The organism is Microvirga subterranea (genome assembly GCF_003350535.1).
Classification (GTDB): domain Bacteria; phylum Pseudomonadota; class Alphaproteobacteria; order Rhizobiales; family Beijerinckiaceae; genus Microvirga; species Microvirga subterranea.
Genome location: NZ_QQBB01000018.1, coordinates 1 through 46456, shown reverse-complemented (window position 1 = coordinate 46456; position 46456 = coordinate 1). Strand labels below are relative to the sequence as shown.

The following is a 46456-nucleotide window of genomic DNA, read 5'->3' as shown; positions in this document are numbered from 1 at the left end:
AGGAACGCGGTGACGAGCATGGCCCAGGCGAAGAGCGGCATCTTGTGCAGCGTCATGCCCGGAGCGCGCATGTTCAGGATCGTGGTGATGAAGTTAATCGCGCCGAGGATCGAAGAGGCGCCCGAGAGGTGAATTGCGAAGATCGCAAAATCAAAGGCCGGGCCGGGATGTCCGGTGACCGAGAGCGGCGGGTACGCCGTCCAGCCGCCGCCGAAGCCGGTCGAGCCTGGCGCACCCTCGGTGAAGAGCGAGCAGAGCATCAGGGCGAAGGCCGCTACGAGCAGCCAGAATGAGATGTTGTTCATCCGCGGGAAGGCCATGTCGGGCGCGCCGATCATCAGCGGCACGAACCAGTTGCCGAAGCCGCCGATCAGCGTGGGCATCACAACAAAGAAGATCATGATGAGGCCGTGGCCCGTCACGAAGACGTTGTAGGCCTGTGGGTTGGAGAAGAACTGCAGACCCGGTTCCTGCAGCTCCAGGCGCATCGCAATCGACAGGAGGCCGCCGATGATGCCGGCCGTGAAGCCGAAGATCAGGTAGAGCGTGCCGATATCCTTGTGGTTTGTGGAATAGAACCACCGGCGCCAGAACGAGGGAGCCCCATGGGCCTCGGCGTGAACTGCGAGCGGCTGAACTCTGTCGGGCATGAAGAGACACTCTCGAAACATGACCACGTTCGAGCACGAGCATAAGTGTGGCAAATAAATTCTTTTGCCGAATAAATGCAAAAATTTTGCTGGCTGCCGGATCATCTCGGGATTGCGGTTCGAACGGCAATCAGATCCGTGAAGATGCAGAAATTCCGCTCGGAATGTTCAAAAGAATTCGTTTGCCACATAGGCACCTCGGGACGAACTTTGTTGATGTTGTCGAGGGACCAAGTGGCGTCTCAGGCGCACCGGCTGGTCCACCCTCACGCTTGAGGGGCGTCGCGACAACGGGAGGTTGGCCATGCGAACCTACAACTTGTTCCGCCGCGCGGATCGGGATGAGCTCATCTGCGCTGTTCCGGAAGATCGACCGGTCCCATTGTTCATCACCGGCCCGCCATGGGAGTTCGTCGGACGGGTCAACGAGAGTGTCATCGGACCCTTGAGCTTCAACCACGAAGCGGCGGAAGCCAGTGTTCAATGGAACGGCTTCTATCTCTTTCAACTCATCAACGTGGCAGACCTTCACCTGAAGGCCCGCCGAGGCAGTGCGACAGCGGCTGCCGAAGGCGCGCCCGCCAGCGGCAAGGATCCCCGCCAAACCGCGCCGGCGCCCTCACCCGAGATCCGACTTACCGCCGTTCAGGTGAGATTGGAGGTTGAGGTTGGAGCATCTCCCGATAACCGGGCGTCGCCCGTGTCCGTGCTGCTCAACGACACCGACCTCGGTTTCGTGAGGAAATGACCATGACCGCCACACTATACCCACAGCCGTCTCCTGAGGCAGCCCGCAAACGCCGGGATCTTGCGCCCGATGTCCAGGCCGCGTTCGAGTCTTTCGGACGCCAACTGTTCGCGGATGGTGCTCTGGACGCCAAGACAAAGCAGTTGATTGCCGTCGCCGTCGCACACGTCACTCAATGTCCCTACTGCATCGCGGGGCACACCAAAGCGGCCCAACATGCGGGCGCGACCGCGCAGGAGCTCATGGAGGCGGTCTGGGTCGCGGCGGAGATGCGGGCAGGAGCGGCCTACGCCCATGCCGCCATCATGATCGCCTCTCTGTCCGAGGATCGGTAGGCAATACGCGATGAGACGGCCATGGTGCGCCCTGCCGCTGATCTCTGGCCTGGAGCATTCCGATGAGCACAAAGGTTCCGAACGGCAACGTCCGGCTGAAGCGGGCCTATGAACCGCCTGCCGCGGATGACGGCATCCGCATTCTCGTCGACCGGCTCTGGCCGCGTGCGATCTCCAAAGAGGCCCTTGCTCTCGACGACTGGATGAAAGACATCGCGCCCAGCACCGAGTTGCGCCGCTGGTTTGGCCATGCCCCCGACCGATGGCACGAGTTCTGCCGCCGCTATGCTGCCGAGATCCATGACCATCAAGATCTGGTGGAGGAGTTGCGGGCCCGCGCCCGCAAGGGCCGGATCACCCTGGTGTTCTCCGCCCATGACGAGGTGCACAACGATGCCGTTGTCCTCAGGAACGTCATTCTGCACGACGGGACAAACCGAAAAGCAGCCAAGGAGCAAAAAAAGTGATCTGAAGCGGCAAAGCTATTCGTTTGTCACATACCCTGATCAAGCGTACCTTTTGCTTGTGGACCGATGGCGCCGATGACCGGCATACCTTCACAAGCCTCTCGTCAGCGCCTACCCAGAGGAGGCAGGCATGCTCACCGCCGCAGATGTCATGACGAGAGCGGTCGTCACGGTCAGGCCCAAGACGTCGATCCATGAGATCGCCAAGTTGCTCTGCGACCATCACATCAGCGGGGTTCCGGTGGTCGACGACGAGGAGCAACTGCTCGGCATTGTCAGCGAAGGCGACCTGATCGGGCATGCCCAATTGGTCGGTGAACAGCGCCGCTCCTGGTGGCAGACTTTCCTGAACGGCCCCACCGTGCTGGCTCAGCACTACGCCAAATCACACGGCCGGATCGCCAGCGACGTCATGACGAAAGAGGTGGTCACAGTGGTGGAGACCACGTCGGTCGCCGACACGGCCCGCGCCCTGGAGCAACACCGGATCAAGCGTGTCCCGGTGTTGCGGGATGGGAAGCTCGTCGGCATCGTGACCAGAAGCAACCTGCTTCAGGTCCTGGCGACCACCGACGTGTCGAAGCCGATGAACGTTGCCGACTGCATCATCCGGGAGCGGCTGAACGAGGAACTCGAAGGGCAGCCCTGGGCCTATCTCCTGTCGAAGAACATCGTGGTCGAGGATGGCGTCGTTCACCTGTTCGGCATTGTGCAGTCGGACGAGGAACGGCAGGCCATTCGCCTCGCTGCGGAGAACCAGGCCGGCGTGAAGGCCGTGGAGGATCACCTCTCGATCGTACCGCCCGCCTCCTACGTCTTCTGAGTGCGCGAAGGCTCGTCCTCCCCGCTGCTCGACACAGTCGGGTTCGTCCCAAGGACTTTAGTGCGGCGGGAACCTTTTGATCGGCTCGCCATCCAATGCGTTGCGTAACCCGCGTTTTCAGCTGTCCCCATGGAGGATCTCATGCTCGCCCGCTTCACCGCCGTCGCTCTTACTCTCGCACTTGCCATGCCGGCCATGGCCGCCGATCAGGTCGAGAAGGCGCCACCGACAGGCGCCTACAAGAAGGTGAGCGAACTTGTGAAGATCCCCGACTTCCTGCCGGGGCTCGGTCAGCTTTATGTCGATCCCAAGACCCTGCCGGCCGGGCCTTTCCTCGCCTATGACCGCGAGGGACGGCTCGTCAGCACGGTCTACATGCTGCCCATCGAGGACCTGTCGAACAAGGACAAGCGCTTCGATGATCTCGCCGCGCCTGGTGGCAAGGTCGACCATGTCGACGTCTACTTCAACGCCGGCCATCCGGGCGTCGAGAAGCCCCACGCCCATGTCGTCCTGTGGCACGTGCCGAAGGCCGACGAGCAACGGGTGGCGGCGAAGTGACGATCTCGCGCAGAGCCATCCTGCGGATCGGCGGGGGATTCCTCGCCGGTCTGGCATGGCCCCGGCTTTTGCGGGCTGGCGAACCGGTCGAGATCTGGATGCAGGGCAACACCGATGGCTCGCAGGTGTGGTTCGATCCGGTTGGCCTGCACGTCGAGCCCGGGCAGACGATTCGCTGGATCAACTTGGATCCAGGGAATTCCCACACGGCGACGGCATACCACCCGAAGAACTTCGAGCGTCCGCGGCGCATCCCTGAAGGGGCAGAGCCCTGGGACTCGGACTACCTGCTGCCGAACGAGAGCTTCTCGGTCACGTTAGCCGTCGAGGGCATTTACGACTTCTACTGCGTCCCGCACGAGCATGCCGGAATGGTCGGGCGGATCATCGTCGGTCAGCCCGGCCGATCTTCGGCCACCAGCGTGTCGGCACAAGCGGCCGGCGGGGAAGCGATCCCCGAGATCGCTCTCCAAGCCTTCCCGCCCATCGACGAGATCATGCGCCAGGGCATCGTCAGGCGCACGTAAGGGCTGATCTGGCACCGGCGGGAACCTTCCTGGTTTCTTCCGATCCAATGGTCAGCCATTAAGGCCCCACCAGGCACAGAGGAGGGCGCCATGATCCGCTCGGTTGCCTACTCGAAGGCGGTTCTCGCCGGCATGGCAGGTGCTGTTGCCTGGGAAGCCATCGCCCGGGTGCTGATCCGGGCAGGTGTACCGTTCTTTGACCTTGTCATGACGCTCGGGACCTTGATCCTCCCCCACGCGCCGGCGTGGGAGGCTTGGCTGGCCGGCATGGCGGTTCACCTGCTCGTCGGCGCGATCTGGGCCGTGTTCTATGCCTATTTCTTCTGGTCCGTCCTGCCGCTCCGCCCTGCCCTGCAGGGCCTGGTGTTCGCCTTCGTACCCATGCCACTGGCGATCTTCATCATGCATCCGCAGTTCGACCTGATGCACCCGCTCGTCCAAAGCGGCCAGATGTCCGCTTCCGGATTGTTCGGCTTGGGCGGTGGGGCGCACGAGCCGATCTCCATCGCCGTCGGCCATCTGATCTGGGGCACCATGCTGGGCCTGCTCTACACCCGGCCAGTCGGCTTTCCGTCGAACCGGCCGCCACTCCTGGTTCGCCAGCTCGGCAACTCGCGTCCGTCCTCCGATGCGGCTCCCAAGATAGCCGAACATCGGTTCATGTTCGCGACCGGCATCGAGTGCAGCTATCCCACGCTGGAGGGCGGACGATGGCGCATGGACCAGATGGCGGCCTGCGGCCATTACCGCCATTGGCGCACCGACCTGCAACTCGTGCGGGACCTCGGCCTGCGCTATCTCCGCTACGGCCCTCCCCTGCACCTCATCCATCGCGGCCCGGACCAATATGACTGGGCCTTCCTCGACGAGGTCGCCGCCGAGATGCAGCGGCTCGGCATCGCGCCGATCATGGACCTATGCCATTTCGGCCTACCCGACTGGCTGCAGAACTTCCAGAATCCCGAGGTGCCGCAAGCGCTCGCCGACTACGCCCGGGCGTTCGCCCGACGCTACCCGTGGGTGCAGTTCTACACCCCTGTGAACGAGATGTATGTGTGCGCCAAACTCAGCGCGTTGGATGGCCTCTGGAACGAGCAATGCCGCGATGAGCGCGCCTTTGTCACCGCAGTCCGCCATCTCGCCAAGGCCAATGTCCTGATGATGCAGGCGATTGCAGCCGAGCGTCCGGATGCGGTGTTCGTCAACAGCGAGAGCGGCGAGTTCTATCAGCCATGCTGCCCCGATCCCGCGATCCGCCGCATCGCCGCCTTCGAGAACGAGCGGCGCTTCCTGCCGTTGGATCTCCTCTATGCCCGTCCGGTGCACGAGGACACGCGTGCCTATCTCCTCCAGCACGGTATGCCGTCTGAGGAGTATGCGTGGTTCATGCAGCAGGACGTTCGCCGGCGGGCCATTCTCGGTGTCGACTACTACGAATGGAACGAGAAGCTCATCGACAACACCGGGCATGCGCAGGCACTGGGCGAGCTGTTTGGGTGGTATGCCGTCGCCCGCCAGTATTACCAGCGGTATGGCAGGCCAATGATGCACACGGAAACCAACCGCATGGACGCCCGCGACGGGCCGCGCTGGCTGTGGCGGCAGTGGCACAATGTGCAGCTCATCCGTCAAACCGGTGTGCCGGTCGTGGGCTTCACCTGGTACTCGCTCACGGATCAGGTCGACTGGGACATCGCCCTGCGGGAGCCGCTCGGCAACGTCAATCCGGTCGGCCTGTTCGACCTCAACCGCGATCCGCGAACCGTCGGCCTTGCTTACCAGCACCTCGTGCGCCTCTTCGGTGCGGATCTCGACGGGGCTCCGTCCGTCGAGGTGGTGCTGGAAGAAGCCGCGAAGATCACCAACCGGCAAGCGAGGCGGCTTCATGCTTAGGATGCTCCAAGCCCATGGGCTGGATGCCGGCCCGACGCAGCGACCACTCTTGAACGGCGCTATCGCAGGCGTGACCGCCACTGTTCCAGCGTTAGCGGTCCTCGCCGGGTTCCAGGCACTCGACGCGCCTGCCCGGGCAGCCGGCACATCGGTGTTCGCGGCCGCTCTCGCCTATGTTGCCCTGATGCTCCTCGGTGGGATCCTGTACGGTTGGCTGTTCCAGCGCGCGGCCAACGACGTGCGGGGCGGCTGGCTCTTCGGCCTGGCGTTTGGCTTTGTGCTCTGGATGCTCGGGCCGATACCGCTGCTGCAATGGCTGCCCGACCAACCCATCCTGCAGGGCTACCCCGCCGCGGGTTTGCTGTTGGCCCAATTGCTTTGGGGTTTGGTGATGGGTGTGGTGTTCCCACTCATCCACCGCTATCTCCGTGCGAGCTTGGTGAGCCAATCAGGCTCCGCATCAAAACGCACGGGACCGGAGGCGGTGGCTCAATCTCAGCTGCTTCGCTCGCTGCCGTCGTCGAAGGGCTCATCATCGTGAACGGGCGCTCCAGCCTAACAGGCCGTTCCAAGTACCGGACCATCATGCTGTGGAGCGTTGTTCCTGACGAGCCACAGGTTCGGGAACCTTTGTGAGCAGGCCCCATCAAATGGGCAGCAACAGGATTGGACGGGATTGATGATCTGGCGCTGGGGAACGAGCCCGCAATCGGACGGAGCGGCAGTCCGGCTCATCATGCAGAGGCGCAATCGACAGCTCTACCGCGTTGCCCAAAGCGTACTCAACGACGATGCCGAGGCGGAGGATGTGGTTCAAGAGGCCTATGTTCGCGCCTTCACTCATCCTGTGACGCCGTCCGATCAAAGGGACCACTTTGAAACTTCCCGCTGAATGAGGAGAGCGCCATGAGAGCCGAGAACACCGTACGAGACCGCAATCCCCAGAGCACGGCGCAGATCGCCGGACACCCGCTGCACCCGATGCTGATCCCGTTTCCCGTCGCGTTCCTGGTGTCTACCCTGGTGTGTGACCTGCTTTTCTGGAACACGGGCAACAGCGCCTGGAGCACGGCCTCGCTCTACCTCCTGGGCGCGGCGCTCGTCATGGCAGCCCTCGCGGCCGTTGCCGGCCTGACCGACTTCCTCGGCGACCGGCGGATCCGCAGCCTGTCGGCAGCCTGGCACCACATGGTGGGCAACATGGTCGTGGTGCTCCTCTCTTTGTGGAACTGGTATCGCCGCTACGAGGCCGGCGATTCTGCCGTGCTGCCGACGGGGCTGGTCATCTCGCTCGTCGTGGTTCTCCTCCTGCTCTACACAGGTTGGCGAGGGTGGGAGATGGTCTACCGTCACCGGGTCGCCGTCTCGGATCAAGGAACCTGATCCGAATGCTCGGCGCCGTGCCACCAACCGACGGCCGCCGAGGTCGCCGGTCATGCGGCGTACCTTGCAGTCCGCGAGTAACGACGCGCGGTGGCCTCGAACTGCTGGCGACGTTTGCAAATGAGGTGCGATCCCTCGTCCTCTATAGATGAAAAAGGACAGCACCGCTCGAACTGGTAACGTTGGATTGCGGTCCGCTCAGACCTCTTCCGCGATCGCAACCAATAATACTGCTTTAAAGTGGCAAACAAATTCGTTTGTCACTTGAAGTGAACAGGCCGATGGTGATCATCGGGTTCAATGCGCTGCTGTCGTAGACCACGTCGGGTCGATTGACATCCGCGCCGGACCTCGCCGAGGGCAGGAAGAGCCTGCCTAGTTAATGTTGATCTGGTGAGCGGCGCCAATCTTCCTACAGGCGCCCGCACGCTGATAACCAAGTGCATGCTCGCGCTTTGGGTGTACGCCCGAGAGTTCGGGAGATCGATCATGGGAACTTATAGCTTGCTTGACCAGGTGAGGGCCAAGCCCGCAAGCTCCAGTAATCCGGATCTTGCCCAGGGGGTTGCATTCGACGATCTGGAAGACGGTGGCATGCTTGCAGGTCACGTTGGGGGCAAGGCTGTGCTGCTGGCACGGCGTGGCGATGAGGTGTTCGCGATAGGCGCTGCCTGCACACACTACGGAGCTCCCCTCAAGGACGGCTTGCTCGTTGGCAACACGGTCCGCTGTCCCTGGCATCATGCTGCGTTCTGCTTGCGTACCGGCGAGGCCTTACGCGCCCCTGCCTTGAACCCTGTCTCCTGTTGGCGCGTCGAACGGCAACACGGCGTCATTTATGTTAGGGAGAAGCTCGAACGGACTACGGGAACACAACCCCCCGTTAGGTCCGACGTGCCGAAATCTGTCGTGATCGTGGGCGGCGGTGCGGCGGGCAATGCGGCCGCGGAAATGCTCCGGCGTGAGGGCTATTCTGGCCGCCTCACAATGCTGAGCGCCGACGAGTCAGGTCCTTGTGACCGGCCCAACCTGTCAAAGGGCTTCCTCGCCGGCACCGCGTCGGATGCATCTAATCTCTTGCGACCATTGGAGTTCTATGAACATCGCGGTATCGATCTGAAGCTGAATGCGCGCGTTGCCCTAATTGATCGGAGTGCGAGCGTTGTGCATCTCGTGGACGGCAGCAGCTATCCCTATGACGCGCTGCTCCTCGCCACCGGTGCCGAGCCGGTGCGCCTTGATGTGCCGGGCGTCGACTTTCCCCACGTGCATTATCTGCGGACATTGGCCGACAGCCGCGCCCTCGTCGCCAAGGCTCACAGCTCACGGCAGGCCGTGGTGATCGGCGCAAGCTTTATCGGCCTGGAGGTAGCAGCATCGCTCCGCGCACGCGATGTCGAGGTCCATGTGGTCGCGCCCGACAGCATACCTATGGAACGTGTGCTCGGAGCGGAGGTCGGCACCTTCGTACGCAGGTTGCATGAAGGCCACGGAGTGGTCTTTCACCTTGAGACGACGGTGAGGTCCATCGACGAGCAATGCGTCACATTGGCGAGCGGAGCAAGGCTCAATGCCGATCTCGTCGTGGTGGGAATCGGTGTCACACCGGCCCTCGCCCTGGCGGAGAAGGCAGGCCTTGCTATCGATCGGGGGCGTCGCGGTGGATGCGTACCTGCAAACGAGCGCACCGGGCATTTTCGCAGCCGGCGATATCGCGCGGTGGCCGGATCGGCTCACGGGGGAGAACATCCGCGTCGAGCATTGGGTTGTGGCCGAACGCCAGGGTCAGACCGCGGCGCGCGACACTCTCGGACAGCGTGAACGCTTCGACTGCGTTCCGTTCTTTTGGACTGAACAATATGACTTCAGTCTCGGCTACGTCGGTCATGCCGAACGGTGGGACACGGTGGACGTCGAGGGTCAGCTTGCCGCGAGGGACTGCACGATCACGTATCGGCGTGGCGCCGAGAAGTTGGCAATGGCGGTCGTTCACCGGGACCTTGAAGGGGTAAAGGCGGAGGTCGAGTTCGAGCGAGCGATGGCTGAGCCAAGATAGCGAACTTCTAATCTTACATCTGCCAGTTTCGGAAACGACTCTATTAAGGAGCCACAATGAGCAATCCGGATCAGACCGCACTTGATTCCGTCAGACATCTGGAGCAAGTCCGCCTTCAAGCCATCCGCACCAATGACGCCGATGCCATGGCGCTCATACTGGATGACAAGTTCATTTATATCAGCAACAGGGGAAAGATCTTTGATAAACAATCCTACCTTACTGCTGTTCGCTCCCATGAGCTAACTTACTCAACCGATCTTGACCTCACAGAAACCGATTGCCGAGTGGACGGAGACTTGGTGATCCTCGTTGGGCTGATGCGTGGACACGCTCGCATCGGCCTGGAGCAGGACGTGTTTCTTCACAGGAATATGCGGGTGTGGCGAGAGCGTGGCCATAAATGGAGGTTACTAGCCTGGCAGTCATCAGATCTGCTGCACGGGTAGATCGAAATGCGAACTCGCCACAGACGTAGACAACATGGAACCCCTGTTCCGCAAAAGGCGTCAGGACTGCTGCTGCAATGCTCATCCTCTCGTCGGACCCAAGCGCCCCTCTGATTGCAGCGCCGCTGCGGGACTTGGACCTTAGGCGGCAAACTGGGTGGCGTTGGCGATCACAGATCGCACGACCTCCTGATCATCCATCACAGCCTTCAGGCCCGCTGTTTCGTCAGCAACCCACCTCGTATTCTATTGCTCGCCCCGGCCCTGGGGACAATGCCAACGGCCTATCAAGATGCGAAGATGAACCAGAGAATGAACGTGAAGGCACTGCCGCTAAGGGCCAGGTGCATCCAGACTTCGTGATCAGGCGTGGCCGTTAACATGACCGCACGGGCTCTCCGGATTGTTCGCATGATGCTTCTCCTTATGGCGCGCCTGACCTGTACACTGGTCGGAGTATGGCCAGGGTCAGGCTTATAAGTGTCAAGTCCGAGGAAGTGTGCGCCCATCATGCTTGAGCGCCAAATGAATTAATTTGGCCTTTGAAAGCAATTTTATTGTTAGCTACGTTGCTGCCGGCAAAGCGATGAGACCCAAGCTGACGAGCTGAATTCTTGCAGTGATTTCGCAAGATTATTCATTTTTCTGACTTGCGCTGACGACTTACCCTGGCTTCAGGAGTTCCTGCGGCGCCGATCTCGTGATTGGCAGGGTTGCCACCGTTGCCGCAGGGCAGCTTGGAGGCCATCATGAAATATCAACCCATCAGTGAAGTGCGGAGCGCGTCCGAGATTAGGTCAACCCTGCCGCTGCCGATGACGCGTGATGAACGGATTAAGCGTTGGGCCATGCTGCTGGAGGCAAACCCCGACCGGCAGATCCAGACCTTATCAGAGATTGAAACGGAACACGGGCGCCAGCGCGATATCCTCCGGGCAGACAATTCGGCGCTGACCGTCGCATTCGAAGATCCCGTCCTGCGGTCTGAAGGCCTGAGAAGCGACACCCTCGCCGACGCGATCACCTTCTTCGGCCTCCGGGAGTGCGACGCTCATTACGTGCTGTGTTCATGCCTCAACGGGCAAACGATGGCCGCAGGCGCTGTCGCGTCGAAAGTGCGTGGGCTGGCGGGCCAGAGGGCATCGCTCGTCGCAACCTGCATGATCGTTGGCGCATTGATGGCATTTCCCGTCGCGGTTGCCTTGCTCTGAGGTCGCGTGTGTATCGCAGATGGCAGCCAACCCAGAGCACCTGGGGCAACACTTCCGGAATGAGGCTGGCACTCCGGCCATGGGCGGCCTTGTCGGTTTCGGAGAGTTTTAATAGTATGATCAAGCTTCGGGGCCCCATCTTTCGGGACCCACCTTCTGTCCCCATCAGACGATCCGCGCCGTCTGGCCTGGGCTCGCGTTGCGAACCACAGGTTTGCTGGCCTCGCGCAGCCACAGTACCGAACTCGCAGCCGCGGCACAGAGCAACCAGTCACCAAGGCTCAGGCTTGCCGTCGAGAACGCCTCCTTCAGGAAAAGGATGGAAACAGCGGCCCCGTGCAGCACGAACGACAGCCCGACGCCTGCCCAGAGCCACCCCTTCGCCCGGGCGCGAGGGCGGCTTCATGATCCTGGATCGGCGTTCCCGGCGAGACTGCCCTCGCAGTCCGATCACGGTTTCTCTGCCGTGCCGTAGCACTCACGAGATGCTCCATGAACCGGCACGAGCCCATTGCCGTCAGGGCTACGCAATACGCTCAAGGTCTGAATGGTAGCTCTAAAGGAACTTTAAGCATAGAATAAACGAATATGATTGACATTTGAGTGCAATTTTATCGTTATAGATGTATGGACATTGAACTTGCCCGAACGTTCCTTGAGATCGTTTCGACTGGGAGTTTCATTCGTGCCTCCGAGAGGCTGAACGTCAGCCAGACCACGGTCAGCGCGCGGGTTCGCAATCTGGAACAGCAGCTTGGACGGCAACTTTTCGTGCGCCATAAGGGCGGAGCCTCGCTGACGCCAGCAGGCGAGCAGTTCCTGCGCCATGCTCCGATGTTCGTTCAGTTGTGGCAACGCACGCTTCATCAGGTCGCGGTGCCGCCCGGCCGTCGGGCGGTGTTGACCGTCGGCAGCGAGGTAAGCCTCTGGCAGCCGCTTCTGCTGGACTGGGTTCAGTGGATACGCCGTTCAATGCCTGACATCAGCCTTCGTGTGCATGTGGACGTTCCGCAGGACCTGATTAACCAGGTTGCGTCCGGACTTGTCGACGTTGCTATCATGTATGCGCCCCAGCAGAGGCCCGGACTGAGAATCGATCTTCTGCGGGAGGAGAAGCTGGTGCTCCTCACAACCAACCCCGATGGACGCCTCCAGGACGGAACGGACTATGTGTACATGGATTGGGGACCGGACTTCGTGCTTCACCACGGCATGAACTTTCCCGATGTCGTGCCGGATGTTTTTATCGATCTCGGCCCGCTCGCCCTTAACTATGTTCTAGGGGTCGGCGGGTCCGGTTATTTCAGGATGAGCGCGGTTGAGCCCTATATCGCATCCGGGCGGCTGCACCTGGTCCGTGACGCGCCCCAATTTTCTTATCCAGTCTATGCGGTGCATTCCGCCACCGCCGATATGTCGGTGGTGAGCCCCGCCTTGGGGGGCCTGCACACGATTTCAGGCATGAAAGCCGGGTGAAGCAGCGGAGGGCCCGTATTTGCAAGCTTGGTTCTCTGGTCGCTGGTCAGGAATGGGGATCATCAGGGCAGATTTGGGTTCGAGCTGCACGAGCAATACCGTGCCGAAGCGCGGCTCGTCAGGTGCCAGCCCTGCAGAGGCGCTCCCCTGCGGACGATCAAATGAGCCTGGAATGGTCCGAGCGAGGAAAGACCGTTCCGGCCGCGGATCTGCTCCGATGCGGAAGTGGCATTCTGCCCGGCCCGCCCCATATGACCTGAGCAGCAAAGGAGGCCTGAATGGATATCTCCCGGCTTGCTGCCGATGCCATTCTTTCTGCGGCCGCGGATGCTGTCGTGGCGACGGACAGCGACGGGATCATTCAGGTGTGGAACCCTGGGGCCGAGCGGATCTTCGGCCATCGCGCGGAGGAGGCCCTCGGTCAATCGCTCGACCTCATCATCCCGGAGCGCCTGCGCCCGCGCCACTGGGAGGGCTTCCGCCGTGTCATGGCAACCGGCGAGAGCCATTACGGCGAAGGCGATCTGCTGTCGGTGCCGGGCATTCGCAAGGACGGCCAACGGATCTCGCTGGAGTTCACCATCGTGCCGCTCAAGGATGAGCGGGGAGCAATGTGTGGCCTGGCTGCCGTTATGAGGGACGTGACCAGCCGGTTCGAGGAAATCAGAGGCCTGAAGAACAAGCTGGCGGAGGCAACCGCACCGTCAAGGGTTCCGTTGCAACTCCTGACATAGGTCAAGCGGAGGCTAGACAAGGATGCTGATTATGCGGCTGTACCGAACAGGGTGGCAATGAAATTGCGCTGAGTGACCATGTCATTTGCTGGGGCGCCAACAACTTGTTCCTTGCGGATCATCGCCATAGCCTCATAGCCGGCAATCGTCTGCGTGGCAGTCAAGAAGCTCTTGAACCCCAGTCCAGGGCGAGCCAGACGCTTGATGCGCCGATGATCCTGCTCGACGATGTTATTCAAAAACGTCACCTGCCGGAGTTTGGCAAAGCGCCATAGCGCCCCCTTCCTCTTCATAACCCTCGTCGCGATTGGATAGGCTGCATTCTTGTCGACCGTGATGGTCCGAGGATTGACCGAATGCGGCTGCCCCAATGCCCTGCGGAAGAACCGTCGGGCGGCTGCCGCATCCCGCTTGGGCGAAAGCAGAAAATCGATTGTCTGCCCCGTCGCGTCGACGGCGCGGTAGAGATAAACCCATTCGCCCTTCGCGCGGATATATGTTTCGTCGACCCGCCAGGAGCCGTTGGTCATCCGCAGATGCGGACGGATGCGCTTATCCAGCTCCGGTGCATAGGCTTGGATCCACCGAAACAGAGTGGTGTGTTCGACCTGAACGCCTCGATCGGAGAACATGCGCTCGAGATCGCGATAGGTGATCGGGAACTGCAGATACCAGCGGACGGCCCACAGAATGATCTCAGCCGTGAACTGTCGACCTTTGAACAGGTTCTTGTTCCTTTGCTTCACTGCTAGCCCCTCTTAGCACCCTGTTTTCATAGTTGCGGTGAGCGAGGCTTCAAAGCTGCAACAGAACCAGCCGATCTGCATCGGTCAAAGTCGCTACCTCAACAATCGGATCGAGCAGGATCATTGTGCCGCTAAGAGGCGGGTCCGCCCCATGCTCGGGTTTAAGTCCACGGGCAGTGCCCGTGCGATCCTGGAAGGGATCGAGATGATCCACATGATGCGCAAACAACAGGCGAAGTATGCCTGCAATGGGCAACCATCGCTCGCCGAGCAGTTTCACTTGCTTGGCGCGTGAGTGCATCGCAAGGCACCTGCTACTTCCACGCTCCAATATCGGATTTGCGACAAAGCCCGATGTTATCCGCGATCGGCAGCGCCCCGAGAAGCTGAAAGCAGAAGTTGCTCCCGACCCCAGCGGTGGCAGCGAGGAACGTCTAAAAAAGTCCCAGCCGTTCCCGGTCTCCGGCCTTGGACCCCTGCCCCATCACGCTCGCCTCTGCCGATCCGCGCCGGCTAATACTGTAGGATAGCGTTCTTCGGCGATCCGCGCGATGATCAGGCAGCCGCGCACAGCAGCATCCTCCGGGGCGGGTTCGAGGCTGAGCCCGAACGCGCCGGCGACCCGCTCGTAGACCTCGACGAGATCGTCGTCGCCGACGACGGCAATGCGCTCGCCATCCTTGAACCATTCGAGCGCCTTTGCCTCCTGGAATTCGGATGCCACGACAAGGCCAGACAGGTAATCGGTCATCTGCTCCGGCACGAGGCCGCCCGAGAGCCAGCCGGTCCGCACGGCAAAGAGATGTGTCAGAAGCCCCGCGGGCCGCTTGTCGTCGCGAACCAAGGCGACGCCCTTGAGGAAAGCGTCCCAATCCGGCATCGCCGGCTTGCGCGCCACCTTCGCCAGGAATGAATGGCGAGAGAGCGTGCCGAAGATTTCTCCCGTCACGAGGGTTTGGAACGCGACGATCCGTCCGCCGGCGATACGGACCCATTTGGCGTGGGTTCCCGGAAGTACGACCGTGATGTCTCGTTCGAGCCCAAGGCCCACGAGTTGGGTCTCCTCCCCGCGCATCACATCCGGGAACGGATGCGCCGAGCAGTCGGTGAGGCCCGGCAGGAAAGTGATGGTGCCGCCATCCGGCAGCGGCACGATCTTCACCTGTGCAGCGAGATCCTCGGCGCGCGCCGGAGCCGGGACATAAGGCATCTCGATCCAGCCGTTGCGGCTGCCGATCATGCCCGCGGCATAGACGGGCAGGAGCCCGTGGGCCGTGCGCCAAGGAGCAATGGCGCGTTGGAGCACACCGAGGAAGTCGCCGTCCTTGACCGAGTGGATCCCCATCTCCGTCTCGATGCTATCTTGGACCGTGCCGTCCGGCGCCACGAGCAGGGCGCGGAACGAGGTTGTGCCCCAATCCAGGATGATCCGAAGGCGGGTCGCGTTGGCTGTCATGACGTTTCCATCCGTTTGTTCGATCTGCTTGACCCATAAACCAGGGAGACGTAAGGTCCAATATGAAAAACAATTAGTCCAACATATGGACCAAAAGGAAACGCGATGCTTCAGGGAATCTTTCCCGTCCTTCCCACGCCCTTTTCCACGACCGGCGGTGTCGACCCCGACGCCATCGATCGCATCGTCGACTTCGCGCTCGCTGCGGGAGTGGACGGCGTCGTGTTCCCGGGCTTTGCCAGCGAGGTCGATGATCTTCGTGCCGACGAACGGGCGAGCCTCCTGCGGCGGGTGGTCGAGCGAGTGGCCGGGCGCGTTCCCGTGGTCGCAGGCGCCAGCGCCCCGAGCGCCGAGGAGGCGATCGCCCATGCCCGCGAAGCGCTCGCGGCAGGAGTTCGCTTCACGATGATCCAGGCGCCTAAGAGCGTTGGCGTCGATGCGGCAGCGGTGGCGGCCTTCTACAGGGCCATCGCTGCGGCGGTGCCGGAGATCGAGATCGTGCTGCAGAATGCGCCGGCGCCGCGCGGCTCGGATCTGAAGCCCGACGTGATCCTCGCCATCGTCAAAGACAATCCGGCGGTTACCTACGTGAAGGAGGAGACGCTTCCTGCCGGGCCGGCGATCACCGCGATCCTCAAGGAGCGGCCGGCCCATCTGAAGGGCGTCATCGGCGGCGGCGGTGCCCGCTACATCATCGACGAATATCGGCGCGGCGCCTGCGGCGCGATGCCGGCGGTGGAAATCGCCGACGTGCATGTCGCCTTCGACCGCGCCTTCCGCTCGGGTGACATCGCCAAGGCACGCGATCTCTACATGCGGACCCTGCCGCTTCTCGTCATCCAGGCCAATTTCCGCATGGCCTTCACCAAATATGTGCTGACTCGGCGCGGTATTCTGTCAAGCCGCATTGCGCGGGCGAAGCTGCCGCCCATGGACGACATGGATCTGTCGGAGATCGACGCCTGGCTGAAGCTGGCCTCGCCGCTCCTGACCACCGGCGCTGCTGCCTTCGCCGGAGCTGCCGAATGAGCACCCGGGTCAAGACCGTCGAGGTCTACTCGATCACCATTCCGCGCGAGACCATCTATCTCGGCGAACCTCGCCCCGGCGAGACGGTGAACGAGAAGGGCTACATCGTCCGCAAAGGCAATCGCACGGTCTACCCGACCAGCGACCGCACAGTGGTCGTGCGCATCGAAACCGCCGACGGAGCGATCGGCTGGGGCGAGACCTACGGCATCGTCGCGCCCGGCGCGGCGATGGCGATCGTGGACGATCTCCTCGGCCCCTACGTCGTCGGCCGCGACCCGCGCGACGTCGTCGTGATCCACGAGGATCTCTACGATCTCATGCGCGTGCGCGGCTATACCGGCGGATTCTACCTCGACGCGCTCGCCGCGATCGACATCGCCCTGTGGGACCTGTGCGGCAAGCTCTCCGGCCTGCCCCTCGTCAAGCTCCTCGGCGGACAGCGGCATGAGAAGCTGCCGGCCTACATCTCGGGACTTCCCAAGCGCACCCGCACGGAGCGGGCCGCCTTCGCGGCCGAATGGCAGGCGAAGGGCTTCTCCAGCTTCAAGTTCGCAGCGCCCGTCGCCGATGACGGCATTGTCGCAGAGATAGAGAGCCTGCGCGAGACGCTCGGCCCCTCGGCCCGCATCGCCTGCGACATGCATTGGGCCCACACGGCCGACCAAGCCATCGCCGCGATCCGCGCCATGGAGCCGCATAGATTATGGTTCGCCGAGGCGCCGGTGAAGCCGGAGGACGTGGACGGCCTCGCGCGCGTCGCAGCCAACATCACGACGACCGTTGCCGCCGGTGAGGAATGGCGGACCGTGTTCGACCTCGTCGCCAGAGTCGAAAAGCGCGCCTGCGGCATCGTCCAGCCGGAGATGGGTCACAAGGGTGTGACCGAGTTCATGCGAATCGGCCAGTACGCCCAGGCGCATCATCTCGAGGTGATCCCGCACGCCACTATCGGCATCGGCCTGTTCATGGCCGCAAGCCTGCATGCGAGCGCCGCCCTGTCGGCGGTCACGTGCCACGAGTACCAGCATTCGATCTTCGAGCCGAACCGCCGGTTGGTGACGGGCGACATGGATTGCCGGGAGGGCTTCTACACCCTCCCGAACGGCCCCGGCCTCGGAGTCGAGCCATCCGAGGAGGCCATAAGCCTCCTTCAACAATATCGATAAAAACAAACCCGCAACGGAGGAAATGCCATGCTGAGAAGAAAACTAACCATCCTCGCGGCAACCGCCGCCCTCGCCCTGAGCACGAATATGGCGTTCGCGCAGAACAAGGTTCTCAAGTTCGTGTCCTGGCAGAAGGACGAGCGCGGCGTCGGCGACTGGTGGGCCTCGGTGATCAAGGCGTTTGAGGAATCCCATCCCGGCGTGAAGATCGAATGGACGAAAGTCGAACGCGGCGCTTACGCCGACACAATGACGACGCTGTTCGCCGGCGGCAATCCGCCGGACATCGTCCACCTCGCCTCGTTCGAGTTCCAGAAATTCGCCGACAACGGATGGCTCGAGCCTCTCGATCCCTACATCAAGGAATCGAAGCTCGATCTCAACGGCTGGGCCGGCCAGGACACCTGCGTCTGGAACAAGCAGACCGTCTGCACCATGATGCTCTACTTCGGGTATTTCCTCGCTTACAACGAGGACCTTCTGAAGAAGGAAGGACTGTCGGTGCCGAAGACCTACGCCGAGTTCCTCGAGGCCGCCAAGAAGACGACCAAGGATCTCAACGGCGACGGCATCATCGATCAGTTCGGCACCGGCCACGAGACCCGCGGCGGCGGCGGCCAGTACATCAGCGAGATGATGAACTACACCCTCGACGCCGGTGGACGCTGGACGGACGAGAACGGCAAGGTCACCATCAACACGCCGCAGATGATCGAGGGCCTCTCCCGCTGGAAGACTATCGTCAAGAACAACCTCACGCCCCGTGACATGTCGGCGGGCGAGGTGCGCCAGCTCTTCGCAGACGGCAAGATCGCGCTGAAGATGGATGGCCCATGGCTGTGGCCGATCATCCAGAAGGGCAAGGCCAAGGACCAGATCAAGACGGCGATGGTCCCGTTCAACCCGCCGGTGGGTGGCTCGTCCAACGTGCTTGCGATACCCACGGACATCGACAAGGCGAACAAGAAGCTGGTGTGGGAATTCATCAAGCTTGCGACCTCGGACCAGCTCCAGTCGACCTACGCCACCCTCGGCGCCTCCCCGCCTCCGAGCCCGCGCGCGGACATCAAGGCTGCCAAGGCCGAGAACCCGAACTTCGAGCTCCTTGTCCAGGCGACGCAGGCCGCCGCTAAAGCCAAGGTCGACCGCATCCCCAAGGGGTTGGAAATCAACTTCAATGAGTTCTCCAAGATGATCATGGAAGAAGCCCAGCGCATGATCATTCAAGACCTTGACCCGAAGGCGGTCGCCGCGACCATGCAGCAAAAGGCGGAAGCCCTTCAGCAGCAGTGACGCGCACCACCAGCGCCAAGTGCCGGCCGCGAAAGCGGCCGGCTCCTTCACAGGGGATCCCATGAAGCCGAGATTCAGCCTCGACCTCGCGCGCCCGAGCCGACGCCATTGGCTCGGCTATCTTCTTCTCGCGCCCGCCGTCCTCCTCATCGGCCTCATCATTGTCTACCCGCTCATCGTGTCGGTGGACATCTCGTTCCAGAACGTGAACATCGCCCGGCTCGATCAGCCGCGCCGGCCGTTCACGACCGCGAACTACGAGCGGCTGTTCACGTCCGCGGACTTCTGGAATGCGGCCTGGGTAACCCTCAAGCTCGTGATCATCGTCAGCGTGTTCTGCTTCCTGCTCGGGCTCGGGACCGCGCTTCTCGTCAACAACAAGTTCAAAGGCCGCTCCCTGGCTCGCCTCCTCGTCGCCCTGCCCTGGGCCGTGCCGGAGGTCATCGCCGTCGTGATCTTCGCGTGGATGTTCGATTCCTCCTTCGGGCTAATGAACTGGATCTTCATCAAGCTCGGTTTCATCGACACCACGGTCAACTGGTTTTCATCCCCGGCGGCCGCCTTCATGGTCGTGTGCATGACCATGATCTGGAAGGGCTATCCCTTCGTGTCGATCATGATGCTTGCCGGATTGCAGTCGATTCCGGAGGATTTCTACAATGCCGCACGGGTCGACGGAGCGAACACCTGGCAGCGCCTCGTCAACATCACCATTCCCTCGCTGATGCCCGTTCTGGGCGTGACGCTCGTTCTCGTCATGCTGTGGGTTTTCCGCGACTTCTCCATCATCTACGTGCTCACCGGCGGCGGGCCGCTCAAAGCGACGCAGACCCTCTCGATCATGACGTACGAACAAGCCTTCGGCTTCTTCAAGATGGGGTATGCCTCCGCCATCGGCGTCGTCACCCTCATCATCTGCGTGATCGCAAGCCGCCTGATGATCGGCCGCGCGCCGGACAACATCTGAGGTCGTCGTTATGAAACGTAGCCTCCTCCACTCGACGTTCCTGTACGTGGCGGTCATCCTCGTCTGCGCCCTCCTCGTCTTCCCGATCTACTGGCTGTTCATCACGGCGATCTCCCCGCCCGACCAGCTTCGGGTGCTGCCGCCCCGGTTCTGGCCCGAGATCCCGCGCTGGAACGTGTTCGGCGATGTAATGAGCGACCGGCCGATCCTGCTTTGGCTCGGCAACTCGGCGCTTGCCGCCCTTGGTAGCGTGTTGCTGTCAATGACGGTCTCGGTGCTCGCCGGCTACAGCCTATCGCGCTTTCGCGTCCGCGGTGGCCAATCGCTCGGGCTGTTCATCCTCACGGCGAAGATGCTGCCCGCGACGCTGCTCGTCATCCCGCTATTCGGCATCTTCCGCACCCTCGACCTGATAGGGAGCCTGTGGTCGATCGTCCTCGCCCATGCCACGCTGATCATCCCGTTCACCACCTGGATGCTGAAGGGCTATTTCGACACGATTCCGCGGGAGCTCGAACAGGCCGCGATGGTCGACGGATGCTCGCCCCTCGGCGCCATGGTGCGCGTGATCCTTCCGGTCTCTGCACCGGGCCTTGCGGCGACGGCGCTCTACGGCTTCGTGCTGTCCTGGTCCGATTATGCCTATGCCCGCACGTTCCTGACGAATGCGCAGACCAACTGGACCGCCAATCTCGGCATCACCACCATGAAGGGCGAGTACATCTCCAACTGGGGCGACATCTCTGCCGCCTCGATCCTCGTCGCCCTCCCAGTCCTCCTCATCTACCTGTTCCTCGAACGCTATCTTGTCGGCGGCCTCACCGCCGGCGCCGAAAAATAGGGGTCGCCGCATGGCCGGCATTCACATCGAGCACGTGACCAAGTCCTACGGGCAGCTCACCGTCCTCAAGGACTTCTCCCTCGACATCGCCGACGGCGAGTTCGTGGTCTTCGTCGGCCCGTCGGGCTGCGGCAAGTCTACCATGCTCAAGATCCTGGCGGGCCTCGAGGAAGCGACCTCCGGGACGATCCGCATCGGCGGCCGCGACGTCACCGATCTCGCGCCGGGCGATCGCGACATCGCCATGGTGTTTCAGAACTACGCCCTCTACCCGCACCTCACGGTGCGCAAGAACATGGGATTCGGCCTGAAGATGCGCGGCACGGACTCTGCGGAGATCGACAGGCGCGTCACCGAGGCAGCGAAGATCCTCGGCGTCGATCACCTCCTCGACCGGCGGCCGAAAGCCCTTTCCGGCGGCCAGCGGCAGCGCGTCGCCCTCGGGCGTGCCATCGTGCGCGAGCCGCAGGCCTTCCTCATGGACGAGCCCCTGTCGAATCTCGACGCCAAGCTGCGTGTCCACACCCGCGCCGAGATCAGCGCCCTTCACAAGCGCCTTGGCGTCACGACGATCTACGTGACGCACGACCAGATCGAAGCCATGACTATGGCCGACCGTATCGTGATCATGCGCGACGGCATCATCCAGCAGATCGCCAATCCGGACACGATGTTTCGCAAGCCGGCGAACCTGTTCGTAGCAGGCTTCATCGGCTCCCCCGGCATGAACTTCTTCAAGGCGACCGTAGCGCCGGGACAGGGTAGCGCCATGGTGCGCCTGTTCGGGCAGAACGTGCCCCTTCAGGCGCCCACGGGCCTTTCCGGCCGTGAAGTGGTGGTCGGTCTGCGGCCGGAGCACATCGTCGCCGGCGAGGGGCCGGTCACGTTCGCGGTGACGCCGCGCCTCGTCGAGAGCCTCGGCAGCGAGAAATACATCTATGTGGACGTGCCGCCGGAGAACCGGGTCGAGGTCGCCCACACAGGGGGCGACGACCGGCGCGCCGATACCATCATCGCCCGGCTCATCAACCCCGAGGAGCGGGCCGGCAGCGGGCCGCTCACCCTGTCCTTCGATCCTGCGCGCCTCCATCTCTTCGACGCGCAGACCCACATTGCCATCTGAATGAGGTATCAATGACCATCCTCGTAACCGGAAGCGCCGGACGGGTCGGCTCCAAGGTGGTTCAGCGCCTCCTCGATGACGGGAAGACGGTGACAGGCTTCGACCTTAGGGCCTCAGGCATTGCCCACCCTCGCTTCCGCGAGGTCGTCGGCGCCTTCGACGACCGGGCGGCTGCCGCCGCCGCGACGGAGGGCGCGACCGCCGTCCTCCACCTTGGCGCCTTCATGTCCTGGCTTCCCGGCGACGCGGACAAACTGCACCGGGCGAACGTGGACGGCACCCGCATCCTCCTCGAACAGGCGGTTCGCGCCAACCTGGAGCGAGTGATCTTTGCGAGTTCCGGCGAGGTCTATCCGGAGAACGTCCCGGATTACCTCCCGGTCGACGAGAACCATCCCGTCAAGCCGCGCTCACCCTACGGCCTCACCAAACTCCTCGGAGAGGAGATCGTGCGCTTCGTCGAGCGCGTGTCCGGCATTCCGGCGACGATTCTGCGCTTCTCTCATACCCAGGGCGCCGCCGAACTCCTCGACCCGGCGAGCTTCTTCTCAGGACCGCGTTTCTTCTTGCACCCGAAGATCCGTCAGCAGGAGAGCTTCGGCAATGCGGCGGCGGTCGAGCGTCTCAGGGAGATCGACGACGGCCGCGAATCTCTCGTGATCTCACGCAACGAGAACGGCCGCCCGTTCAAGATGCACATCACGGACACGCGGGACATGATCGAGGGCATCCTCCTTGCCCTCTCCAGCCCGAAGGCCGCCGGCTGCACCTATAATCTCGGGGCCACTACCCCGGTGGATTTCGCCGAGGCGGTCACCCTCATGGCGAAACTCACCGGTCTGCCGGTGAAGATTGTCGACCTGCCCGGTAGCGGTGTGTTCTACGAGACTTCCAACGCGCGTATCCGCACGGAACTAGGCTTTGAACCGACATGGACGATCGAACGGATGATCGCGGAGGCCGCCGCCGCCCGCGCGGAACGGACGAAGGCCGCCTAGCCGTGGACAACCCGCGCGTGGCGCCGCCGGAGGAGCGGGAGGTTCCGACCGGGGCTGCGGCCCTCGCCAAGGGCCTCTACCTCCTCGACGTGATCGGCGAGCATGCAACGCCACCGCGCTTCAAGGACCTGCAGGCGGCGACGAACTTGCCGAAGGGCACCCTGGCGCGGATGCTCAACACCCTCGTCCTGTTCCGACTCATCCGACACGAGGAGAGCGACAACACCTACCGGCTCGGGCACCGTCTCTTCGAGCTGGCGCACCGGGTGTGGGAATCCTTCGATCTGCGCGGGGCCGCCGCGCCGGTCGTCGAGCGCCTCGCCGACGAGACCCGCGAAACCGTCGCTCTGTGCTCCATTGACGGCGACCAAGTGCTCTACATCGACCAGAAGAGCCGCGGCGGCGCCTTCGGTTTCAGGATCGAGATCGGCCGCCGGGCGCCGCTGCACTGCACTGCCGGCGGCAAGGCGCTCCTCGCCTTCGCCTCCCCGCACGAGCGGCGGGCTCTCATCGACCACAAGACGCTCGAACGCTTCACCGATCGCACCATCGTGGATGGGGAGGCGCTCATGGCCGATCTCGCCCTCGCCCGGGCGCGGGGCTATGCGATTTCCCTAGAGGAGCACGTGGCTGGGGTCGTCTCCGTCGCGGCTCCGATCTTCGATCATACCGGCCGGGCGATTGCCGCCATCGGCGTGTTCGGGCCGAGCTCGCGCCTGTCCAACGACCGGCTCCACACCACCGGCCGCGATCTGATGGCGGCCGCACGTCAAATCTCCGGTAATGTTGGCGCCATGCCTATGAACATCAATCCGCAGAGCCGGATCGGGCCGCCCTCCGACAGCGGGGTGGAATGCGTTCTGCCGTGGGGCGCGCATCTCGCCGAGGGACCGGTCTGGGCGCCGCACGAGAAGCGGCTCTACTGGGTCGATATCCTCGCCCCATCGGTCCATCGCTTCGACCCCGCAACGCGCACTAACGAGGAGATTGTGCTGCCCCGCCTCGTCAGCGCCGTCGTGCCGCGTCGCGGCGGCGGCCTCGCTGCTCTCACGCAGGACGGGCTTGAGGCCCTCGACTTCGACAGCGGGCGCCTCGAGCCCCTCGTCGACCCGGAGGCAGACATTCCCGACAATCGCTTCAACGACGGCAAGTGCGACCGGCTCGGCCGTCTGTGGGGCGGCACCATGCGGCTCGACGCGAGCCGCGCCACCGGCGCCCTCTACGCCATCGCCGGAGATCGCTCGTGGAAGAGGGTGGCTGCCGGCTTCACCGTGGCCAACGGGCTCGATTGGAGCCCCGACGCACGGACCTTCTATTTTGCCGATTCCGCCCCCGGCCGGATTCACGCCTACGATTTCGACCTCGCCGCCGGCGCCATCGACAACCGCCGCATCTTCGCCGAGATCGACGCCTCAGAGGGGCGACCGGACGGCCTTGCCGTCGACAGCGAAGGCTTCCTGTGGTGCGCTATCTGGGACGGGTGGTGCGTGCGCCGCTACGACCCGGACGGTCGCCTGGAGCGCGAGGTGCGGCTGCCGGTGCCGCGCCCAACCAGCGTCGCCTTCGGCGGCGAGGACTTGAAGACCCTCTTCATCACCACTGCACGCATCCGCCTGCCCTCCCGCGTCCTTACCGAGGCACCCTTCTCGGGCGGCCTCTTCGCCATGCCGGCGCCGGCCGCCGGCTTGCCTATCTCGGAGTTCGCCGGTTGACCCTGCCCCGCTTTCCTGACCTTTCCTCTCGCACTGCGCTCGTCACCGGCGGCGCCGAGGGCATCGGCCGCGCCATCGTAGAGGCCTTCGCCACGCAGGGCACGACCGTTGCCTTCCTCGATCTCAACGCGACCCTCGGGGAGGCGCTCGCCTCCGATCTCGTTGCAGCGGGCGCGCGCGTCGTCTTCCACTCCGTCGATTTGCGCGAGGTTGGCGCAACGCAGGAGGCAATCCGCGCTCTTGCGGCCGATCTCGGACCGTTCTCGATCTGCGTCAACAATGCCGGTCACGACGAGCGCCACCGCTTCGACGAGGTGACCGAGGCCTATTGGGATGACCGCTTCGCCGTGAACCTCCGGCCGATGATGTTCGTCAGCCAGGGCGTCGCGCCTGGCATGCGCGCCCTCGGCGGCGGCGCGATCGTCAATGTCGGTTCGACGTCCTGGATTCAGGGCGCACCGGGGCTCATCGCCTACACCACCGCGAAGTCGGCGGTCATCGGCTTCACCCGCTCGCTTGCCCGCGAACTCGGGCCCGATGGCATTCGCGTCAACTGCGTCACACCCGGCTGGGTGATGACCGAGCGCCAGCGCAAGATGTGGTGGACGCCGGAAAAATGGGCGGCGGCCGAGGCGCGCCAGTCCATCAAGGGCGAGATCCTGCCGGAGGACATCGCAGCGATGGTGCTGTTCCTCTCCTCGGACGCGGCGCGCCGGTGCACGGGCCAGAACTATATCGTCGACGCGGGAGTGGTGTGAACCGATGCATCCCCTCGCGGGCCTCCTCAATCCCGACGATGTGATCACCGATCCGGCGGCGATGGCGCCGTACCTGATCGACTGGCGCGGCCGCTTCACCGGCGCGGCGGCAGCGGTGATGCGGCCACGTACGACGGAGGCCGTCGCCACGATCCTGCGCTGGGCGACGCAGACGGGAACGCCCATCGTGCCCCAGGGCGGCAATACCGGCCTCTCCGGCGGCGCGACGCCGGATGCCTCCGGTCGCGCGGTGGTGCTCTCCCTCGAGCACCTCGACCGCATCCGTGCCGTCGATCCGGTCGGCAACACCCTTATCGCCGAAGCGGGCTGCATCCTCACGACCGTGCAGGAAGCCGCCGCTTCGGCCGGTCGCCAGTTCCCGGTGAGCCTCGGCAGCGAAGGCTCCTGCCGGATCGGCGGCCTTGTCGCGACCAATGCGGGCGGCATCAACGTGATCCGCCACGGCATGACCCGCGATCTCGTTCTCGGCCTCGAATACGTCACGGCCGCAGGCGAGATCGTGCGCGGGCCGAAGCGCCTGCGCAAGAACAACGCCGGCTACGACCTGCGCCATCTCCTCGTCGGCTCGGAGGGAACGCTCGCGGTCATCACTGCCGCGGCCCTGCGCATCGTGCGCCCGCCGCCTGCACGGGGAAGCGCTCTCGCCGCTCTCGCCAGCCCGGACGACGCCCTTCGTCTCCTCAGCGCTCTGCGCGAAGCCGTCGGCGAGGAAATTCTCGCCTTCGAGCTGATGTGCGCTGCCGAGATGGATCTGGTGCGCGCCCGTTTCCCACAGGCGCGCTATCCGTTCGCCCATCCTCACGCGTGGTATGTCTTCACCGAGATCGGCGGTGAGAGCGAGGGGACCGTGTCTGCGCGTCTCGAAGCCACCCTGGGCGATGCAATCGAGGCCGGAACTGTCGTTAACGCCGTGATCGCGGCGAGCGAGGCACAGGCGCGGGCAATTTGGTACCTGCGCTTCGCTGTCTCCGAGGCGAACCGTCTGGCTGGCCCGACTGCGTCCCACGACGTCAGTGTCGCCACTGAGGACGTGCCGGCCCTGATCGCCCGCGTCACCGCTCGCCTCGGTGCTGAATTTACCGCGGCGCGCCCCCTGTTTGTCGGCCATGTCGGGGACGGCAACATTCACGTAAACGTGCTCTTTCCCGACACGGATGCTCTCGCGGCGCAGGGAGCCGCGGTGAACGCTGCGGTCTACGCCCTCGCCTGCGACCTCGGCGGCAGCATCTCCGCGGAGCACGGGATCGGCCGTCTCAAGCCCGTGACGTTCGCCCGTATTGCGGACCCGGCCGAGCTTCGCCTCATGCGGCAAATCAAGCAGGCCTTCGATCCCGCCGGCATCCTCAATCCCGGTGCGGTATTCGCCGCGCCGGACACGTCGTTCCCGTCCTGATACAAGCCCGAAGGAGGCCTTCATAATCTTCGTAAATCGCGCTGATGTCGATGTCTCACCCGCGGTCCGCCCATCATTGGTTCCTGACCGATTGGCCGCGGATGATCGCTGGCCGGTGTTGTCACGTTAACCCGCATCGGGCGCATTGAGGCCATTCCGGCCGCATGACAGTTCAAGCGGCAACAATCGCCGCGACATTCCACTCCTCCATGGCGTTGAGGCGGTGAAGGGGGGTAGCACGGGCAGAGCGGCGGGAGTGGGGTGGAACGAAAAGGTTGCGGACCGCAGAGAACACGCTGACGAACCTCTGTAGCCCTCTGGGTGATCGAAAGCCTTGCCTCGCCCGTTCTCGCCGGCGGAACGGGAGATGTGAATTCTCCGCCCGATTGTTGAGCCCCTTGTGCGAGCGGTGTTCGACGTCTGGCATGATCTGCCGTCGGGCAGCGGCATAGGAGCCGAGCTTGTCCGTGATCGTTCGCCGAGGTGGGCAGCCCTGCTTCCGCAAGAGTCGTTTCAGCAAGCGCTTGGCTGCCTTGGTGTCGCGCCGGCTCTGGACGACTTCATCGAGCACATAGCCGTCCTGATCGACCGCCCGCCAGAGCCAATGCTTCTTGCCCGCGATCGTGATCACGACCTCGTCGAGGTGCCAAATATCGCGACGGTTCGGTCTCTTGCGCCTTAGGCGGCGGGCGAAATCGGGTCCGAACTTGGGGAGCGCGCAAGGTTTGTGCAATAAACCGGTGATGTCACATTAACACGAGTATGAGAGCAAGCCGTGTAGATGGGCCGGCATGCCCAAGCCCGTCAGCTACAAGCGCCACCGCTTTCCACCCCAGATCATCGCCTACGCGGTCTGGCTCTATTTCAGGTTCCCATTGAGCCTGCGGCTGGTTGAGGAGATGCTGCTCGAGCGCGGCATCCTCGTCTCCTATGAGGCCGTCCGGCGATGGGCTCTGAAGTTTGGACCGGATTTCGTCCGCCGCCTGAAACGCAAGAGGCCGAGTCGCCGCGATATTTGGCACTTGGATGAGGTCGTGATCACCATTGCCGGCCAAAAGCACTGGCTCTGGCGCGCCGTCGATCAGGATGGCTATGTCCTCGATGAGATTGTCCAGGCGCGGCGCGATATCAAAGCGGCCAAACGCTTGCTGAAGCGCCTGTTGAGGAGGCAGGGTTCCCCGCCGCGGCGGATGATCACGGACAAGCTGGGCTCCTATGCTGCCGCCCGCTGTCACGTTATGCCAAGGGTCGAGCATGGCTCGCATAAGGGTCTGAATAACCGGGCTGAGAATTCGCATCTCCCACTGAGAAAGCGGGAGCGAATGATGCAGGGCTTTCGATCCGTCGGAGGTCTGCAGCGGTTCACCTCTGTGTTTTCAGCCGTCAGAAACCTATTCGTTCCGCCCCATTCGCACCGCTCTGCCCTCGCCACCCACCTTCACCGCCTTCAGGCTATGGCGGCATGGAAAGGCGCGGCCGGCGTGCTCGCCTGAAACCAACGAAGCAAGGGTGTTATTGGCTTCTCAGGTTAACGTGACATCGCTTGGAGGGCATGTCCTACGAGGAAACGGCCGCCAGCTTCGGGCTCCAATGCTGCGCCAGCCCCGATCTGATCCAGAAGAGCCTGAAGCTTCTCGGGAATGGGTGCCTTCATCAGGTCCTGATACAGCTTGGCCAGCGAGGAGCCGAGAATATGGTTCACCTGCGTCTGAGAAAAGATCAGGCTATTGGGCTCAGCTGTTCCACCATGCTGATCTTCGTCAATTAGCATCGCTTGCTCCGCAACAACCCGATTTCCGATTAACCTGTGTTTGCGGCTGTCCAACTCCCGCGGCCGTGAGCGGGTTTCAGCCGAGCCATGCTTGAGCAAAAGAATGCCCGCCCAGACCATTCTGGGCGGGTTCCTTCCAGTCAGAGGTTGATCTTTCGATGTCACTACAGTCCTGAAGCCCGTGGAGGGTTATCCTGTTCGTGGCGGGTTTATGTGGGAGAGCCACTCAGGGAAGTGTCGCAGGTGGTTCAGGATCCTGTCGTGAGTGAACCGCTGCGGCGGTTGCTTCTCACCTGCGCATCGCCAAGCCAATGGCAGAGCTCTTCAAGCGTTCGGAACCCGTGCTCCTGGGCGAAGAACGGCGGCGGTCAATGGCCAGGAGGCAGATCCTCCAGCAGCTCTGCAGTCCAGGCCAGTTCCCTCCCCTGACCCGTCTGAACAACACTTCGACCGGTACTCCACTATCTCCAGTCGTTCGGCGGACGCTTCTTTCTGATTCCCAGATTGGGTGGCTGCCGTGTTGACCTGCTTCTGAACTCCATAAGCTCTTGGCGGTCCAAAGCGCATTTTGGCACAGTCGCGTCAAGTCAGCTTGAGTATTGCCGCAGAAGGCAAGAGATCGTTAATCTGCTTCTCAGACGGTGCAGTTTGAGTGGGGGCATGGGATGGCGGCTAAGAAGGAAGCATTCGGGAATCTGGATCGCCGGAATATCTCTCTGCACCCCAAATCCATAGACGCAGGTTGTCTCAATGGAATTGCTGTTGGGCTGCTTGCAGTATTCCTCTTCGCCGCCACGTCGGCGGGCGCAGATGAGTTCGACGCACTAGCAATTTATAGCGAGGCACAGCCACTCAATGATCGTTGGCAGGCTTGTGCGGCCTCGTTTGTAAGGCCTTGGCTGAAATCGCAAAAGTTGCCTGACGCGCTTGCACAGGAGGCTCTGGACAGCTGCCGATCAGACCAGGAGAGACTGCGTCTCTTCTTTGCCGGCAAGATTGGGAAAAGATCGGCGGAGAATGTGATTGTGCTGTTGCGCGAAAAGTATCAGTCGGATCTGATTGCGGCAATCAATGAGCTTCGGACCCGCAACTAAGGTGGACAGCCGCGATAAGGTCCAAGCCGTGGTGATCGGAATCGGCGGGTTTAGGGGTCAGCAAGGTGTGTACGTTATTCATTTGGTAGTTCCTGCTTAGACTAAGGCCACCATCGCTGCTGATGATGATCGAGACGTGGCACCGTCTAAAGAGTAACACGGCTATTCCGAAGGACAGCCCTGATCCACAAAGGCAGGGTTCCGAATAGCACTGTGTCATCCCCCGTCCGAAACAGTGGTTTCGACCGACAAGTACGATCGACGTAAGATGGTGAACGAAGCACAGGGTTGGGCTGACTGCTCCGGCCGCTCGGCTCGGAGTGCGTCTACAGTGAATTTGATCGACAGCTCATCATATGGTGGGCACAATTGAGGTCTCCACCCTCTCGAAGGTGTGCGATGCTCGACATTTCCGGGCGCGATCATTCGTCCAAGAAGTCCGATCCGCTCAGCACCGATTCGAGCCGATCTCTCGGGCTCACAACGGTGACGCAGGTCCTCGCAGGCGTTGCTCTGCTCGGGGCGCTCAAGTTTGGCCTACTCACCTCACTTCTGGCGGGTCTCCTGGTCCATGAACTGGTGCATACGCTCGCTCCCCGGCCCAGTACCCTCGTGACTCGCCGCGTCGGTAAGATCGTGGTCGTCTCGCTGCTCGCCACCGTCGTGGTCGTTGTCATTGGGACTGGGATCCTCGGGCTCGTGGCCCTGCTGTCGGGTGGACCAGACAGCTTGGCGATTCTTCTCAGCCGCATGGCCGAGGTGATCGAGAGCGCCCGTCCCCTGCTGCCCGATTGGCTTCGCAGCTACATTCCTGCTGATCCACAGGAACTGAAGGGCACCGCCTCCGCTTGGCTGCGGGAGAACGCGGGCCAGCTCCGGCTGGTGGGCCAGGACGTCTGGTGGGCCTTGGTCCACATCATTATCGGGATGGTCATCGGCGCCATGGTTGCCGTCAGCCATGAGGCCGGCAAGTCCGAGACTGGTCCTCTGACGCAAGCGTTGATGGAACGGGCCCGCCTGCTCAGGACCGCCTTCCGCAATGTAGTTTTCGCGCAGGTTCGCATTTCGGCTCTGAATACCCTCCTGACGGGCCTGTATCTGCTTGTGTTGGTGCCGCTGATCAGTGTCCAGCTTCCCCTCACCAAGACCCTGATCGCGGTGACCTTCATCGCCGGCCTTCTGCCGGTGATCGGCAACCTGATCTCCAACACCGCCATCGTCGTTGTCAGCCTCAGTGTGTCTCCTCTGCTGGCGGTGAGCTCGCTCGTGTTTCTGATTGCTATCCACAAGCTGGAGTATTTTGTGAACGCCCATGTCATGGGCGCCCACATCAGCGCCCGGGCCTGGGAGCTTCTCCTGGCCATGCTGGTCATGGAAGCGCTGTTCGGGCTTGTCGGTCTGGTAGCTGCCCCGATCTACTATGCGTACCTGAAGAACGAGCTCGCAATTCGCAAGCTCATTTGATCTGCGACGGACTTCGAGCAAGCTTGGCCGTGAGGCTTCACGGCTATGGGCCGCGGTTCTCCTCCGGCATCAGGTTGATGTTCCCCACTCTCCTGATGAGCTAAACTCATCATCTTGGTTCTCATCGTCTTCGACGTCGCTCTGGCTGTTCGACTCGTCCTGCTCATCGTTGAGCCCGTCATCATCGAGCAGCCCCTCGTCCTCGTCATCGAGAATGGCCTGGATCTGCGCGATCCGGGCGTCAGCCCCCACTGCCTGCCCGTCGGGCATGGCCGGTGTCGAGCGGCGCCAGCGCGAGGACGGAGGCTCCCATGATCATACCATGATCAGCTTGGGCATGAGATCTCCTGACGGGAAAGCCTGTGGATCAGGGCTGAGGAATGGGACGGATTCGTGGTAGAGCGCCGGCATCATCGACCGTGTCCGTCGCTGACGCATGTTTGGCACAGACGCAGTCCGTCGGTGACGGACACGGTCAGAGACAGAGTCTGTCACCGACGCACCGCAGCTAAGGAAAAGGGCACGCGCTTTGAGATCTGAAGACGAGTATGACCGGCTCCTGGGCGGGCTGAGCGATGCGCTCGCGCAACCCGAGCCGGCGAGCGCCCCTGATCTGCGCCCTGATCCTCGTCCCCTCCCCGGCCGGTTCCGGTCCGGCTTGATGTGGCGGCAATCCGCAGGCGGACGGGCCTGGCGCAGCCGGCGTTTGCGCGCCGGATCGGTGTGTCGCTGGCCACCCTGCGCAACTGGGAGCAGGGCCATCGCTCCCCGACCGGGCCGGCCCAGGTGCTGCTGGCGCTAGTGGAGCGCAACCCGCTCATCGTCGCAGAGACACTGGGCACGTGACACAAGGCTGCTGCGGTGAGGCAGTCTACTCCTGATGGCGATGTGCGTCTGCGCCACAGTCCCGGTGTGGCTGAGAGGTGTATGCTGTTCTCGTCTTGGGCTTCCCTGTCCCAAGCAGCATGAGCGGGGGCAGCGCGCGGATGAACCGCCTGCTCCCGTTTTCTGATCGCTGTTAGACGGCCAGACGGCGGCACTGAGGCCGCTCCTATCACTCCGCGAACTCGGAAGCCTCACCAGTCTCGAGCTCCACTCGGTCCCGCAGACCCGTCAGGTCCGAAGGGTGTTTGACACCTGGACGGACATGTTCGCCATCGGGTTCGTGCTCCTCCTGGCGAATGAGGCTGTCCTTCAAGCCTCGAACTCTGGATGGGGCTTCGGAACCGGTAGCATCTTGCAAATTTGGGGCAGGGCACTGATCAGCTCTCTATAGTGCCGCCAAGTCCGCTCACCTGAGGGGAGAACATCATGAAACGAGCCGTGTTGCCATTGATCGCGTTGGGGTTCGCGGGATCTGCTTGGGCCCAGGACAATTCCGCCGGCATGACCCCGATCATCAGCACGAAATACGGCGAGCGGGTTTGCGGTTACAAGGTGAACCTCGAAAAGCTGACAGACCACATCGAGCGAGTGTCAGAGACACCAGTGGTCTCGGTTTTCCAAGATCCGGAACTGCCCAAAGCGATGGATCAGATGTGGAAGCGATACGATGCGATGGGCAAGGCCAAAGCTTGCTCTGCGATCCTCCGGGAGTATGGGCCCAGGGGCGCCGTGGCTCGGGGTATTGTTAGCAGGTGATGTCTACGGCCAAAGCCTGAGGAACCTTAAGTCTTCGCGTCGTCCAACCCTGTCACGGCTGCATCATGCCGGTGATCAAGGTCTCCCCAGCTAACGATTAAACAGGGGTACGGCGCGTCAGCGGCAGGTTCTCTCCCTTTGTCATGGAACCTGGAAGGCCCGGCGGGCTCTCTCGCGCAGTTCGTCGAGTTCGTCCTGCAATGAGTTGATTTGTCCTTCGATTCCCTCGAAGGAGGTACATCCGGACGTCAGGAACAGGCGGCCATCCTCGCCCCGGGTGTAGCGCAGAAAAGCAATCCTGACGCCAGCAGGATTGTCGGGAGTGCCGAGCTGGCTATCCAACTCGAAGGCTCCAAATATGTGCACAGACCTATCCTTCTCCAATTTTGGAAAGGCTATTGGAGTACAGCCGTACCGCTTGTCCCTAGCCTATGAACAGGTTCCAATACGCCAATCCGGAAGAGGTGGACTACTGAACCTCAGCCCTGCCGGGGCGCATCCTGTTTGTCTGGCGTCCCCGCCCGAAACGGCATGAGGGGCGATCGATCCAGTTGCGTCTGGATCGGGCATCATGTCGAACTTTTGCGACCAGACGTGATGCTGCCAAGCGGTATCCGAGACTGGGTCCTCGGTAGTCGCACTCTCGGCTGCGGCAACGGAGAGAGTGACGCTGGTCAGGAGCACTGCTGCTGAGGAAATCCTGAAGCCAGTCATGGGCGCCTCCACCATTGAGCTGAGGGATCAATCCTTCTGCGCCCATTGGCGTTCCAGGAGCGCATCGCCCGTAGGGGTCTTCTCTCGGCGTGACCTCCGGCTCTGTCCGCAGGCTCAGTGAAGTTGCTGTGAGATTAAGGCACGTCGCGAGCCGCCCGGTGGCAGTGGCGCTTTACCTCCATCGCTTCTGCTGTATCTCATGGCGTATGGCGCACGGTAGGCGATGTTCATCATGCCGCGGCTTGGGGCTCCCAGCGCATGATCTTTGGTTTTCTCGACCGGCCCCAGCTCAGGTGAGCCGCGATGAGCCTTGCCGCGGATTACATCTCCTTTGACGCCACAGCGCTTGCCGAACTCCTGCGGCAACGCCACGTCAGCCCCACTGAGCTCGTCGATGTGGCGATTGAGCGGCTGGAGCAGGTTGAGCCGCAGCTGGCTGGCATGACGGAATGGACGCTGGATCAGGCCCGGCGCGCGGCTCGTGAGCCCCTCCGCGACGGCCCCTTTGCCGGCGTGCCGTTTCTCCTCAAGGACAACATGCACTTTGCTGCCGGCATCCCGTATCACAACGGCAGCCGCATCTGGCGCGGCTGGGTGCCCCCGCAGGACAGCGAGATGGTCCGCCGATTCAAGGCCGCAGGGCTGATCATCATCGGCAGCACCAAAGTGCCCGAAATGTCACTTATGCCGGTCACCGAGCCGCGACACCTTGGTCGCGCCAACAATCCCTGGGCGCTGGACCGCACCACCGGTGGCTCATCGGGAGGCTCGTCCGCGCATGTGGCCGCGCGCTCGGTGCCGATGGCGCATGCCACCGATGGAGGCGGCTCGATCCGGATCCCGGCGTCTTGTTGTGGGCTCTTCGGCCTCAAGCCGTCCCGCGGGCGAACTCCGAACGGGCCGTATATCGGTGAGGGCTGGCATGGTGCCACCATCGGACATGCCGTGACCCGCAGTGTTCGCGACTCTGCCTACCTGCTGGACGCGATTGCGGGTCCTGATCTTGGAGCCCCCTATGGCATCGCTGCGCCGGTGCGGCCGTTTGTCGACGCGGTGGCATCCCCGCCGGGCCGCCTCCGGATTGCCTTCAGCGCGGTAGCTCCGAACGGGGCTGCGGTCGACCCAGAATGTCGGAAGGCGGTGGAGCAGGCGGCGACGCTCTGCACGGAGCTGGGCCACCATGTCGAGGAAGCCGCACCTCAATTCCCGGACGAGTACTTCAGCTGGTTCCTGATCGCATTCTTAGCGGCAGTCTCGCAGGAGTTTGCCTTTGCGGAGGAGATTACTGGCACCAGAGCCCGCCAGGTGGAGGTCGAGGAGAGCACCTGGCTGTGTCGTGAGCTGGGCCGCGGCCTCTCGGCCGCGGAGTTGTCTGTCACGTTGGAGCGGCTGCACCGGACCACCCGACAGGTTGCGGTGTTCTTCGAGACCTATGACCTCTTGCTCACGCCAACGCTGGCCAGCCCTCCAGTCCGGCACGGCGAGCTTCATCCACGTGGGCTGGAGGCGGCGCTGCAGGTATTGGCAGCCCGCCTCGGCGTTGGCCGGTACCTCCGTCATGGATCGCTCCTGCGGCAGGCGGCGGATCGCGCATTTCGATTCATGCCGTTCTCGCCGATGTGGAACATTACTGGGCAACCTGCGGCGAGCCTGCCACTGCATTGGACCGCAGACGGACTGCCGGTAGGAGTGCAGGCTGTCGCCCGCTTCGGCGAGGAAACCACCCTTCTGTCGTTTGCGGCTCAGCTGGAGCAGGCTCACCCATGGGTGCACCGTCTGCCGCCGGTGCTGGCTAAGCTGGCCTGATCCATTGGCCACAAGGGTTAAATAAAGCCGATGAGCTGCAGCTGAGCTGCAGCGCTGCGGGCAGGCTCATGCGGCGTCGGTGAGCACCTTGCGTACGGCCGCAAGAGAGAGGCCGAAGTGCCTGGCAACCTGACCGGGGGCCACCCCGGCCTGTAGCGCGGCTCGCACGGCCTTGCGCTGCCCCTCCTGCAGGGATGGCGCGTTCGTCACCCGGTGGCGTCGGGCAGACCTCGGGACCTGCGGGCTCACTCGCTTGAGCACTCTGAGGGCAGTCCGTACTGCCTTCTCCAGTTCCGGTCGATGGCCTTGGTTCGCCTCCATCCGGCGTTGCAGCTCACCCAGGAGATTGGCCAGCCCTTCGGTCAATTGCGCGTCAGACAGATTAGCCGCCTCCGCTGGTTTGGCAGCGGTGAGAGCGGATGCGGACGGAGGTGGTGATATCGTCGGCGCGTACTCAAACAGGTCAAATGTCAGAGGCAAAGAAGCTTTGTGCGGCATAGGGTTAATATGGGCAGCGCCGCTGCGGAACCCAAGCGTAGAAGGCTCGTCACATTGCCGCGTCAGTCCTAACTGACGGGGTGCTTGCGAGATCGAGAGGACGCTTCGTCGTCCCACTAGCGTCGCAGCGAGACGTGTATTCAAGGGCCGCTCAGATCTATGATCCTTGAGGATTCGGCACCGCCATTCCGCGCTGGACAGCGGGACGCTCTCCAACCACTTGCAACCAGCGATTAAGCGCTGGTTTGGTCGCAAGACTGTCCGCGAGCACATCCTTGAGAAAGGTCGTCGCCGCTACGGTCCAAGGATATGCCGCAATGTCGGCGATCGTGTACTCCGCGCCTGCCAGATATGGCACCTCGGCCAGACGCCGCTCCATCACCCGGAGCAGACGATCGGCCTCGTCCGTAAAGCGCTGGATGGCGAGTGGTGCCTTCTCGTCCGAGCGTTTGGCGAAGAACCCAAGCTGACCCAGCATGGGCCCCTGGCCGCCCACCTGCCAGTAGACCCACTCCAGCGCCTTGTATCGGGCCGGTCCCGAGGGAGCGAGAAAGCGGCCGCTCTTCTCGGCGAGGTACGTAAGGATGGCACCACTCTCGAAGAGGGTCAGCGGGCCGTCATCGGCCTCTTTGTCGATGATCGCCGGGATCTTGTTGTTGGGCGAGATGGCGAGGAAGTCGGGCGAGAACTGCTCGTTCTTGCCGATATTCACCGGCCGCACCTCATAGGAAAGCCCGGTCTCCTCCAACATGATGGAGGCCTTGCGGCCGTTTGGGGTGGTCCAGGTATGAAGAATGATCATGGTTCCTCCAAGGGGCGAGCGATCGCCCGACGGACTTCGTCCTTCAGAGATAGCAGCGCGGCTGACTTAGACGATGCCCCAGGCGCGGTAGCGCGAGCGGCCGGTGAGCTCGCGCGGCAGTGCCCCGCCGAGTTGGGCCAGCATCAGGTCGACCGCCTTGGGCGTGACCCGCAGCAGCTTGGCCGCGAGCGGCACCGTCACCAGGGGACGCGACAGGAACAAGTCCACCAACTGCGGCAGCTTCGAGCTGGAGCGGCATCTGGCGGTGACGCGGCTCATCAGCTCGCGGGCGAGGATCAGCCGGTCGAGGTCCTTGTGGCCGATGGCGACCGCCTCTTCCACCACACTGCAGAAGCCCTCGAGCTTCTCCAGCGCCCCCTCCCTCCCCTGCGGCCGGAACTTCGATTGCTTGAAGCCGGCCGCGAGTGGCAGCAGATGCGTAGTGAGGCCTTTCGACCGCAGGGTCGCGCTGGCTAGGATCAACTCGAGCCAGGGCTGGCGGGGATAGAGGTTGAGATCGAGCCAAGCATCCCAGGCAATGGCTGCCGCCGCCACGGCCGGCCAGGGGCTGGTGCGCTGGACCACATCCAGCCAGAGGTCCTCGTGCTCGGCCTCGTCGACCTCCGCATCGTACACGAGCGGCGAGCGGCGCTTGGGCAGCGGCGTCTCGCCGGCCAGCAGGATGCTGGTGCGCTCGAGCAGGGCGTCGATCTCGGCAAAGTGCGCCTGCCAGGGATCGGCATCATGGGCAAAGGGCGGATACGCTGCCTCATCGTCCGGGTCGGGCTTGCCCTTTGGCGTGCCCCTCTCCTCCCCTGCCAGCGGTCCAATGCCGCGCAGGGCCGAGAGGCCGTCGATGGAGAGCGGCCACGGGGCTGGCCGGATCAGGGTGGTGCGCCGGGCCCGCAGGGCGGTGGCAGCGCGGGTGAGCTCGTGGGTGGGATGGCGCACGTCCATGCCGGCGTCGTGCAGCACGAGATCGCCGACATCGACCAGCTGCCCGTCGAGGATGAGCGCCCGCACGGCTTCGGTGAGGTCACAGCGTGACTGCCAGCCGGCGGAGAGGCCCGACGCCTGCAGGCGGGCGTCGAGGCGCAGGACCGCGATGGCGACCTGCTCGAGCCGGCCGGCGATCCTCTCCCATGGCAGATCGGGCAGAGCGTAGGTGCGGGCCACCAGCGGTGGCTTATCCCAGTCCGGCTCCCGATCCCTGAATGCCACGCTTACCCCACACAAAGCTAAGTTATTGCTGAATCATAGCATAGCTTGTTTGTAAGAAGCGAGGCAAGGCTTCGCTACGGTGAGACCTACGGCTGCGGATTGGATGAGCGGCGGTGCTTCATCCGCTTGCGGCCGAGGGGTCGCCGGACCTTGATCAAGTAGCTTGCATCAGGTCCCAGCGCCGCGCGATGTGCTCAGAAGCCCTTGCTTTAAGCCATTTTAGCTGGCCTGAAGATAGCCCCTCCCCTTCCGGCTGGTTAAAGAGAAGCTCTCTAACCACGTCAGCAAACGATGGTTTGAAGACCGCCACAAAGTGTATACGCCGCTCCACGGTTATGAGGCATATAGGAAAGGGCAGAGAGGCAATCCCCACCCTGCCCTCCTTTGTTCTACTCGGCCGCTTGCTTCGACGCGTCGTACTCGCGGCAGATGTCCTCCAGCTTTCGAACAATGAAGTCAGAAAATTCAGGGTCATCGCGCTTATCGATCTGGATCGTGCAGCGCGTCTCGGTCGTGTTAATGCTGACCCGTCTGCGACCGAATGAGTCGTTCAGGTAGGTCTGCAGCTGGGGCATCCGAGAGATCGCCTCTGACGGCTGCTTTTTCGTCAGGTGAGCCTGCAGTGCGACAAAGCGGTCGTCCGAGGAAGCCGACCTAAACTCGTCGGTTTTGACGAAAGCGATTGCACGCTTCACCTTATCCTTTTCTTTGAGGATGGTGAGTAGCTCACTCCATCTAGGGCGACCGATGCCAGGTGCTTTACCGATCCCGGAGATGATGTCCTTTGGGATCCTGTTAGCGATCGAGATCATCGTTGAGAGATTGTTCTCTGTAACCGCAAGGGAGGCGCAGATCGTCACACGGTCATACCCCTGCTGTTCCAGTTCGGCTGCAAAGCGTGCCTTCTCAATGAAGCTCAGGTCAAGGCGGGCATTGTTCTCTTGACCTTGGGCGACCACCAACTCCGCATCGGTGAGCTTCTTGATAACCGCCCGAACGTTCTGGCCGAGTTTAGCTAGGGCACGCAGGCGGCGATGGCCAAATGCAACCTGATAGCGCCCTTCCCGCTCTGGGTGGGGACGAACCAAGATCGGAATTAGCTGGCCTCGATCCTTGATCTGCTCAGCGAGGTCGTCGACTTCGGCGTCCGTGATCTCCATCCGGTCGGAAATAAAGGACGGGTCGATGATGTCTGGACTCAGCTCGACGATGGTTTCACCGGCCTCAAGTTTGGCCTTGATCGCTTCCACTTCAGGACCCGCGTTCTCGAGCCGCCGCTGAATGACCTCTTGCATGGCGCCGATCGGATTGTTGGGGCTCGTCTGAGGACGGAGGCCCGATGTCATACCCCGGAGCCATGATCCTTCGGTTGCCGCCTTCTCAGTTGGCCTGTGCTCAGTCCCGGCAACAACCTCCGCCGCAGTGCCGAGGTCATTGGTGTCCCCAGAAAGGAAGGCTTTACGGTCACGCTTGCTCATTAGACTCTCCCCCAAGCAGACTTGATCAGTTCTTCGATTTCGGCGTTCACGCTGTTCAACGAGTCCATTGCACGGTCGTAGGTTCCCTTGGAAAAATCTTCACGGGGCACCTCGTAGAGTGTCTGCTTCGTGATGCCAGCATCTGAGATGGCTGTGCTCTTGAGGACGGGATTCTTGAGGACATGTTCCTGGAACATCTCTCGTAGGAAATCGACCATATCTGTCTGCGGTTTATCGCTGGGCTCGTACCGGGTGACCAGGTAGCGGATCCAGTCGTACTGAACTTTGCCTCCCGCTCCTTGGACGACATCAAGCATCTCCGAAGTCATCTTCAGGAACTGGCTCATGGACATAACATCCAGCATCTGCGGATGTACCGTGACAACAAGGGCCGTCGACGCGCTCAGGGCTGACATCGTCAGGAACCCGAGCTGCGGTGGGCAGTCGATCAGGACAATGTCATAATCGTCACTCACAGCAGAAAGGGCTAGGCCAACCCGTTCGAAGAACATCACCGACGTGTTCCTATTGTGACTTCTCAGGTGCATCGGGGTTTCGGTCTCGAACTCCGTCAGCTCGAGATTGGCAGGAATGAGGTCCAGCCCTGGAAAGTAAGTTCTCTGGATGACCTCGCGAGGGTGACAAGCATCAGCCGCATAGCGGATCGCGCCATACATGGTCTGGTTCTCACCCACATCCAGTTCAGGCTGCAGCCCGTGGATTGCGGTCAGGCTCGCCTGGGGATCCAGGTCAACAGCGAGAACCCTGTAGCCGTTGAGAGCGAGATACTGGGCCAGATGCGCCGTGGTGGTCGTTTTTGCACTGCCGCCCTTGAAGTTGACGCAGCTGATGATTTGGAGGTGTTCGCTGCCGGAGCGGTGCTTGACGTACTGGCGACGGGCCTTATCAGCGCCATCGAGAAAGGCACGCAGAGCATTGATGTCCTCAACCGAGTAGAGCCGCCGGCCGTTTGGAGCCACTTCGATCGGGGGGCCCTTCCCTTCGATGCTGAGCTGTCTCAGGTAGCTGTCTGCGACCCCAATCATCCTGGCCACTTCGCCTGAGGTAAACTTGCGGAGGCGCTTCTGAATGCCTGGATGGTTCTGCCTTACCCGTTGTGCATGCAGGCGGGCTGACAGGTTGTTGGCATGCCTACGGATGACCTCCTGGTCAACGTAAGAGTGCTGGTCAGGTTGGGGTTGGGGCAGAGACACCGGGGCTCTCCTTCAGACGGATAGTGGGCGCTTTTGGCGCCGTCATCCGTTACTAAAGGGGGCAATTCCTTACAAATGGTTAATAAACCCCGTTCCCAGGTTGGGCCCTGGTATGAAATTCTTCAGCCTGCACATAAATGATTGCAGGGTCGTCGGTTTCCTGTGGCTATTGTGCTCTCGGGTCTGCGTGCCTCAGACATCTCAGCTGAGAAGTTTCAGAACCCGTGGGCGACGTTCGCGGTGATCCATTGCGTGATTCGCCCATGACGCAGCTCCATCCAGCCCAGGAAGCTACCCTGACTTCTCAGCTGAGATTTTCTAAGAGGCTTACTTCCCTCCTCCGCGTTTGGCTCCCTGGACTTCCGGCCTCTGACTTTCACAATTTTCTCAGCTGAGAACTTCGCGAAGAGAGCCCACTCCGGCATCATCCTACCCCCTCGTTCTCTTAGAATTTCTCCCCAGTAAACCGATCCGCATTGACCTGATTGCGTGACTGGATGACTTCTCAGCAGAGACGACTCCGCTATGGACTTCCCTACCCTCCCCACAATTGATGCCTGATCAAACCGCGGGGTTAAGACTTCTCAGCTGAGAACTTTCGGCGTGACGGTCCCCCTGTCCGTTGGGTATTGACAGGCACTCACCGAGTCGCAGTGACGATGAGATGACTTCTCAGCTGAGAAGTGACAGCCTTGATGTGGCGACTGAGGGTTGGCCCGCACACCGATCGAGGTGGACCGCACAGGAAGGACTTCTTCGCTGAAAACTGGGAGATGAGGGCCTTCACGTTTCGACGAGAAAGCCCCTGAGCGGGTGCAAGTCGGTGGATCTGACTTCTCAGCTGAGAACTCTTCGCGGGAGGGTCTCCCAGAGGGGTATGCTGGGGGTTGGGACAAAGAGACGGCGACTTCTCAGCTGAGAAGACGGGCAGCGCTGCTTAGAGGCCAATCCTGATGGATCGGCTGTGAGCATGGTCTTGCTCGTCATAGTAGCGGGCCGCTTGTTGTACGGACTTGTGGGACGACTGACGCATGGCGTCGACCAGAGGGATGCCGTCCCGACCCTACTGGGTGAGGAAGCCTGAGTGCAATCCATGAGCACTGAAATCCGCTGGATTCAATCCGGCCATCTCGCAGCGCTTCTTCAAGTTGAGATTGACAGACTGGGCTGTCAGAGGGGTGTCGCCGATTTAGCCATCCTTGCGGACCTCTCGGAAGATCAACCCCGACATGATCTTGGCGTGCTGCATCCAGTCGTGGAGCGCGACAGCCGCGCGCCCTGCGGCGAAGACAAAAGCGCCCTGCCGTGCCGTGGTGGTTTTCGTTCGTCCTAACGAAATACGGACGCAAGGTACAGTGGGCAACGCCGAATCGTCTGTTTTGAGCTTGATCGGATCGACCACGCTGATCTGGGCGTGGCTCAGACCTGCAACTTCGCTCCGCCGCCTCCCACCCGCGGCAAACGCGATCAGAAGGATGGCCCCATCGCGCAGGTCGATGGTCCTTGAGCCGCCACAGGTCGCCAGCAGTCGATCGAGAACATCGCGGGTGACGGGTTTGCGGCTCCTGCGCTGCGGTTCGCGTGCCGAGGCCCTCATCGCCAGACGAACAGCTTTCCGGATATCTGGATGGTCAAATGGCGCCGCAACACCTTTCTATTGGTGCAGGGTCGCCCAGTGGGATAGGCCCTGCGGCACGGTCTTAGCGGCGTTAGGTCTATCGACCTTCAGGATCTTGCGTTGTCTAAGTTCCTCATACGTCTTCAGGCATGCCGTGGGCCCGATTAACGGCTTTCTGATCGGGATCCACATGTGATGAGCGACAAACTTCCAAACATTTTCGGGATCAGCAGGGCAGGGGATGGGGTACCCAATTGCAGCCCGGCACCACGCTTCGAGATAGGTCAGGTCGGAGGCGAGACTGCGAAGCGTATTCGTTCCTTCCCGGTAGCGACGAGATGCTTGAGGGTGGCCACATCAGCGTCGGTCAGGACTTCGGCACGGCTATCGGCTGACCTCATAGGAAGCACGACCGCCAGAGCGGCAAACTGCTTTGCGCACCTAATCTGAGCTGCGGAACTGGCCAACGTGTCCGTCCCGGGTGATCGAAGTGACTTGCTGGGATCATGGTGGAAACAGAATAATCTGCGAGCGGGCTCACGATAACCGAACCTGTCGGAACATCCAGGCGAAGGCCACTTTTTTACGAATAGGCTACGGCAGGTACGGCTGTGAGATTGCTCTGGACAGGCCCTCAACCAAGTATGGTTAACAAAGCGAGATGAGGCTGGAGGTGGCATGGCGCGAAACCTGGTCCGCGATGAGCGACAAGGGGACCTGTTCGGGGCACCTCCGCCACCTTCCAAACCGACACGCCGAACTGCCCCGCCGAAGCCAGTGCTTGAGGAGATCGAGGCGCCGGAGCCAGTGTCGTTGGGCACACTCGGCGCGAAGGCAACAAGGCCTGAGATCGACAAGCTCCTGGATAGCATGCGTGATCAGGAGCTGGCCTATCTCGCGGTAGAGGCGACGCGGCTCGTAAAGCGCAGGCTCGCTCGAGGGCAGGGGAGGGGGCTCCGGCCAAAAGGCACTGGCAGAGGCGGGTCGCCTCTTGATGATGCCCTTCAACGGATCGCCGGCGAGCTGATGGCATCTATGGACCAGGGTGAAACGTGGTGAGCGGCGGGGAGCAGGCAGCATCCTTGCAGCGGCATGAGTCGGCGAGTGGAGCGGGATCGGGAGGCCCCTCCACCAATGTGTAGAGATCTACGAAGATCAGGGGAGGGCGCTCGAAGCACTGGAGAGCCGGCTCCAGCAGAAGCGCCATCGCGGCTATGGAAGCTGTGGCTCACAGGTCAATTTGACCTACCGGCGACCTGTCCAGGACCTGTTGGCAGTTCATCATGATCTACCAAGGGTGGCACAAGCTATCCAAGTGTCGCACCTCGAACGCAAAACCTGGTGACAGCAGCGCCCTCACTGGATGTCAGGGACTGCGAGGCCCATTTTGCGGGCCCGGTCGAGTTGGAACTTGACCGAGCTGGCCTTCCATTCTCTCCCCCCTCGTGGCGTCCGCTCCCGCATTCCTTCGAGCTGAACGCCGATCTCACGCAGGGTGAGGTTCGGGTTAGAGATCGCAATACCGGCAATCAGGGTCATGATGCGATCGTCCGGCGGCCGTCTTCTAGCTTTCTGTAACAACTCCAGCTCAGCCATCCGCTCGGCGACCAATCGCTTGATTGCCCTCCGGAGGCTTTGATCTGTCCACCGCTGGCCGCGTGCATTCAGCACCTGCACGACATCTCGCCAGCTATGGTCCGGCCGCATCTGACGGACAACGGGAAGGAAGGAATCAACTGCGGTCAAAAGGTCGCCCAGATAGACGCGGTCGCGGGCGAGGGCGGTCTTGCGGATCGCCTCCGGCCGTCCCTCCCGCAAACCGGGGTTCCCCGGCCTCTTCCCCTTAGCCGCTGCCGCCTTCATGCCAGCCTTCGTGCGCTCCGAGATCAACGATCGCTCCAGCTGAGCGACGGCGCCGAGAACCTGCAGAGAGAACATGCCTTGCGGCGTCGACGTATCGATCGGATCCCTGATGGATTTGAAGTGGGCACCTTTCTCCTCGAGCGTCTCGATCACTTCGAGCAGGTGGCTAACCGACCGGGCCAAGCGATCGAGCCGAACGACCACAAGAACGTCGCCCTTCGAGATCTCGCGGATGAGTCGGGAGAGAACCGGACGAGCCCGGGAGGCGCCGGACCCGTGTTCCTGGTGAATGACCGCGCAGCCGGCAGCCTTGAGCTCGTCGAGCTGAGCATCGGTTGCCTGTTCCTCGGTCGAGACGCGGGCGTAACCAATCAGGCGTTGCCGAGTAGGGGAGGGAGCCATGTGTAAATTTCCGAGGAATCTCGGTGCTTTGTACATACTTTGCGATCACGAGAAAAGGATCGTTTGAGGACGTCTCTCTAGCCGTTTTATTAACCGGCCCAGGAAGGAAGGACTTCCCACAGGCCTCCCGAACTGGCTTAAAACAAAGGCTTCTCGAGCCATTCAGCGCCTCACGGCTCGTCGAAGCGCCTCCAGAACGGCTCGCTCGACACACCGTTCCTGATCGGGCGGAGGCCACTTTGCAGGATGCTGGATTGTCTCACCCTTCGTTGTAGCAATGCCTTGCTTCGCTTCTCTCTGCTAAGCTACAGCTTATTAGATCAACAACTTAGCTTGGGGGACAAGCGTGGCTTTCGGGAGCAGGGGAGGGGACTTTGACGACGAGCCGTTTCTGGGGCCCCGCACTTACGATCTGCCAGAGCTGCCGTGGGAGATCATCGCCGGACGGCTTGAGGCGATCACGATCAGCATCCTCAAGTTTGACGCCCGACTGGAGGCCTCCGGTCTGGCTGCCGGTTGGCAGTCGCGCTGCGACATGACCGAGGCGGTGCGCGTCCTGATCCTCGACGGCCACCTTGTCGATGTCGGTGACCTGGTGCTGCACGATGCCGGCATGGACGTGCGCCATCCCACCCACGAACTCACCCGCGCCGCTTCCGCCCTGCGGGCCCGCCGCACCGCCCTGGCCCGGAAGGCGCCCTGGCCCTTATCCATCGATGGTCTCGCCGCCCTGCGCGGCATCGGCGGTGTGGCCGAGAACACGATCGTCCGCTCGAAGGGCAAGAAGCCGAACCCGGATGATGAGGACGCATATCCACTCTATGCCAATGATGCCGATCCGTGGATGGCGCACTTTGCCGAGATCGATGCTCTGCTCGATCGCACCAACCAGGTGCTCGCGGGCGAGACCCCGCTGCGCAAGAGCCGCTCGCACCTGGTCTACGATCCGGATCAGGACGAGGACGAGGCCGAGGACCTCTGGCTGGATGTGGTCCAGCGCACCAGCCACTGGCCGGCAATCGCAGCTGCAGCAGTGGCGGGGAATGCCTGGCTCGACCTCAATCTCTACACCCGCCTGCCCTGGCTCGGCCTGATCATGGCCGCATCGATCCTGCGGGCGAGGGGGCTCACGTCTCACCTGCTGCCGCTCGCGGCCGGGTTCAAACAGTCGAAGTTCCGGCCGCAGGGCCGGGAAGGCGCACGAGAGAAGCTGGAGGGCTTCTGCCAGGTGCTCGAGGAGGCGCTGGCGATTGCCCACAAGGATCTCGACCGGCTCGTCCTCGCCCGCGAGCTGATGAGCCGGGTGACAGCCAGGACCCGCTCCAACTCCAAGCTGCCGGAGCTGGTCGAGCTGTTCCTGTCGCGCCCGCTGGTGACGGGGCCGCTCGCGGCCAAGCTGCTCAAGGTCACGCCCAAGGCGGTCGACCTGATGCTTGCACAGCTTGGCGGCGCGCTCCCGCGCGAACTCACCGGCCGCACCCGCTACCGCGCCTGGGGCATCGTCTGAGTTCCGCAAGGGAAGAAGAAAACGGGGGCAGGCGGTTCCTCCGCGCACTGCCCCCGCTCCGTCTGCTTGGAACTGGGAAGCCCAAGACGAGAACAGGATACGCCTCTCAGCCGCCCCGGGACTGCGGCGCAGCCGCACATCGCCATCAGGAGTAGCCCTCCACCAGCACAGTCTTGCGTCAAGTGCTGAGGGTCTGTTCGACGATGAGCAGATTGCGCTCCACCAGCGCCAACAGCACCCGGGCCGGTCCGGTCGGGGAGCGGTGGCCCTGCTCCCAGTTGCGCAGGGTGGCCAGTGAGACGCCGATCCGGCGCGCAAACGCCGGCTGCGCCAGGCCTGTCCTGTGCCGGATCGCCGCCACATCGAGCCGGCCCGGCACCGGTAGGGGAGGAATGGGACGAGGATCGGGAAATGGATCGGGGCCGCTCCCCAGCGGATGTGTCGCAAATTTCGAGCAGGGACGCGAAGACGGCCGACGCTCCGTCACAGGTTCAGGCAGCAAGCAGATCGAACTGCTCTGCCAGTGAAGGGTGCGGATTGGAGG

45 protein-coding genes and 4 pseudogenes are annotated in these 46456 nt (G+C 62.4%); 34 read left to right on the top strand and 15 right to left on the bottom strand.

The genetic code is table 11. From position 1 onward, the window contains the following. Nucleotides 1–650 (bottom strand): cbb3-type cytochrome c oxidase subunit I (locus DES45_RS23530; protein ID WP_210210265.1); only part of this gene is annotated, 650 nt, incomplete at its 3' end. Nucleotides 651–954: 304 nt separating this feature from the next. Here DES45_RS23530 and DES45_RS25930 point away from each other — a divergent pair. The 14 genes and pseudogenes from DES45_RS25930 to DES45_RS23465 all read left to right on the top strand — a co-directional run bounded on the left by DES45_RS25930 (nt 955) and on the right by DES45_RS23465 (nt 11103). Next, entirely contained in the window at nt 955–1398 is a 444-nt protein-coding gene (locus tag DES45_RS25930) for a hypothetical protein (protein ID WP_245571867.1), read from the top strand. Between the two features lie 2 nt (nt 1399–1400). Continuing rightward, nucleotides 1401–1733 carry a carboxymuconolactone decarboxylase family protein gene (locus DES45_RS23520; protein ID WP_114773198.1) on the top strand — a complete coding sequence of 111 codons (333 nt, stop codon included), beginning with the start codon at nt 1401–1403 and terminating at the stop codon, nt 1731–1733. A gap of 62 nt (nt 1734–1795) precedes the next feature. Beyond that, nucleotides 1796–2200, top strand: coding sequence for a DUF488 domain-containing protein (locus DES45_RS23515; protein WP_114773196.1), 405 nt, complete (start codon nt 1796–1798; stop codon nt 2198–2200). Nucleotides 2201–2330: 130 nt separating this feature from the next. Then, the gene (locus DES45_RS23510) at nt 2331–3023 is read left to right on the top strand and encodes a CBS domain-containing protein (protein WP_114773194.1); all 693 of its coding nucleotides are present in this window, start codon (nt 2331–2333) and stop codon (nt 3021–3023) included. 141 nt (nt 3024–3164) lie between these two features. Continuing rightward, nucleotides 3165–3584, top strand: a complete 420-nt coding sequence (locus DES45_RS23505) for a DUF5602 domain-containing protein (protein WP_114773192.1) — start codon at nt 3165–3167, stop codon at nt 3582–3584. After that, on the top strand, nt 3581–4111 hold the full coding sequence (locus DES45_RS23500; protein ID WP_114773190.1) for a plastocyanin/azurin family copper-binding protein: 531 nt from the start codon (nt 3581–3583) through the stop codon (nt 4109–4111). Before DES45_RS23505 ends, DES45_RS23500 begins: the two co-directional genes overlap by 4 nt. Before the next feature lie 90 nt (nt 4112–4201). Next, nucleotides 4202–6004, top strand: a complete 1803-nt coding sequence (locus tag DES45_RS23495; protein WP_245571866.1) for a family 1 glycosylhydrolase — start codon at nt 4202–4204, stop codon at nt 6002–6004. Between the two features lie 49 nt (nt 6005–6053). Beyond that, nucleotides 6054–6545, top strand: a complete 492-nt coding sequence (locus DES45_RS23490; protein ID WP_245571865.1) for a hypothetical protein — start codon at nt 6054–6056, stop codon at nt 6543–6545. A 138-nt stretch (nt 6546–6683) separates the two neighbouring features. Next, nucleotides 6684–6848: pseudogene (locus tag DES45_RS26185) on the top strand (sigma factor); the annotation flags it as partial. 62 nt (nt 6849–6910) lie between these two features. After that, nucleotides 6911–7387, top strand: coding sequence for a DUF2231 domain-containing protein (locus tag DES45_RS23480; RefSeq protein WP_114773184.1), 477 nt, complete (start codon nt 6911–6913; stop codon nt 7385–7387). Nucleotides 7388–7876: 489 nt separating this feature from the next. After that, entirely contained in the window at nt 7877–9208 is a 1332-nt protein-coding gene (locus tag DES45_RS23475; protein WP_425374308.1) for an FAD-dependent oxidoreductase, read from the top strand. Next, a complete protein-coding gene (locus DES45_RS26255) occupies nt 9099–9443 on the top strand; it encodes an oxidoreductase C-terminal domain-containing protein (protein ID WP_425374309.1) in 345 nt (114 codons plus the stop codon). Before DES45_RS23475 ends, DES45_RS26255 begins: the two co-directional genes overlap by 110 nt. 56 nt (nt 9444–9499) lie before the next feature. Next, entirely contained in the window at nt 9500–9892 is a 393-nt protein-coding gene (locus tag DES45_RS23470) for a nuclear transport factor 2 family protein (RefSeq protein WP_114773182.1), read from the top strand. Nucleotides 9893–10641: 749 nt separating this feature from the next. After that, nucleotides 10642–11103: a hypothetical protein gene (locus tag DES45_RS23465; protein WP_173946571.1), complete on the top strand. Its 462-nt coding sequence runs from the start codon at nt 10642–10644 to the stop codon at nt 11101–11103. Between the two features lie 165 nt (nt 11104–11268). Here DES45_RS23465 and DES45_RS23460 read toward each other — a convergent pair. After that, nucleotides 11269–11475 (bottom strand): annotated as a pseudogene (locus tag DES45_RS23460) (cation transporting ATPase C-terminal domain-containing protein); the annotation flags it as partial. 255 nt (nt 11476–11730) lie between these two features. On the opposite strand from DES45_RS23460, the gene DES45_RS23455 reads away from it, so the two are divergent. Together DES45_RS23455 and DES45_RS23450 are read left to right on the top strand one after the other, a co-directional pair. Next, complete coding sequence (locus tag DES45_RS23455; RefSeq protein WP_114773178.1) at nt 11731–12579, top strand: LysR family transcriptional regulator; 849 nt, start codon at nt 11731–11733, stop codon at nt 12577–12579. Between the two features lie 278 nt (nt 12580–12857). Continuing rightward, on the top strand, nt 12858–13313 hold the full coding sequence (locus DES45_RS23450) for a PAS domain-containing protein (RefSeq protein WP_114773176.1): 456 nt from the start codon (nt 12858–12860) through the stop codon (nt 13311–13313). Nucleotides 13314–13342: 29 nt separating this feature from the next. On the opposite strand, the gene DES45_RS23445 is transcribed toward DES45_RS23450, so the two are convergent. Beyond that, entirely contained in the window at nt 13343–14059 is a 717-nt protein-coding gene (locus DES45_RS23445; protein WP_114773174.1) for an IS6 family transposase, read from the bottom strand. A gap of 70 nt (nt 14060–14129) precedes the next feature. On the opposite strand from DES45_RS23445, the pseudogene DES45_RS23440 reads away from it, so the two are divergent. After that, a pseudogene (locus DES45_RS23440) lies at nt 14130–14354 on the top strand (DDE-type integrase/transposase/recombinase); the annotation flags it as partial. 189 nt (nt 14355–14543) lie between these two features. Here the strand turns inward: DES45_RS23440 and DES45_RS23435 are convergent. Further along, a complete protein-coding gene (locus tag DES45_RS23435; RefSeq protein WP_114773172.1) occupies nt 14544–15515 on the bottom strand; it encodes a 2-dehydro-3-deoxygalactonokinase in 972 nt (323 codons plus the stop codon). Between the two features lie 105 nt (nt 15516–15620). Here DES45_RS23435 and DES45_RS23430 point away from each other — a divergent pair, with 105 nt between their 5' ends. From DES45_RS23430 to DES45_RS23385, 10 genes are all read left to right on the top strand, one after another. Next, nucleotides 15621–16544, top strand: coding sequence for a dihydrodipicolinate synthase family protein (locus DES45_RS23430; RefSeq protein WP_114773170.1), 924 nt, complete (start codon nt 15621–15623; stop codon nt 16542–16544). Continuing rightward, the gene (locus DES45_RS23425; RefSeq protein WP_114773168.1) at nt 16541–17713 is read left to right on the top strand and encodes a mandelate racemase/muconate lactonizing enzyme family protein; all 1173 of its coding nucleotides are present in this window, start codon (nt 16541–16543) and stop codon (nt 17711–17713) included. The genes DES45_RS23430 and DES45_RS23425 overlap by 4 nt, the downstream gene beginning before the upstream one ends. 27 nt (nt 17714–17740) lie before the next feature. Continuing rightward, nucleotides 17741–19006 carry an ABC transporter substrate-binding protein gene (locus tag DES45_RS23420; RefSeq protein ID WP_114773166.1) on the top strand — a complete coding sequence of 422 codons (1266 nt, stop codon included), beginning with the start codon at nt 17741–17743 and terminating at the stop codon, nt 19004–19006. Nucleotides 19007–19067: 61 nt separating this feature from the next. Continuing rightward, a complete protein-coding gene (locus DES45_RS23415; protein ID WP_114773164.1) occupies nt 19068–19973 on the top strand; it encodes a carbohydrate ABC transporter permease in 906 nt (301 codons plus the stop codon). A gap of 10 nt (nt 19974–19983) precedes the next feature. Next, complete coding sequence (locus tag DES45_RS23410; RefSeq protein WP_114773162.1) at nt 19984–20814, top strand: carbohydrate ABC transporter permease; 831 nt, start codon at nt 19984–19986, stop codon at nt 20812–20814. Nucleotides 20815–20824: 10 nt separating this feature from the next. Next, a complete protein-coding gene (locus DES45_RS23405; RefSeq protein ID WP_114773160.1) occupies nt 20825–21937 on the top strand; it encodes an ABC transporter ATP-binding protein in 1113 nt (370 codons plus the stop codon). 11 nt (nt 21938–21948) lie between these two features. Beyond that, entirely contained in the window at nt 21949–22935 is a 987-nt protein-coding gene (locus tag DES45_RS23400; protein ID WP_114773158.1) for an NAD-dependent epimerase/dehydratase family protein, read from the top strand. Next, complete coding sequence (locus tag DES45_RS23395; RefSeq protein WP_425374307.1) at nt 22869–24647, top strand: SMP-30/gluconolactonase/LRE family protein; 1779 nt, start codon at nt 22869–22871, stop codon at nt 24645–24647. Before DES45_RS23400 ends, DES45_RS23395 begins: the two co-directional genes overlap by 67 nt. Further along, a complete protein-coding gene (locus DES45_RS23390; protein ID WP_114773156.1) occupies nt 24644–25405 on the top strand; it encodes an SDR family NAD(P)-dependent oxidoreductase in 762 nt (253 codons plus the stop codon). The genes DES45_RS23395 and DES45_RS23390 overlap by 4 nt, the downstream gene beginning before the upstream one ends. A gap of 4 nt (nt 25406–25409) precedes the next feature. Then, the gene (locus tag DES45_RS23385; protein ID WP_114773155.1) at nt 25410–26819 is read left to right on the top strand and encodes an FAD-binding oxidoreductase; all 1410 of its coding nucleotides are present in this window, start codon (nt 25410–25412) and stop codon (nt 26817–26819) included. A 172-nt stretch (nt 26820–26991) separates the two neighbouring features. Here the strand turns inward: DES45_RS23385 and DES45_RS23380 are convergent. After that, nucleotides 26992–27531: pseudogene (locus DES45_RS23380) on the bottom strand (IS6 family transposase); the annotation flags it as partial. 79 nt (nt 27532–27610) lie between these two features. Between DES45_RS23380 and DES45_RS23375 the strand changes: the two are divergent. Next, nucleotides 27611–28312, top strand: coding sequence for an IS6 family transposase (locus DES45_RS23375; RefSeq protein WP_114773153.1), 702 nt, complete (start codon nt 27611–27613; stop codon nt 28310–28312). Nucleotides 28313–28347: 35 nt separating this feature from the next. Here DES45_RS23375 and DES45_RS23370 read toward each other — a convergent pair whose 3' ends face one another. Beyond that, nucleotides 28348–28710, bottom strand: a complete 363-nt coding sequence (locus DES45_RS23370) for a hypothetical protein (RefSeq protein WP_114773151.1) — start codon at nt 28708–28710, stop codon at nt 28348–28350. A gap of 545 nt (nt 28711–29255) precedes the next feature. On the opposite strand from DES45_RS23370, the gene DES45_RS23365 reads away from it, so the two are divergent. Together DES45_RS23365 and DES45_RS23360 are read left to right on the top strand one after the other, a co-directional pair. After that, nucleotides 29256–29684, top strand: a complete 429-nt coding sequence (locus DES45_RS23365; protein ID WP_147282491.1) for a hypothetical protein — start codon at nt 29256–29258, stop codon at nt 29682–29684. Between the two features lie 399 nt (nt 29685–30083). After that, a complete protein-coding gene (locus DES45_RS23360) occupies nt 30084–31148 on the top strand; it encodes an AI-2E family transporter (RefSeq protein ID WP_114773147.1) in 1065 nt (354 codons plus the stop codon). Between the two features lie 69 nt (nt 31149–31217). Here DES45_RS23360 and DES45_RS23355 read toward each other — a convergent pair whose 3' ends face one another. Further along, nucleotides 31218–31418: a hypothetical protein gene (locus tag DES45_RS23355; protein ID WP_114773145.1), complete on the bottom strand. Its 201-nt coding sequence runs from the start codon at nt 31416–31418 to the stop codon at nt 31218–31220. A 393-nt stretch (nt 31419–31811) separates the two neighbouring features. Here DES45_RS23355 and DES45_RS23350 point away from each other — a divergent pair, with 393 nt between their 5' ends. After that, a complete protein-coding gene (locus tag DES45_RS23350) occupies nt 31812–31994 on the top strand; it encodes a helix-turn-helix domain-containing protein (RefSeq protein WP_114773143.1) in 183 nt (60 codons plus the stop codon). Between the two features lie 465 nt (nt 31995–32459). Then, nucleotides 32460–32789 (top strand): hypothetical protein, encoded by a 330-nt coding sequence (locus tag DES45_RS23345; protein ID WP_114773141.1) that lies wholly within the window; start codon nt 32460–32462, stop codon nt 32787–32789. 141 nt (nt 32790–32930) lie between these two features. Here the strand turns inward: DES45_RS23345 and DES45_RS23340 are convergent, their stop codons facing one another. Then, nucleotides 32931–33131, bottom strand: coding sequence for a hypothetical protein (locus DES45_RS23340; protein WP_245571863.1), 201 nt, complete (start codon nt 33129–33131; stop codon nt 32931–32933). Nucleotides 33132–33806: 675 nt separating this feature from the next. Here DES45_RS23340 and DES45_RS23335 point away from each other — a divergent pair. Continuing rightward, nucleotides 33807–35309 carry an amidase gene (locus tag DES45_RS23335; RefSeq protein WP_114773137.1) on the top strand — a complete coding sequence of 501 codons (1503 nt, stop codon included), beginning with the start codon at nt 33807–33809 and terminating at the stop codon, nt 35307–35309. Nucleotides 35310–35964: 655 nt separating this feature from the next. On the opposite strand, the gene DES45_RS23325 is transcribed toward DES45_RS23335, so the two are convergent. From DES45_RS23325 to DES45_RS23285, 6 genes are all read right to left on the bottom strand, one after another. Then, nucleotides 35965–36609 (bottom strand): glutathione S-transferase N-terminal domain-containing protein, encoded by a 645-nt coding sequence (locus DES45_RS23325; protein ID WP_114773133.1) that lies wholly within the window; start codon nt 36607–36609, stop codon nt 35965–35967. 66 nt (nt 36610–36675) lie between these two features. Next, complete coding sequence (locus DES45_RS23320; protein WP_245571862.1) at nt 36676–37785, bottom strand: RHE_PE00001 family protein; 1110 nt, start codon at nt 37783–37785, stop codon at nt 36676–36678. Nucleotides 37786–38219: 434 nt separating this feature from the next. Next, entirely contained in the window at nt 38220–39308 is a 1089-nt protein-coding gene (gene repB, locus DES45_RS23315) for a plasmid partitioning protein RepB (protein WP_114773131.1), read from the bottom strand. Next, complete coding sequence (gene repA, locus DES45_RS23310) at nt 39308–40522, bottom strand: plasmid partitioning protein RepA (protein WP_114773129.1); 1215 nt, start codon at nt 40520–40522, stop codon at nt 39308–39310. The genes repB and repA overlap by 1 nt, the downstream gene beginning before the upstream one ends. A gap of 1189 nt (nt 40523–41711) precedes the next feature. Further along, the gene (locus DES45_RS23295; RefSeq protein WP_114773124.1) at nt 41712–42119 is read right to left on the bottom strand and encodes a site-specific integrase; all 408 of its coding nucleotides are present in this window, start codon (nt 42117–42119) and stop codon (nt 41712–41714) included. 1377 nt (nt 42120–43496) lie between these two features. Further along, the gene (locus DES45_RS23285) at nt 43497–44405 is read right to left on the bottom strand and encodes a recombinase family protein (protein ID WP_114773120.1); all 909 of its coding nucleotides are present in this window, start codon (nt 44403–44405) and stop codon (nt 43497–43499) included. 346 nt (nt 44406–44751) lie between these two features. Between DES45_RS23285 and DES45_RS23280 the strand changes: the two genes are divergently transcribed. Continuing rightward, a complete protein-coding gene (locus DES45_RS23280) occupies nt 44752–45912 on the top strand; it encodes an RHE_PE00001 family protein (protein WP_245571861.1) in 1161 nt (386 codons plus the stop codon). Nucleotides 45913–46090: 178 nt separating this feature from the next. Here DES45_RS23280 and DES45_RS23275 read toward each other — a convergent pair. Beyond that, on the bottom strand, nt 46091–46456 hold a 366-nt coding region (locus tag DES45_RS23275), incomplete at its 5' end, for a helix-turn-helix domain-containing protein (RefSeq protein WP_281024114.1).

Coding starts and splice junctions, on each gene's coding strand:
- DES45_RS23325 (WP_114773133.1), bottom strand. CDS start 36,609: ATGATCATTCTTCATACCTGGACCACCCCAAACGGCCGCAAGGCCTCC.
- DES45_RS23455 (WP_114773178.1), top strand. CDS start 11,731: ATGGACATTGAACTTGCCCGAACGTTCCTTGAGATCGTTTCGACTGGG.
- DES45_RS23355 (WP_114773145.1), bottom strand. CDS start 31,418: ATGCCCGACGGGCAGGCAGTGGGGGCTGACGCCCGGATCGCGCAGATC.
- DES45_RS23410 (WP_114773162.1), top strand. CDS start 19,984: ATGAAACGTAGCCTCCTCCACTCGACGTTCCTGTACGTGGCGGTCATC.
- DES45_RS23425 (WP_114773168.1), top strand. CDS start 16,541: ATGAGCACCCGGGTCAAGACCGTCGAGGTCTACTCGATCACCATTCCG.
- DES45_RS23405 (WP_114773160.1), top strand. CDS start 20,825: ATGGCCGGCATTCACATCGAGCACGTGACCAAGTCCTACGGGCAGCTC.
- DES45_RS23495 (WP_245571866.1), top strand. CDS start 4,202: ATGATCCGCTCGGTTGCCTACTCGAAGGCGGTTCTCGCCGGCATGGCA.
- DES45_RS23360 (WP_114773147.1), top strand. CDS start 30,084: ATGCTCGACATTTCCGGGCGCGATCATTCGTCCAAGAAGTCCGATCCG.
- repB (WP_114773131.1), bottom strand. CDS start 39,308: ATGAGCAAGCGTGACCGTAAAGCCTTCCTTTCTGGGGACACCAATGAC.
- DES45_RS23450 (WP_114773176.1), top strand. CDS start 12,858: ATGGATATCTCCCGGCTTGCTGCCGATGCCATTCTTTCTGCGGCCGCG.
- DES45_RS23335 (WP_114773137.1), top strand. CDS start 33,807: ATGAGCCTTGCCGCGGATTACATCTCCTTTGACGCCACAGCGCTTGCC.
- DES45_RS23505 (WP_114773192.1), top strand. CDS start 3,165: ATGCTCGCCCGCTTCACCGCCGTCGCTCTTACTCTCGCACTTGCCATG.
- DES45_RS23370 (WP_114773151.1), bottom strand. CDS start 28,710: ATGGTCTGGGCGGGCATTCTTTTGCTCAAGCATGGCTCGGCTGAAACC.
- DES45_RS23285 (WP_114773120.1), bottom strand. CDS start 44,405: ATGGCTCCCTCCCCTACTCGGCAACGCCTGATTGGTTACGCCCGCGTC.
- DES45_RS23420 (WP_114773166.1), top strand. CDS start 17,741: ATGCTGAGAAGAAAACTAACCATCCTCGCGGCAACCGCCGCCCTCGCC.
- DES45_RS23475 (WP_425374308.1), top strand. CDS start 7,877: ATGGGAACTTATAGCTTGCTTGACCAGGTGAGGGCCAAGCCCGCAAGC.
- DES45_RS23520 (WP_114773198.1), top strand. CDS start 1,401: ATGACCGCCACACTATACCCACAGCCGTCTCCTGAGGCAGCCCGCAAA.
- DES45_RS23345 (WP_114773141.1), top strand. CDS start 32,460: ATGAAACGAGCCGTGTTGCCATTGATCGCGTTGGGGTTCGCGGGATCT.
- DES45_RS23365 (WP_147282491.1), top strand. CDS start 29,256: ATGGCGGCTAAGAAGGAAGCATTCGGGAATCTGGATCGCCGGAATATC.
- DES45_RS23415 (WP_114773164.1), top strand. CDS start 19,068: ATGAAGCCGAGATTCAGCCTCGACCTCGCGCGCCCGAGCCGACGCCAT.
- DES45_RS23395 (WP_425374307.1), top strand. CDS start 22,869: ATGGACGATCGAACGGATGATCGCGGAGGCCGCCGCCGCCCGCGCGGA.
- DES45_RS25930 (WP_245571867.1), top strand. CDS start 955: ATGCGAACCTACAACTTGTTCCGCCGCGCGGATCGGGATGAGCTCATC.
- DES45_RS23400 (WP_114773158.1), top strand. CDS start 21,949: ATGACCATCCTCGTAACCGGAAGCGCCGGACGGGTCGGCTCCAAGGTG.
- DES45_RS23375 (WP_114773153.1), top strand. CDS start 27,611: ATGCCCAAGCCCGTCAGCTACAAGCGCCACCGCTTTCCACCCCAGATC.
- DES45_RS23385 (WP_114773155.1), top strand. CDS start 25,410: ATGCATCCCCTCGCGGGCCTCCTCAATCCCGACGATGTGATCACCGAT.
- DES45_RS23430 (WP_114773170.1), top strand. CDS start 15,621: ATGCTTCAGGGAATCTTTCCCGTCCTTCCCACGCCCTTTTCCACGACC.
- DES45_RS23515 (WP_114773196.1), top strand. CDS start 1,796: ATGAGCACAAAGGTTCCGAACGGCAACGTCCGGCTGAAGCGGGCCTAT.
- DES45_RS23295 (WP_114773124.1), bottom strand. CDS start 42,119: ATGAGGGCCTCGGCACGCGAACCGCAGCGCAGGAGCCGCAAACCCGTC.
- DES45_RS23510 (WP_114773194.1), top strand. CDS start 2,331: ATGCTCACCGCCGCAGATGTCATGACGAGAGCGGTCGTCACGGTCAGG.
- DES45_RS23470 (WP_114773182.1), top strand. CDS start 9,500: ATGAGCAATCCGGATCAGACCGCACTTGATTCCGTCAGACATCTGGAG.
- DES45_RS23480 (WP_114773184.1), top strand. CDS start 6,911: ATGAGAGCCGAGAACACCGTACGAGACCGCAATCCCCAGAGCACGGCG.
- DES45_RS23465 (WP_173946571.1), top strand. CDS start 10,642: ATGAAATATCAACCCATCAGTGAAGTGCGGAGCGCGTCCGAGATTAGG.
- DES45_RS23435 (WP_114773172.1), bottom strand. CDS start 15,515: ATGACAGCCAACGCGACCCGCCTTCGGATCATCCTGGATTGGGGCACA.